A 57,183-nucleotide genomic window follows, 5' to 3' on the forward strand; every position below is an offset into this window, starting at 1 on the left:
CACCCCGAGACGCCCGACGATCCGGAGGCGTCGGGCACCCGCGAGCAGCGCGCCGCGGACCTGCGTCCGGTTGCGCACGATCAGGGCGTCGGCCTCCGCCACGGCGGCGGCGAGTGCCTCGGGCCGGTCGACGAGTCCGGGATCGTACAGGGTGTCGAAGCCCGACAGGTCGGCGGCGATCGCCGCAGGGTCCATGAATTCGCTGATGACGACCTTGGGCATGGCGCGCCTGTTCCCCGGTTCCGCGTGGTCGCCCCCCGCTAGAGCCGTTCCCGGGCGCGTGGCAACACGGATCCGTCCCCGCCCGCGACGCGGCCGGGCCGATTCCGGCGCTCCTTCAGGCGACCGCGCGGACGGTCTGCTCCGCCGGAGCGGCCGCGCGCGGCGTGCACGCGATCCGTATGCGCTCGATCAGGCCGGGGATCTCCCCGGGCGGCCGGGCCGGGCTGTAGAGGAAGCCCTGCGCGCTGTCGCAGCGCCGCAGCCGGAGCAGTTCGGCCTGCTGCTCGGTCTCGACGCCCTCGACCGTGACGTCGATGCCCAGGTCGCGGGCGATGACCATGATGGCCGCGATCACCGTCAGGCATTCGGGGCGGCTGCTCAGGTCGCGGACGAAGGCGCGGTCGATCTTGATCTTGTCGACCGGGAACTGCGTCAGGTAGCTCAAGGAGGAATACCCCGTCCCGAAATCGTCGAGGGCGATCCGCACCCCGAGCGCCCGCAGAGAGCGGAGATTGTCCAGCACGTGCGGCGTGTTGGCCAGGAAGATCGACTCGGTGATCTCGATCTCGAGGCGGTTCGCCGCCAGGCCGGTCTCGGCCAGGACCGCCGCGACGTCGGCGAAGAAGTCGGGCCGGCGGAAATGGACCGACGAGATGTTGACGGCGACGCGCAGGCTTGCCGGCCAGGTCAGCGCCTCCGTGCAGGCCCGCCGCAGGGCCCAGCGCCCGATCGTGACCACGAAGCCCGTCCCCTCGGCGATCGGGATCAGCTCGGCGGGCGAAACGGGACCGAGGCCCGGCCGGGTCCAGCGCAGCAGCGCCTCGCAGCCCACCACGTGGCCGTCCTGCAGGCTCACGAGCGGCTGGTAGTGCAAGGTCATCTCGCCGTCGGCGAGGGCTTGGCGCATCGCCTCGTCGAGTTCGCGCCGGCGCTGCACGCGCACTTCCAGGCCGCTGTCGAAGTCCCGCCAGCGCCCCTTGCCGGCCTCCTTGGCGCTGTAGAGCGCGAGATCCGCCTTCCGGAGCAGATCCTCGGGATCGGTCGCGTCCGCGGGCGCGCAGGCGATCCCGATACTGACGCCGATCTCCGCCCGGACGCCGTCGATGAGGTAGGGCTCGCGCAGGGCCCCGATGATGGCTTCGGCTAGGGCCTGCGCCGCCGCGGCATCCCGGCCGCGCTGCAGGATCGCGAACTCGTCGCCCCCGAGGCGGAACGCCTGCGCGTCGGCCGGGAGCAGGGCGCGCAGGCGATCGCCGACCTGCCCCAGCAGGGCATCGCCGGCGGCGTGGCCGATGCTGTCGTTGACGGTCTTGAAGCCGTCGAGGTCGAGGTAGAGCAGGCTGACCACCGGGGCCGGCCCCTGCGCGACCGCTGCCGCGCAGGCCTCCGACGCGACCGCGTGGAACATGACCCGGTTCGACAGGCCCGTCATCGGGTCCCGCGTCGCCAGGAAGGCGATGTGCGCTTCCGTCCGGCGGGCCTCCGTCATGTCCGAGCCGACGCCCCGGAAGCCTGCGAAGCGCCCTCCCTGGTCGAGGAAAGGCTTGCCGCTGAGCCGGAGCCAGCGCCGGCCGGCCGGCGTGTCGACGGCGATCAGGAGCTGGTGGAAGGGGGTGCCCCCGCGGAGGCGCTCCAGCAGGTCGGCGCTCTGATCGGCCTCGATCGGCGCCTCCCTCCGCCCGGCGAGCAGGGCCTGGAACCGGGCGTGCTGGAGCGTCTCCACCGGGCGGGCCAGGACATCCGCCATCCGGGTGGAGACGTGCTGGAACTGCCCGGTCTCGTCCGTCTCCCAGAGCCAGTCGCTGGCATTCGCCTCGAAGGCGTTGAGCAGCAGACCGATCGTCTCGCTTTGATCCTCGACGCGCACCCGGTCCAGGATGCGCTGGCAGGACAGGCGGCTCATGCGGCGCACGCTCGTCACCACGAACACCGCGTAGACGGTGAGCAGGAAACCGATGCTGAGCGCGATCGGCTCCCCGGACCGGGCGAGCCCGACGAAGCTGCCGACGATGACCGGGACCGCGAACAGGTACGAGACCGACAGGAGCGGCCCGACCACGTAGGCGTCCGAGATCAGGCCCGCCACGATGGCGACGACGAGCAGCCGCTCCTCGCTGCTGCAGGGGGTGAACAGCACGACCGGCATGGTCGCCCAGGCGAGGCCCAGGGCGAAGGCCAGCCCTGCGGAGATCCGGCAGCCCCACCGGACGCTGCGTTCGGACGCGGTGCCGGCATAGGCGCGCCAGTAGAGCCAGGTCGTGTAGGTCGTTGCCGTGATCAGCGCCGCGACCACGGCGAGCAGGCCGAGAAGATAGGTGTGCGAGGCCGAGCCCCAGAAAAAGTACGTGACGGCCAGCGCGATGATCAGGTGCGTCACCGCCGAGTAGGTTGCGAGCTTCAGCGTCTCGTCGAGGAGCCCGGTGCGCACCTGCAGCCGGTAGCGGTTCGGCAGCGCGTCGACCGTGTCGGGGCCGCGGAGGCGGCCGAGCAGCGATCCCGTCCGGCGCCGCGACCGCCGGGCCGGATCGGGCCCGCCGGCCGGGCCGGCGGCCGCGGCGGACGTCTCACGCGACATGGCGGGGCTCGACCCTCATCGTCAGGCCGCCCTTGGGCCGCAGCGTCACGCGGAACTGCGTCGCGGGCATCGCCCGGGTGACCGGTCTGAAGCGGAAGGCGGGCAGCAGCGTCGCCAGGATGACGAGGCACTCGGTCAGGGCGAGGCTCATGCCGATGCACACCCGCGGGCCGGCTCCGAACGGCAGGTAGGCGTAGCGGTCGCGCGCGGCGGCCCGCTCGGGGGCGAAGCGATCCGGATCGAACACCTCCGGCCTGTCCCAGAGCAGGGCATGCCGGTGCAGGGCGTAGACCGGCACATGGACCGATTGCCCGGCCGGCACGACCCTGTCCCCGAGCCGGACCGGCGCCCGGGTCCGCCGCACGATCAGCGGCGCCGGCGGATAGAGGCGCATCACCTCGAGGAGCACTTGGCGGGTGTAGGGCAACCGGTCCGCGGCCTCGGGATCGGCGGCGGGGTCGTCGCCGAGCTGCGCCATCTCGGCGACGACGCGCGCCTCCACCTCCGGGTGTTCCGCCAGGACCCGGAGGGTCCAGGCCAGCGCCAGGGCGGTGGTCTCGTGGCCCGCGGCCACGAAGGTCAGCAGGTTGTCGACGACGCGCGCCTCGGGGAGCGGCTGTCCGGTCTCCGGATCCCGCGCCTCCAGCAGGAGGCCGAGGAGGTCGGTGCCGGGCTCGCCGCGCGCCCGGCGGCGCGCGATCGTCCGGGCGACCTCGCCGCGCAGGTGGCGCACCGCGGCCGCGCCCCCCGGGCCCCGGGATGCGGGACCCAGGCCGGGGCGCGCAGCATCGCGAGGGCGATCTTCCAGCTGGTCTGGCCGAGATAGGCGTCCATCGCGCGCCCGAACGGCTCGACCTCCAGATGGGGATCGCCCGACACCATCGTGGCGACGATCACCTCGAAGGTGGTGCGCATCATCTCGTGCAGGACGTCCCGCTCCGCCCCGGCCGGATCGGCGCCGTGCCAGCGCGTCCGCGTCGCCGCGGCGGCCCGGGCCATGGCCGGCACGAAGCTCCGGACCCGGTCCGGGCGGAACATCGGGCTGGCGGTCCTGCGCTGCCCCCGCCAGTGGGAACCGTCCGCGGTGAGGACGCCCGAGCCGAGGGCGGGCGCGAGGGCCCGCAGCATGAACGGCTCCCGCTCCAGCGCCTCGGCCTGATCGACCAGCAGGCTGCGGATGTGTCCGGGGTCGCAGACATAGGTGGTGCGCTGGCCGAGGAAGCGCGTTGTCACCAGGGGTTGTGTGTAGATCTGCCGGGGCCAAGCCTCGATCAGGCTGCCCAGCATCGTGACGAGCACCGATGGCAGGGCGATCGCCTCCGCCACAGCCTCCCCCACGGCCTCCGTGAGCGGCAGCCTTCCCGGCTCGCAGACCCTGAACGTTCCGACCGCTGGCATCCCGGCACCCTCGCGGGACCAGATTCGAGGCTCAACGTTAAGTTTTGGCGCTCCTCGGCGCCGCCGTCGAGGCATTCGCGCCCGGGCGGTGCGGAAATCGCCGCGGTGCTTACCGGAGGCTTACCGGAATGCCTCCGGGAAGCCGTGCGGCCGGACGGGGGATCCGGCACGCGCCGCCGAAGCGGATGCCGGGCGGGCGGGTCAGACCGACGGCCCTAGCGGGCCTGCGCCCGGAGGGCCTCGCGGAGCCGGCCCTCGATCAGCAGGGCCGAGCCGTAGTGGAACTCGATGTCGAAGGCGTGGCGCTGGTTCATCGAGAGCGACGCGCTCTGCATCGCGACGAGATGCCCGGCCTCGTCGAACAGGCCCGAGCCCGACCCTCCGTAGCCGTCGTTGCAGTCGTGGCGGGCGCGGCGGATGTCGCCCTCGCTGGGCGGATCGATCCGCCGGATGGCACAGGATTCCCGGCTGCTCTGACCGCGGTAGTTCTCGTGGCCGGCGGGGGAGACCATCGTCACCGGGAGCGTCAGGTCGCCGGTCGGAAGGTGCGGGGCGTCCGGGATCGGCTGCGGCCGTGCCTCGGCCGGCTCGGCGAGGCGCAGGAGCGCCCAGTCGTCGGTGATGTGCAGGCGCCGCGCCTCCGGCTCGATGCCGAGTTCCAGAAAGTCCGGCGCGAAGCCGTAATTGCGGCCGGCGATCTGGAAGTAGCAATCGGCAACGGCGCGGGTGACCTCCAGTTGGCGATTGCGGAAATTGTGCGCGTTCATCAGCACGAGGGAGCGGGTCCCGATCAGCCAGGCGGCGGCGGCCTTCTGGGGGATCCCGTCCGGGCGGCGGCACCACAGGACGCCCGCGCCGGTAAAGCGCTCCAGATCCGCCCCCGTCAGTTCGCGCCGCCCGTCCTGTGCGTAGAGGGCGGCGAGGCGTTGTCCGCCGCCGGTCCCGGCCGCCGTGGCCGGAATCGCGACACAGGTCGCCAGCGCCAGAAAGCGGCCTGCGCCGCCCGTGACAAGACCCATCGCGTCCTCCCGGAGCGGGTCGGCGGACGGCACCGTGCCCGCACGCCCGCATATCGTTTCCGCTTGTCTGGGATGGATGTCGGCGATCGGTCAAGACCTCGCTGATCTTACCAAATCTCCGGTGGCGTATTGCCAGATTGTCCCGAAAAGAAATGTTTCGTTTTGCAAAGACACGCATTACAAGCCGTGCGAATAATCGAGTGGCGCACAACGATAATAAGTCTTTCATAAGCCTAGCGAATACTGGAAATAGCCGGGATATCGCGATGCTGAAAGCGGATTTGTCGTCGGAAGACGTGTCGCCATCGGATGAACACCACGATGACTGCGAGGCCAAACGGCGTGGCAGTCCGGCGAGGAGACGCAGGATGATCAGGCTCCGGAATTCCGTCTCGGCATTGGCGATCATGGCGCTCGCGCCGGTCGCCATGGCGGGCGTGGCGCAGGCCAACGACAAGCTCGTCGAGAAATCGAAGAGCGACGAGAACTGGGTGATGCCCGGTAAGAACTACGACTCGAACAATTACAGCGATCTGACCCAGATCAACAAGAGCAACGTCAAGCAGCTCAAGCCGGCCTGGACGTTCTCCACCGGCCTGCTCAACGGCCACGAGGGCGCGCCGCTCGTCGTCGACGGCGTCATGTACATCCACACCTCGTTCCCGAACAACACCTTCGCCCTCGGCCTCGACGACCCGGGCAAGATCCTGTGGCAGGACAAGCCCAAGCAGAACCCGGCCGCCCGTTCGGTCGCCTGCTGCGATCTCGTCAACCGCGGCCTCGCCTACTGGCCGGGCGACGGCAAGACCCCGGCGCTGATCCTCAAGACCCAGCTCGACGGCAACGTGGCGGCGCTGAACGCCCAGACCGGCGAGACGGTGTGGAAGGTCGAGAATTCCGACATCAAGGTCGGCTCGACGCTCACCATCGCCCCCTACGTGGTCAAGGACAAGGTGATCATCGGCTCCTCGGGTGCCGAGCTCGGCGTCCGCGGCTACCTCACCGCCTACGACGTCAAGACCGGCGCGCAGGTCTGGCGCGCCTACGCGACCGGCCCGGACGAGGACCTGCTGCTCGCCAAGGACTTCAACATCCACAACGCTCATTACGGCCAGAAGGGCCTCGGCACCTCGACCTGGGAGGGCGACGCCTGGAAGATCGGCGGCGGCACCAACTGGGGCTGGTACGCCTATGACCCGGGCACGAACCTGATCTACTTCGGCACCGGCAACCCGGCGCCGTGGAACGAGACCATGCGTCCCGGCGACAACAAGTGGACGATGACGATCTTCGGCCGCGACGCCGACACCGGCGAGGCGAAGTTCGGCTACCAGAAGACCCCGCACGACGAGTGGGACTATGCCGGCGTCAACGTGATGATGCTGTCCGACCAGAAGGACAAGGACGGGAAGATGAGGAAGCTCCTCACCCACCCGGACCGCAACGGCATCGTCTACACCCTCGACCGGACGGACGGGACGCTGGTCTCGGCCAACAAGATCGACGACACCGTCAACGTGTTCAAGTCGGTGGATCTGAAGACCGGCACGCCGGTGCGCGATCCGGAATACGGCACCCGGATGGACCACCTCGCCAAGGACATCTGTCCCTCGGCGATGGGCTACCACAACCAGGGGCACGATTCCTACGATCCGAAGCGCCAAGCCTTCTACATGGGCATCAACCACATCTGCATGGATTGGGAGCCCTTCATGCTGCCCTACCGGGCGGGTCAGTTCTTCGTCGGTGCGACGCTGAACATGTATCCGGGCCCGAAGGGTGACCGGCAGAACTACGAGGGCCTCGGCCAGATCAAGAGCTACAACGCCATCACCGGCAAGTTCAACTGGGAGAAGATGGAGCGCTTCGCGGTCTGGGGCGGCACCACCGCCACCGCCGGCGACCTGGTCCTCTACGGGACGCTGGACGGCTTCATCAAGGCGCGCGACTCCGACAACGGCGACCTCCTCTGGAAGTTCAAGCTGCCGTCGGGCGCCATCGGCTACCCGATCACCTACACCCACAAGGGCACGCAATACGTCGCCATCTACTACGGCGTCGGCGGCTGGCCGGGCGTGGGCCTGGTGTTCGACCTCGCCGACCCGACCGCCGGCCTCGGCGCGGTGGGCGCCTTCAAGAAGCTCGCCAACTACACCCAGATGGGCGGCGGCGTGATGGTGTTCTCGCTGGACGGCAAGGGCCCCTACGACGACCCGAATGTCGGCGAGTACGAGCAGCACGCCGCCAAGTAGGGCCCGCCAAGTAGGGCCATTCAAGTAGGGCCCGCCTTCATCCCGCCGGCCAAGCGGCCGGCGGGACTCCGGGCCGGGTCCCGGGACGCGCGGGGCGCCACGGCGCCCCGCAGCCCGGCCGCGCCCCTCCGGACCGCCATCAAGAAACGCTTCGACAACAGGGATCAACGTCCATGCCGCGCCCGCGCGCCCGCATCCTGGCGGCCCGTTTCGCCGCCGTCCTGACGCTCGCCACCCTGGCCGCCGGGCCGGTTGCGGCCCAGGACTCCGAGGCCCAGGCCATCCAGCAGGATCCCGGCAAGGCTCCGGCCGCCCCGCCGGCCGACCCCGCGACCCTGCGCATCTGCGCCTCCGAGAAGCAGCCGCCGCTCTCGATGCGGGACGGATCGGGGCTCGAGAACCGCGTCGCCGTGGCGGTCGCGGAGGCGATGGGGAAGAAGCCCGTCTTCGTCTGGCTGCCGAAGCCCGCGATCTACCTCGTCCGCGACGGCCTGGAGAAGCGGACCTGCGACGTGGTCGTCGGCCTCGACAGCGACGACCCGCGGGTGCTGACCACGAAGCCGTACTACCGGAGCGGCTACGTCTTCATCACGCGCGCCGACAAGGATCTCGACGTGAAGTCCTGGTCCGACCCGCGGCTCAAGACCCTCGACCACATGGTGGTGCCGTTCGGCTCCCCCGGCGAGGCGATGCTCAAGGATATCGGCCGCTACGAGGAGGACATGGCCTACCTCTACTCGCTGGTGAACTTCCGCTCGCCGCGCAACCAGTACACCCAGATCGACCCGGCCCGCATCGTCAGCGAGGTGGCCAACGACAAGGCCGATGTCGGCGTCGCCTTCGGTCCCGACGTCGCCCGCTACGTCAAGGATTCCCCGACGCCCCTGCGCATGACGCTGGTCCCGGCCGACACGGTCGGCAGCGACGGCCGCAAGGTCCCGCAGGTCTTCGACCAGTCGATGGGCGTGCGCAAGGACGACGAGGCCCTGCGCAAGGCCCTCGACGCCGGGATCGAGAAGGCGCGGCCCGCCATCGCGGCGATCCTCAAGCAGGACGGGGTGCCGGTCGTCGCCTCGAACTGAGCCCCGCCCGCCCCGACTCCCCCGAGACCGGCCCGGCGCGCCCGGGCCACCGACCAAGACATCAGGATCCGCTCAACAGATGCTCATCGTTCGTTCGGCACGCGTCGCCCTTCTCACCCTCGCCGTGGCCATGCCCGTTGCGGCCCGCGCGCAGCCCCAGTCCGGCCCGCAGACCGGGATCGTGTTCCGCAACACCATCACCGGCGAGGCGATGGACACGGCCGAGGGCAAGCCGGGCGGGCGGGACACGCAGGCGGTCAAGACCTTCTTCCAGACCGGCAAGAATCTCTACATCGACGACAAGTCCTGCCTGCGCAACGGCGAGAGCCTGTTCCTGACCTCGTGCTCCGGCTGCCACGGCCATCTCGGCGAGGGCAAGGTCGGGCCCGGCCTCAACGACGATTACTGGACCTACCCGGCGAACACGACCGATGTCGGCCTGTTCTCGACCCTCTGGGGCGGCGCCAACGGCATGATGGGACCGCACAACGAGGATCTCAATCCCGACGAGATGCTGCAGGTCATCGCCTGGATCCGCCATCTCTACACGGGTCCGGTGAAGGATGCCGAGTGGCTCACCGACGCGCAGAAGAAGACTTACAAGCCCTTCAAGGAGGGCGAGACCTTTGCCAAGGACGTGCCCGGCCAGTGCAAGCCGCTGGACTAGCCGTTCTCGGCAAGTCGCGCCCCGCAGGAGACGGGGCGAACCGACGGCCCGACCGGCCGGCCAAGGAAGAGACGGAGGAATCAACGATGCGCACAGTGATCACGACGGCGATGCTGATCGCGGGGGCGGCCTTCGCGGTGCCGGCGCTGGCCTATGACGGGCAGACCTGCAAGGCGCCGGGCAATTGCTGGCAGCCGAAGCCCGGCTTCCCCGAGAAGGTCGCCGGGACCAAGTACGATCCCAAGCACGACCCGAAGGAGGTCAGCAAGCAGGCCGAATCCATCAAGCAGATGGAGGAGCGCAACAAGAAGCGGATCGAGAACGCCAAGAAGACCGGCAAGTTCGAGTACGACGTCGCCAAGATCTCGTCGAACTGATCGCGTCGAACGGATCGCGGCCGACCGATCCGGCCGGCCGATCGGGCGTCCTGGGGCCGGCCCGCGCCGCGGCGCCGGCCCGCAGCGACGCTCGGTACCGCGCGCCACACCGACACGCCGCATCGACACCCGGCGCCACCGTACCGGCGCCCCGCCCGACACCGCAGGCACCGCCTCATGAACACCCTCCGTCCCGGAGACACGATGCTCACCGACTGGCGGGCCGCAGCGGCCCGCTTCGAGGCGGAGGTCGCCAAGGCGGTGGTCGGACAGGAGCGGGCGATCCGCCTCGTGACGATCGCGATCTTCGCCCGCGGCCACGTGATGCTCGAGGGCGATGTCGGCGTCGGCAAGACCACCCTGCTGCGGGCGGTGGCCCGGGCGCTGGGCGGCGCCTACGAGCGCGTCGAGGGCACGGTCGACATGATGCCGACCGACCTGATCTACCACACCTATCTCGGCCCCGACGGCCGGCCGCGGGTCGATCCCGGCCCGGTCCTGGCCCGGGCCGAAGATCTCTCGGTGTTCTTCTTCAACGAGATCAACCGGGCGCGGCCGCAGGTCCACGCCCTGCTGCTCCGGTTGATGGCCGAGCGCAGCGTCCAGGCCTTCGGCCGCACCTACACGTTCCCGAACCTGCAGGTCTTCGCCGACCGCAACCGCGTCGAGCGCGAGGAGACCTTCGAGCTCCCGGCCGCCGCCCGCGACCGCTTCCTGATGGAGATCGGCCTGGAGGCGCCCCGGGACGCGGCGGTGCGCCGGACCCTGGTCTTCGACCCGCGCTTCCACGACACCGACGCCCTCGTCGGCGCGGTCGCGGAGGGCGTGCTCGACCACGCCCGGATCGGCGGCATCGCCGCCGCGATCCAGCACGCCGTCCGGGCGGAGCCGTCGATCGAGGCCTACGTGGTGGCCCTCTGGGACGCCCTGGTTCGCCCCGCGGAGGCCGGGATCCGGCTCCCGGGCCTCGACACCGCCACCCTCGTCCAGGGGGGCGCCTCGCCGCGCGGCGTCGCCTTCCTGGTGCGCGCCGCCCGGGTGCGGGCGTGGCTGGAGGGGCGCGACTGGCTGGTGCCGGAGGATGTGCGGGCGGTCTTCACCGAGGTGATGGCCCACCGCGTCTTCCTCGAACCCGTCCACGAGCTGCAGCGCGGCGCCATCGTGCCCGCCCTGTGCCGGGCCGCGTTCGAGACGGTGCCGGCGCCGTGAGCGACCCGCGCACGGCCGACATCGTCTACCTGCCGCGCTGGCGGCCGCGCGGCAGCCGGGCCGGCCTCCACCGGGGACGCGACGCCGGCGGCTCCGGCCCGTTCCGCGATCAGGTGCCGTTCCTGCAACTGCCGGATGCCCGCCGCATCGACCTGCGCGCGACGCTGCGCGACCCGTTCGAGGGGGTGCATGTCCGCCGCTTCGAGGCGCGGACCGCGGTCGAGACCTGGGTTCTGGTCGATCTCTCGGCCTCCATGGGCTTCCGCGGCACGGCGGACCGGACGCGGCTCACGGGCGATCTCTGCCGGGCGCTGGCCGTCTCGGCGACCCGGATCAGCGACGGGTTCGGCCTGATCGGCTGCGACGAGACCTTGCGCGACGACCTCACCCTGCCCGCCACCCGCCACCGGGGCGCGGCCGTCGCCGCCGCCGAGCGGGTCGCGGGCGCGCCCCGCGCGGGTCGCGGCTGCGCCGGCATGCTCGAGGCCGCGCGGCGGCTCGCCGGGCGGCCGAAGCTCGTCTTCCTCGCCTCCGACTTCCGCTGGCCCGAGGCCCTGATCGCCCAGGTCTTCGCCGCGCTGGCGCCGCACGACACGGTGCCGATCCTGCTCGCCGACCCCGCCGAGGCGGAGGCGCTGCCGGCCTTCGGCCTCGTCGAGCTCGACGATCTGGAGGGCGGCGGCCGCCGCGTGGTCCTGCTGCGCCCGAGCCTGCGCCGGGCCTGGATCGCCCGGGAGCGGGACCGGATCGCCGCCCTGGAGCGCGCCGCCGCGCCCTTCGCCCGCCGGGTCTTCCAGCTCGCCGGGCGCTTCGACGCCCAGGCGCTCACCCGCCACCTGATGACGACCTGAGCATGGGCGCGCGCGTTCCCGCCCTCCTGCTGGCCGGCCTCCTCGCCGCGCCCCTCGCCCTGACGGCCGGCACGGCGGCCGCGCAGGTGCGCTCCGTCGAGGTGCGCAGCCCGCGGCCCTTCGGAATCTTCCTGGGCGACCTCGTCGAGGCGCAGGTGGAGATCCTGGCCGATCCCGATTTCCGGCTGCAGCGCGCGACCCTGCCCCAGCCCGGTCCGGTGACCTACTGGCTCGACCTGCGCGCCGTCGCGGTCGACGACGTTACGGTGGCCGGCGCCCGGCGGGTGCGCCTGCGCCTCACCTACCAGAGCTTCTATGCCGCCCTCGACGCCCGCACCCTGGAGGTGCCGGGCTTCCCCCTGACGCTGGCGAGCGAGGCGGCGACCGGCCTGACCACCGCCGCCGTCCAGGTGCCGGGCTGGAGCCTCGGCGTCTCCCCCCTGCGCGAGGTGCAGCCGCAGCGGCGCGAGGATCCGGCCGAGTACCTGCGCCCGGACGGTCGCGGCGGCCGGATCGATCCCGGGCCGGATGTCGCGGCGGCGGCGGGCCTCGGGACCCTGGCCGGCCTCGCCGCCCTGGCGCTGGCGCATGACCGCGCCTGGGGGCCGTTCCGGACACGGCGCGGCCGTCCCTTCGCGACGGCCCTGCGGGTGCTCCGGCGGCAGCGGGCGGGGGCCGAGCCCGATCAGGCCTACCGGGCGGCGCTGCTGGCCCTGCATCGGGGGCTCGACCAGACCGCCGGCCGGCGGGTGCTGGCCGACGATCTCGGGGACGTCCTCGCGCGCCACGGGGCGTTTCGGGGGCAGGCGGAGGGGCTCGCGCGCTTCTTCGAGGCCTCGCGCCTCGCCTTCTTCGGCGGCCGCCTGCCCGCCGCGCGCGCGGCCTGGCCCCTCGCCGAGGCCGAGATGCTCCTGACCCGCCTCGCGGCGGCGGAGCGGAGCGCGTGACGCCGTGACCGATCTCCTCGCCCGCCTCGGCGCGACCGAACCCTGGATCCTGTGGTTGCTGCCGCTGGCGCTGCTGCCGCTGGCCCGCTCGGCCCTGCGCCGGACCTCCGTGCCGGCGGTCGCCGCCGCCCCGGCCGATCCCCTCTCGGCCTGGCTCGGCCGGGCGCTGACGCTCGCCGGCATCCTGGCCATCGCCGGCCTGATCGTGGCCCTGGCGGGCCCCTACCGGACGGGGGCGCGGATCGAGCGCCTCGGCATCGGCGCGCAGGTGTCGCTGCTGATCGACCGCTCGGGCAGCATGAACGAGACCTTCGCGGGCCGGCAGCCCTCCGGCGCCGAGGAATCGAAGGCCGCCGCCTCCCGGCGCCTCCTGGCGGATTTCGTCGGCGCGCGGGGGCACGACCTGTTCGCCGTGACGGCCTTCTCCACCGCGCCGATGCTGGTCATGCCGATGACCGACCGCCACGACGCCGTGCGGGCGGCGATCGCCGCCATCGACCGGCCCGGCCTCGACTACACCAATATCGGCCGCGGCCTCGGCATGGCCCTGTCGCAGTTCGGGGTCGATGTCGGCGCCTCGCGGGTGCTCCTGCTCGTGTCCGACGGCGCCGCGGTGATCGACCCGCGCATCCAGGACCAGCTGCGCGCCGCCGTCGCGCGGATCCGGCCGAACCTGTACTGGCTGTTCCTGCGCACCAAGGGCTCGCCCGGCATCGCCGACCGGCCGGCCGGCGAGGACACGCCCCAGGCCGCGCCGGAGCGGCACCTCGACCTGTTCTTCAAGAGCCTCGGCGTGCCCTACCGCGCCTTCGAGGCCGAGGGCGCCGCGGCGGTGGAAGCCGCGATCCGGCAGATCGAGGCCCTGGAGCGGGACCCGATCCCCTATGTCGAGGAGCGCCCGCGCCGGGACCTGACCGGGCTCGCCGCCGCGCTCGCCGCGCTGGGCCTCGCCGTGCTCGTCCTCGCCAAGCTCGTGGAGGCGGACCTCGCGGATGCGCCGGCGGAGACGGCGACGGAAGCCGCGGGCGCGGCGCCGCGGAGGGCGGCATGAGCTCCGGCGCCCTCCTCGACGGCCCGGCCCCGCGCCGCCGCGCCGCCCTTCCCCGCCTCGGCGTGGCCGCGGCCTGGCGCCGGGTCCGGCCGGCCCTGCTGGTCGCCCTGCCGCTGGTCCTCGCGGCCGCCGCCCTGTGGTTCGCCGTCTCGGGCTGGAGCGCCGCGCGCGACGACGACCGGATCGCCGCCCTGGAGGCGGGCCGCGACCGGCCGGTCGACCCGGATGCGCGGCCGGCCCTCCTGGTGGCGCGGATCGGCTTCCTCGCCGCCCGGGACCGTCTCGGCGAGACCGAGCCCTTCCTCGACGCCCTCGACCGCGCCGGCGCGGTGCGGGAGGCGGCCCGGGCGCGGTACGTGATCGGCAACGCGCGGATGCGGCAGGCCTTCGTGCTGATCGGCCGCGGCGATCTCGACAAGGCCGCGCCCCAGGTGACGCTGGCGCGGCAGGATTACCGCCGCGCCCTCCAGGCCCGGCCCGAATTCTGGGACGCCAAGTACAATCTCGACGTCGCCTCGCGCCTCGTGCGCGACTACCCGGAATTCGACCGCAAGACTGGGGACGAGCTGCGCGCCGAACCGAAGAAGATCTGGACCGACATCCCCGGCCAGCCGCGGGGCGGCCCGTGAGACCGCGGCGCGTCCTGCCCCCCGTTCGGCCCTCCGTCCTGCCCCCCTTCGTCGCCCGCAACCTGCGCGACGGGCGGTTCCGCGTCCTGGCGGCCGCCCTGGTGCTGGCGCTGGCGGCCCTCGTCGCCCCGCCGATCCCGTTCACCCGCACCGGCGTGTCGGTGCTGGCGGTGGTCGACATCACCGGCAGCATGGCGGTGCGCGACTATCCCGCCGCCGCGGGATCCGTGAGCCGGCTCGAGACCGTCAAGGCGGCGCTGCGGGCGATGCTGCCCGACCTCCCCTGCGGCTCGCGGGTGGCGCTCGGCCTGTTCACCGACCGGCGGCCGTTCCTGCTGTTCACGCCGGTCGAGGTCTGCGCCGATTTCGCGCCGCTGGACGGCGCCATCGCGGCCCTCGATCCGCGCATGGCCTGGGAGGGGGACAGCCGCATCGCGGCCGGCCTGTTCCGGTCGCTCGCCATGGCGGGGGAGATCGACGCCGACCTCCTGTTCCTCACCGACGGCCAGGAGACGCCGCCCCTGCCGGCCTCCGGCGGCCCGACCTTCGACGGCAAGCCCGGCGCGGTGCGCGGGCTGATCGTCGGCGCGGGCGGCTACGGCCTGTCGCCGATCCCGCGCTTCGACGATCGCGGCCGGCCGGCGGGCTTCCTGGGCGAGAGCGACGTCCAGCAGGAGAACCGCTCCGGGCCGCCCCCGGCCGACGCGGAATCGCGCGAGGGCTACAACCCGCGCAACGCCCCCTTCGGCGCACAGGCGGCCCATGGCAGCGAGCACCTCTCCGCGGTCCGCGAACCCTATCTGAAGCGCCTCGCCGCCGAGACCGGCCTCGGCTACGCCCATCTCGACGGCCCGGGCGGCCTGGCCGCCCCCCTGCGCGCCGCGGCGACACCGCGCCCGCTGCCCGGCCGGCTCGACCCGCGCCCCGCCCTCCTGGCGGCGTCCCTGGGGCTGACGCTCCTGGCCCTCCTGGCGAACCCCCTCGCCCTCGTCCAGCGCGCGCGCCGCGGGCGCGCGGCCCACCCTGTTCCAACCCTCGTTCCAACCGGACCGATCAGGACCTGACCATGCGGATGCCCCTCGCCCTCGTCCCGGCCGTCGCCGCGGGCCTCGCCGTCGTCGGCCTCGCCGGCGCGGCGCTGGCCCACGGGCCGACGCCGCAGAAGATCGACCAGTCGATCACCATCCAGGCGCCCCCGGACGCGGTCTGGAAGGTGGTGGGCGATTTCGGCGGCATCGGGCGCTGGCACCCCGACGTGGCCAAGGCCGAGGCCAGCGGCGGCAATGTCGAGGGCACGACCCGCCGGGTGACCCTCAAGGCCGGCGGCACCCTGGTCGAGGGGCTGGACGAGTGGCTGGCCGACGGCCGGACCTACTCGTACCGGATGTCCGACCCGGACCTGAAGGCGCTCCCGGTCTCCTCCTACTCGGCGACCCTCACGGTGACCCCGGACGGGACCGGCTCCAAGGTGTCGTGGATCGGCCGCTTCTACCGGGGCGACACCGGCAACGAGCCGCCGGAGAACCTCAGCGACGAGGCCGGGCGCACGGCGATGAACCGCTACTTCGCGGACGGGCTCAAGGGGCTGAAGGCGGCCGTCGAGGGCCGGACGACCCATTGAGGCCCCGCATGCGCCACCTCCGGCTGATCGCGACGCTCGCGCTCGCGGCTGCCACCGGGACCGGTGGCGCGTCCGCCTCCGCCGACCCGGTCTGGGTCGTCAGCCAGCAGGGGGCCGAGCTGGCGCGGATCGAGGCCGGGACCGTGGCCGGGCGGATCCCGCTCGGGCCGGCGCCGGTGGCGGCGGCCACCGACCGGGCCGGCCGCCTCTATCTCACCCACCCGGACGGGCGCGCCGTGACCGTCGTCGAGCCCGGCCAGCCGCCCCGCCGCCTGCCCGTCCCCGGCCAGGCCTTCGGCCTCGCGGCGAGCCCCGACGGCGCGCACCTGTTCGTCGGCGACTGGTCGGGCGACCGCGTGCTGCGGATCTCCGCGGCGACCGGCGCCGTCGAGGGCACCGCGGCGGTGGGGCACGAACCGGCCCATCTCGTCCTCGACCGGCGCGGGCGGCTCTACGTCGCCGACCGCGAGAGCCGTCAGGTCAGCGTGATCGACACGGGGACGATGACCCGCGTGGCCGTCGTCCCGACCGGCGAGGCGCCCTTCGCCCTGGCGCTCGCGCCGGACGAGGCCAGCCTCTACGTCGCCAACGTGCGCAGCGGCGACCTCACGGTGATCGACACGGCGACGTTGCGGGCCCGTGCCACGGTCCCGGCCGGCCGGATGCCCTACGGCGCCGCGGTCACCGGCGACGGCAGCCGGATCCTGGTCACCAACCAGCATGCCGCCGCCGTGACGGTGATCGATGCGGCCCGGCTCGAGATCGTCGCCACCGTGGCGGTGGGGCCCTATCCCGAGGGCATCGCGGTGGTCGGTCCGCGGGCCTACGTGGCGAACTGGTTCTCGGACGATGTCTCGGTGATCGATCTCGCCACGTGGCGCGAGACGGCGCGCATCAAGGTGGCGGAGGGCCCGCGCACGGTCCTGGCGCCGGGGGAGCCCGCGCGATGAGGCGGGCCTGCCGCATCCGGATCGCGTCCGGCCTGGTCCTGCTGGCCCTCGGCGCCTGCAACCGGGACTCGGACGAGCGCGGCGACGCCGCGGGCGCGGTGGTCGCCACCACCGCCGAGGGCACCCTGCCGGCCTGGCTCGCCCCGACCGACGGGACCGACCCGGCCCGCTGGCTCGCGGGCCGGGAGGCCGGCAAGGCCCTGCCGGCCGACGAGCCCCGTGCGCGCGCGATGGCGGCGGCGCTGGCCCGGGCCCGCGACGGCTTCATCGAGGATCCGCGCATGATCGCCAACCGCACCGTCCAGCTCGGCCAGATGCTGGCCGAGGCCGGCATCGGCGAGGGCTACGGCGCGATCCTCGACGGGCTCGGCGGGATCGCGGCCGAACGCGGGCGCCGCAAGAACCTCTACGGCGAGATGTGCCAGCACTACTACAACGCGCGGATGCAGGGGGCCGACCATGCGGCCGCGCTGGCGCGCCTCGCCGCCCCGCATCCGGTCCTCGAGGGCACGCCGTGAGCGCCGCCCGGGCCTCGGCCGATTGGCCGGCGGGGGGGGACGGTGCGGCCATCCTCGACGCGGTGCTGATCGTCGACGACCACCCGGTGGTGCGGCGCGGCTTCCGCCACCTCGCGGAGGATGCCGGGGTCCGGGCGGTCCACGAGGCCGCCGACGTGGTGTCGGGATACCGCACGTTCCACCGCCACCGTCCCGGGCTGGTGGTGACCGACCTCGGCTTCCGCGACCAGGGCCTCTCCGGCCTGTCGCTGATCCGCCGGGTGCGGGCCCTGGAGCCGGCGACCCGGATCCTCGCCTTCAGCATGCACGACGACCCGGTGATCGTCGCCCGCGCCATCGAGGGCGGAGCGCATGGCTTCGTCCTGAAGGACACGGCGGTGACGCGCTTCCACGAGGCGCTGGCGGCCGTCTCGGCCGGGCACAGCTACCTGCCGCACGAGGTCGCGACCAAGATCGCCATGCTGAATGCCGGCCTGCTGGACTCGCCCCTCGCGCGCCTGACCGCGCGGGAGGTTCAGGTCCTGTCGCTGCTGGGGGCGGGCAAGTCCAACGAGGCGATCGCCGACAGCCTGTCGATGAGCCACCGAAGCGTGTCGGCCATCGTCTCGGGCATGAAGCAGAAGCTCGGCGCCGGCAGCCTCGCCGACCTCCTCCGCATCGCCCTGTCGCGGGACGGGCGGCTGGTGTGAGGCGGGCAGCCGACAGCGCGTCCGACAGCGCCGCCGACAGCGGGCCGGGGCTACCGCGGCACGATCAGGCCGGGAATGATCGATCCCTGCGGCCCGAACGTCGCCTCGGCCTTCCGGCAATTCGCCGCCACGTCCTTCTGGTAGGCCGCGATGTACCGGGTCGCGATCAGGTGCAGGTCGCCGGTCTCCAGGCTGGCGGCATCGACGCCCAGGGCCTCGACGGTCTGCTTGAGGCGCGCGGGATCGCTCCGCAGGCCGGGGCATTCGAGGTTCACGAATCCGGCGAGCCCGGCGAGCTTCGCCGCCTGGTTGCGCCGCGGGTCGCCGGCCGATGGGTCCTGGGTCTGGGGCTGCGCCTGGGCCGTCAGCAGGCTCAGAAGGAGGCCGGCCGAGACCAGACCGGACAGACGGACCACGCGCATGGCTTCTCTCATCCTGTTCGAAGAGCAGCGCGTCCGTCGACCGTCACCGCTGCGCAGAGTCACGCAGGGTTATGCCGCAGGATCGGGGATTTACAATGCAGACCAAGCTTATAATCGTCTTAATTGCTCTCACCTGCGGGACCTTGCCGGCGGATGCCGCCCGCCTGACCATGGACGACAAGGCCTCGCTGTGGCCGCGGGCGAGCATGACCGACAAGATCGATTTTTCCAGCCGGATGGGCCGGGCCTTCCACACGCTGTCGCCCAAACTCGACGAAGCGTATTTCATGCGGTGTCTGGAAGAGACCGCCAATATCGGTGACACGAAGGAACTCAGGCTCGAAGAGATGGTGCGGGCCTGCATCTCCCTCGTCCGGGACGAAGGCGAGTGAGCGTCCGGCCGCGCCGGCCTGCGGTGCCGACGACATCCCGGGGGCCGCGAAGGTCAGGATCCGGCCGTGATCCCTGACCACCTTCAGCCCGGGTCCGCCTGTGGTCCGCCTGCGGTCCGCGTATCGGAAAGCTCCGCGGGCAGCCCGGCAAGGGCCGATGCGGCGCGCCGGACGCCCGCGGAACCGTGCTCCATCCGCCTCCGGGATTACACGCAGCAATTGAAATCAGGTCTTCCGGAAAGAATCCGGAAAGCTCCCCGTTGCTAAAGTCCCGCCTGGTGGGAGCGTGCACCGTCCAGCAGTACGTTCGCGCAGGCGGACGAGTGGGATCCCCGGAACATGAACAGTGGGATGGGCGCGCTGCGGGAGAAGGCGAAGCTTCTGGACACCGTCCTCGACACGATGGACCAGGGTCTCATGATGATCGACGCCGCCGGCGTCGTTCAGGTCTGCAATGCCCGCGCCCTCACGCTGCTTGATTTGCCGCCGGCGCTGATGCGGACCCGCCCGACCTTCGAGGCCGTCCGGCAATATCAGATCGCGCAGGGGGAGTTCGGCGCGGCGTGCGAGACCCTGCGGCGCTGGGTGGCCGCGCGCGGGCTGGAGCGCCGCGCCCACACCTACGAGCGCGAGCGCCCGAACGGCACCGTGCTGGAGATCCGCACCGTGCCGCTGCCCGATGGCGGGGCGGTGCGGACCTTCACGGACATCACCGCGCGCAAGCGGGCCGAGGAGACGCTGCAGGTCAGCGAGACGCGCCTCGCCCTGGCGCAGGACGCGGGCAGTGACGGGCTCTGGGACTGCGATCTCACGACCGGGGAGGCGTGGTCCTCGGATCGCTGGTGGGGGGTGCTGGGCTACGAGCCCGGCGAGCTGGCGAGCCACGCCCAGACGTGGCGGGCCCTGCTCCACCCGGAGGATGCGGGCGCGGCCGAGCGGGCCCTGATCGAGCATCTGAGCGGGCGGGCGCCGACCTTCGCGTGCGAGCACCGGATGCGGCGCAAGGACGGCACTTGGGCCTGGATGATGACCCGCGGCAAGGTCGTGGCCCGCGCCGCGGATGGCCGCGCCCTGCGCTTCATCGGCACGCAGATCGACATCAGCGCCCGCAAGGCGGCCGAGGGGCAGGTGGCCCACATGGCGCGCCACGACGGCCTCACCGACCTGCCCAACCGCGCGCTGTTCTACGAGCGGCTGGAGATCCGGCTCGCCGACCTGCATCTCCACGGCGGCGCCTGCGCGGTGCTGTGCCTCGACCTCGACCGCTTCAAGGCCGTCAACGACAGCCTCGGCCACGCGGCCGGGGATTTCCTGCTCCGGGCGGTGGCCCATCGCATCCGCGCGGTGCTGCGGGCCGAGGACATGGTGGCGCGCCTCGGCGGTGACGAGTTCGCCGTGCTGGTGGCCGATGCGGGCGATCCCGCCCACGCCGAGACCCTGGCGGCGCGCCTCATCGCGGCGGTGCAGGCGCCGATCCGCTTCGGCAAGCAGCGGCTGAAGGTGGGCCTGAGCGTCGGCATCGCGCAGGCGCCCGGCCACGGTCCCGATAGCGAGACGCTGTTCCGGCGCGCCGATCTCGCTCTCTGCCGGGCGAAGGCGGAGGGCGGGAACACCCATCGGGTGTTCGAGCCCACGATGGACGAGGCCGAGGCGGCCCGGCGCGACCTGGAACGGGATCTGCGCCAGGCGATCGAGGGCGACGAACTCATCCTGCACTACCAGCCGCAGGTGAGCACCGCCACCGGCCGGCTCGTCGGGTTCGAGGCGCTGGTGCGCTGGGAGCATCCGACCCGCGGGCTGGTGCCGCCGAATGCCTTCATCCCGCTGGCGGAGGAGAGCGACCTGATCCTGCTGCTGGGGGAGTGGGTGCTGCGCGCCGCCTCCCGGGAGGCGGCGCGGTGGTCCCGTCCGCTGAAGGTGGCGGTGAACCTGTCCCCGCGCCAGTTCCAGCAGGCGGATCTGCCCGAGCGCATCCTGGCCATCCTCACCGAGACGGGCCTGGCGCCGACGCGGCTCGAACTCGAGATCACCGAGACCCTGATCATCAACGACATGGCGCGGGCGCTCGGCATCCTGCGTCGGCTGAAGGCCTTCGGCATCTCCATCGCGATGGATGATTTCGGGACGGGCTACTCGTCGCTGGCGACGCTGCAGGCGTTCCCCTTCGACAAGATCAAGATCGACCGGTCGTTCGTGGGCCATGTCGAGGTCAGCGCCCAGGCCGCTGTGATCGTGCGCGCGGTCCTGGGGCTCGGCCGCAGCCTGGGGATGAGCGTCGTGGCCGAGGGCGTCGAGACGGATGCGCAGATGCGCTTCCTGGCCGCGGAGGCGTGCGACGAGGCTCAAGGCTATCTGATCAGCAAGCCGCAGCCGATCGAGCATTTCGCCGAGCAGATCGGTGCGTGCGAAGGCTTCGTGGCACCGGGCCGCCCGGACGCGGCCGTCGCCTGAGGCACGCTGCGGATCGACGACGGCCCGGAGCCCGGACGGTCGATGCGGGGCCGGATCGGGCCGCCCGATCGGCCGGCGTCCCACGGCGGCGATAGCCGCCCTGCGGCCTCGACGCGTTCCGGGGTCCGCCGGGACCGCGGGCGCCGCGCCGGCCTCTGTGGCGCGGCCGCGACACCCGACGACGACCGCCTGTGGATGACGTGACCTGCCCCCGATCCGTCAAGGTTCGCAGGCCAGCATGACCGCGCACCGCCGATCCGGCTCACCCAGCGCCCTCATCGCATGTTCGCCCAGCCCCACGCCCTCATCCTCCGTCATCGCGAGCGCGTCGCCGTGCTCATCTCCTCCGCGCTGTTCCTGGCGGGCGCCCTGCCGCTCTTCTGGGCGATCGGCTGATCCCCCGGCTCTGACCAATAGAGAATCGGCTGCGGACCGGGCCGCACAGGCTCTCGACGCGCCGCACGCCCGGCTGGCGGTCCGATACGGATTCCGCGTGAAGCGCTCGGACGAGGCCGGCGTCCAGGTTTCACGCGCGCAGCGAAGCCATCCGGGGCGCACCACCCGCTCCGAGGTCGCCCCCTGGTTCACAGCGCTCCGCGCTTAAGGCCGTGGAAAGTCCGGCCTGTCGCAGACGCGACGGCCTCCGAACGCCGAAGGGGCCGCGTCCTTTCGGACGCGGCCCCTTGCGAGCTCGGCTTGGCGCGGCGGTCGGGATCCGACCGCCGCGGCGCGGTCTTAGTAGGAGCCGAACTTGTAGTTCAGGCCGGCGCGGACGACGGCGAACTCGTCGGAACGGCGGCCGATGCCGCTGTAGACGACGGGGAAGTTGTTGGCGGCGTTGATGACGAACGCGCCCTGGTTGCGGGTGTTGCGGTCGAGGTTGACGTACAGGCCTTCGACCTTGAGCGTCACGGCCGAGGAGCGGAAGAAGTTCAGGAAGGAGTCGGTGGGGAGCGCGTACTCGACGCCGCCGCCGACGGCCCAGCCGGTGCGGAAGCTGTCGTTGCCGGCGTAGCCGCCGAAGGAGCGGTCGGCGCTGCCGGAGCCGTAGGCGAAGCCGCCGGTGCCGTACACGAGGGTGCGGTCGAAGGCGTAGCCGAGGCGGCCGCGGACGGTGCCGAAGAAGTCGAGGCTGGAGAGGCCGCGCGGGTCGGTGACGTAGTAGCCGGGAGCCAGCGCGCCGGCGACGAAGGCGTTGTTCCGGTTACGGCCGAAGTCGAGGTACTGGGCATCGGCCTCGATACCGAACACGACGCCGGAGCCGGGGGTCAGCTGCCAGTTGTAGCCGATCTGGCCACCGCCGGAGAAGCCGTCCTGGCTGCGGTTGCGGAAGGAGGCGACGGTGCCGGGGGCGGCGTAGGGGAACGGCACGGCGAAGGTGTTGCCGGTGTTGCGGTCGCTGGCGTCGAAAGCGTAGCCGGCGTTGATACCGAAGTAGGCGCCGGTCCAGGTGAAGACCGGGACGGGGGTGAAGATCGGCGGCGGGGCGGCGCGGCGCGGCAGGTCGGCGGCCGAGGCGGCAGCGGTCAGGGCGGTGAAGGCAGCCAGCGAGGCCAGGAGCTTGGTCATCAGGTAAGGTCCAAATTTCGATCTGGACGTATGGCTACCGATCATCGACGAAAATGGCTGTAGTTTTACGGACACACCGCCCGTCGATGGCGGGCAATGTCATAGTAAATCATCCCTCAAGATTCGCCGACGTGCCGAAATACATCGCTCATACCGCGAGCGCGCGCGAGAACAATGTGAAGGCGTTTTGGTTGCATCGCACTGTGCCTACGCCCGCACCTGTGGCTGTCGAGCCACAGGTGCCCCTGCGCGGCCGGCCGGCCTCGTGGGAGGAGGGCGCCGCCTGGGCCGGGCCTGACACTCGAGATCGATCCCGCGGGATTCCGGACCCGGCCGCCGAGCCAGTCGCCGGCAATCGCGCGCCGCGCGGATGATCGGGTTTCGGCACCCTCGCCGCTGTCCGGCAGCCGATCGACGGTAAATCCTATGGGCCGCCCAAAGTTATCACTCCCGTTACCAGCGGGAAAATAGACGGGATCGACAGTCATTGTCTCGAGCGACCCATCGATAGGAACCCGGCTGCCATGCATGTGAGAGTTCGCCTCGACGGCGCGAACCCGCGCCGCTGGCACGTCGCGCTGCTGACGCGACTCTCGGGCCTGCCCGGCATCGAAGCCGTCAGTGTCGAGGCCGCACCCGGCCCGGACGGTTGGCCGGTCCAGGCCGACCTCCTGTTCCGGCTGGAATCCCTGATCTTCCGGGTGGCCCCGAACGGGTCGGCGCCTGTGCCGCCGGCGGACTTGGCCGCCTGGACCGATCCCGCGGCCCCGGACCTCTTGCTCGACCTGTGTGGCGATGCGGTCGCCCGCTGCCCGGTCTGGCGGGTGGCTTACGATGGCGGCTTCGGCGAGACCGGCCTGCTCGGGAGCCTGCTCGCCGGCCGCGTGCCGCGCCTCGACCTGCTGGAAGGCGACACCGTCCTGGTCTCGGGACGCCTCGGATCGGACTACCGGGGCTCCATCGCGCTGTCGTTCGAGGACGCGCTGGTGCGCACGACCACGCTGGTCGCCGCCGCGCTGCGGGACCGATTGGCGGGCCGCGCCGCGGCTGAGACCCCGGCCCCGGCGGCCGCCGGGCCCGCGCGCCCGGCGCGGATCCGGGCGTCCCGACCGGCGCGGCTTCTGGCCCGCAGTCTCGTCGGCCGCCTGTACAGGCTGTGCTATCACGCGCCGCACTGGCGCACCGGATGGCGGGTTCTGCGCGGGCCGGATCTCATCGACCTGGGGCGCCATCCCGAGGGGGGATGGCAGATCCTGCCCGACGACGGCCGTCGCTTCTACGCCGACCCGTTCCCGCTCGCCGCCGATGGGACGACCCACGTCTTCGTCGAGGAATTCCCGCACGCGACCGGCAAGGCGATCATCTCGGCCGTCCGCTTCGGGCCGGACGGTCCCGTAGGGGCGCCCATCCCCGTGCTGGAGGAGCCGTATCACCTCTCCTACCCGTTCGTGTTCGCGCGGGCGGGCGCCGTCTGGATGGTGCCGGAGAGTTCCGCGGCGGGCACGGTCGATCTCTACCGGGCGACGCGCTACCCCGGCGGCTGGGTGAAGGAAGCGACGCTCCTCTCCGGCGTGGTCGCGAGCGACGCGACGCTCCTCGAACAGGATGGCCGCTGGTGGCTCTTCGCCACCGTGCGCGACGCCCCCCCCGGCGCCCCGGCGGGATCGGGGTGCCACCACGACGCGCTGTATCTCTGGTCGGCCCCCGACTTCCGGGGACCGTATGTGCCGCATCCGGCCAATCCCGTTCTGGTCGACCCCTCGTTCGCGCGGCCCGCGGGCCGGATCGTCGCGCGCCGCGGGCGCCTGATCCGTCCGGTTCAGGATTGCGCCCACGGTTACGGCCGCGCCCTGTCGCTGGCGCGGATCGACCGGCTGGACCAAGACGGGTTCGCCCAGACCGTCCTCGGCCGGATCGAGCCCGGGCCGGCTTGGCCCGGCAGCTGTCTCCACACGCTCAACGCCGGCGGCGGCATCGAGTGCATCGACGGATCCGGCCGGGCTTCGCGCCTCAGGGCGCGGCTCGGCGCCTAGAGCCGCACCCGGCCCCGGGCGAACCGGCACGGCGTCGGATGCCCGTTCTCACAAGCCCTCCGGCGCCGAACCGGCATCCGCCCTGCGCCCCGGAGCCTCGATCCGGGATCTCGATCCGGGACCTCGATCCGATGCGTGTCGCGGCGGAGGCCCGGCCCCCAGGAACCAGCCGGCGCTTTCCGTGTTCGCTCACGAACCCGGAGACACGTCACCCTCATGATCATGATCCTCATCTGCTTTCTCGCGCCATGGCTCGCCATGTTCCTGCGCGGAAAGGTGCTTCAGGGTATCCTCTGCATCATCCTCCACCTGACGATCATCGGATGGATCCCGGCGACGATCTGGGCCCTGGTCGTGACCCGGAGGGAGGCGGCCTGACGGACAGCGCCGGGCCGGTCGCGGACCGGCCCGGCTTACGCCCGAAGATCGACGGAGGCCGCACCGTCGCGGAAGGATCGATCCGAGCGATCCCACCGAGGGACGTGACCGGCCTGATGCTCGGACTCGGCTCCAGCGGCCGGCCCGAGCCTCGGGAGACCGGCCGAGGCGGCCGGCGGCGTGCCGACTCCGGCGGTCTCGAACCGACGATCCGCTTCGCACGGTAAAGGAATGTCGGGCCCGATCCCGCACGTTGGCGGGATTCCGGTTCGCTTTACCGTCGATTGGGAGCGGTGCACTGCGCCCGGCCGTCATGCGCCTGCCGGATCCCGCTGGGCCGGCCGGCGACTGGAAGTTGGCTGCGTGCGCGGCGGTGCCGCGATCTGCCCGGTCCCCGAACGCGACGACGGCGGGGCAAGAACCCCGCCGCCCGCGAAGACCGTCGCCAGGGCAGCCTCGCGGGCTGCCAGTCTCCGTCGCTCAGAAGCCCATCAGGACGCCGGCCGAGCCGGTCACCGTCATCGCGAGGCCGCCCAGGAAAGCGCCGATCATCGCGTAGGAAAAGCCCTTCAGAACCATGTCGTGCACTCCTTTCATCACGCGGCGGGCCTTCGGAGGCCCGGGAAAACCAACTGCAACGATGATGCCGGATCGGCCGGGCGCGTGCGGTGCGATGCGTCACGTTGCATTGCGGAACCGTTCGGCGCAGGTTCAGCGACACGGCTGAGCGTGCCCCGGCGCGGGACGGGATGCGGCGGTCGGCCGTCCCGCCGGTCCGTCCTACGCGAAATGCGCGGGAAGGCTCAGAGCCTGCGCGTAGGTGACCAGCGCGATCGCGCCCGCGATCAGGGTGGCGGCGATCGTGATGCGGTTCGTCCAGGTCATCGTCATCTCCATCAGATGTGCGGCGGCGTTCGCGGTGTGATCCTGATGTAAGCTCAAGCATTCAGGTCCGGCGTGTCCTGAAACACCCGCGGTGGAGGGCGCCCCGCACATCGTCTGCGCGGCGATGGCCGGCGGAGCCCGCACCGCGCTGCACGCCGGCGCGGTGCGGGCTCGGTCCGTCCTTCTGGCGCGGGCCCCTCCCCAGAACCGGCATCCGCTTCGGCGGAGGGCGCCCTAGGCACCCTGCTGAAGACCGGAGGCACCGTCCCGCGCCGCACCGCGGAGGGCGGCCGGTCGCGCCCGGCAGCGTTCCAGATAGGCCTCGAAGGCCTCGCTGGCCGGGAACGCGGCGCGGCCGAAGCCCAGCGCGCTGGCGATGAGGATGTCGGCGCCGGAAAACCTCTCACCCATCGCGTAGGGGCCGCGCGCCAGGGCGGTTTCGAGGCGGCGGACCACCGCCTCGTGGGCGCGGCGCTTCTGCGGCGATCCCGGGAGCTCGCCCGCCATGCCGGCGAACAGGGCAGGCTCGAACTCTGCCACGTACCAAGCCAGCCAAGTCAGGTATGCGCCGCGATCGGGGTCGCCGATCGCCGGCGCCAGCCCCGCTTCGGGGAAGTGCTCCGCCAGATGGAGCACGATGGCCAGGGACTCCGCGACCAGCACGCCGTTGTGCAGGAGGGCCGGGACGCGTTTGTCGGGATGCGGGTTGGCGGCATCCGGCACGCCCTCCCCCGTCATCGGCCGGAAGATCGAGACCGGCTCGATGGCGTAGGGAACGCCCAGCTCCTCCAGCAGCCAGATCATGCGTGAGGATCGCGATTGCGGGGCGTGATACAGGGTGATCATGGCGCGGTTCCTTCGTCACGGCGGGCGGGATGGCCGCGACGGGAGGCTTGTAGGACCACCCTGCTGACAGCATCCTGTCAGCAGGAGTCGAGTGATGCGCCGCGCCGACAGGCTGTTTCAGATCATCCAGATCCTGCGGCGTGCGCCGCGCCCGGTGACCGCCGCCGAGATCGCCCGGGAGCTGGAGGTGTCCGCCCGCACGGTCTATCGGGACGTGGCCGATCTCGTCGGCCAGCGCGTGCCGATCCTGGGCGAGGCCGGGCTCGGCTACGTGCTGGGCGAGACCTTCGACATGCCGCCGCTGATGCTGACACCCGACGAGATCGAGGCGGCGGTTCTCGGCGCGCAATGGGTTGCGGGCCGGGGCGAGCCGGTCCTCGCCAAGGCGGCGCGCGATCTCATCGCCAAGATCACCGCCGTCGTGCCCGAGCGCCTGCATCCGTTCATCGCCGATCCCTCGATCGGTACGCCGCCGGCTTTCACGCAGACCGCGGACGGGATCGATGTCGCGCGGACCCGGGCCTGGATCCGCGAGGGCCGCAAGATCCGCATCGACTACCGCGATGCGCGCGGCGATCCGAGCCGGCGCGTGATCTGGCCGGTGATCGTCGGGTTCTTCGATCAGGCACGGATGCTGGCCGGCTGGTGCGAGCTGCGCGGGGAATTCCGGCACTTCCGCACAGACCGGATCACGGACCCCGACTTCCTGGAGGAGCGGCACGGCCTCCGGCCCGCCGTCCTGCGCGCCCGGTGGAAGCGGAGCCTGTCGGGCCGGCCGGTGGGTCCGCACGCGCCGACGCAGGTCGTGACGTGAAGGCGTCGGGATCCCGGCTTGCGGCCACCCGCCGTCGAGGGCGGGCGCCCCCTGGCGTTCCGAACGCGATCCGGGTCGCGCCGCGATCGCCCCCGTCGCCCACCCGGATGCGAGCCGCCGGGCGACCCCGACCGCCCGGCTTTCACGCGCTGGCCGAACTGCGCCCGCGCCGCCCGGGGGCGGCGCGACGGATCGCCCTTAGGACGCCGCCGCGCTCTTCAGATCGCCCAGTCGGCCGCCAGTGCCGCGGCGGCGTATCGGGCGCGCGCCGCCGCATCTCTCTGAAGCCCGGCCCGCTCGCACCACGCGGCGAAGATCTCCGGCTCGATCGGCACGCGCACGACCTCTACGCCGCTGCGCTGCACCTCGCGTTCCATCTGTTCGGTGGCGACGCGCCACGTCTCATAGTCGGGCGGCAGCTTGGCGCCATCCGCCAAGCGCGCGCGCAACTCCGCGTAGCGCTCCGGAGCGTACCAGGGCAGGCCGACGCGGCGGGGGCGGTCCATGGGAGGCTCTTCGAACGGTCACGCTGAACGGCCATCAACGGTCCAGAGCGCTCTTCGGTTCGAACCAGGATGGCCGGAGCGGCGGTGATCGTGCCGCAGCGGCCGAACGCCCGATGGCCGAGCCGGCGGGTCGCCGCTACGCGGCCCTCATGGATATCGTCCCGTTCGCCCTCATAGCCTCCGCCCTCACGTTTTCCGGCTTCGTCGTGCTGCTCGGATGGCGGTGAGTTCCGCGGCGTCGAGGTCGCGTCGGTGCCGTGAACGCGGAGGAGGACGCTGCGGCACCGTGAAACCCGCTCCGTCATCCCCGCAGCGGGCAAGTTGCTGGCGACCCCGGTAGGGCTCGAACCTACGACCTGCCGCTTAGAAGAGGCGGATTCGCCTTGTCGCGACATTTAATGCAGTTGGATGTATCTTCTCAGAAATTGACGCTTTCCTTCCCAGCTTACACCAAGCGGTTCGACCTCGCTTCGCTCGACACTGCGAAACGATGTGGAACCCGATCGATTGGCGCGTTGCCACGTAACGGTAACCGCGACTGCTACCACGGATGAAGTACGTGCAACCTATGAGTCTGCCGCCTACAGATGACGACCGCGAATTCGAGCATTCGCCGCTGTCCGGCACCTTCAGTCGCGATGGTGGGAAGGTGGATGTTGAAATCTACCGCTATGCCGGCACGCAGGAGCCTTGGCGACTAGAGGTGATTGACCTGTCATCTGGTCGCTGCACTGCTTGGCTGGCAACCTTCGCGACGGATCAGGAAGCCTTCAACACCTTCGCTGCAATGGTCGAAGCGGACGGCATGGCATCGTTCGCCGCGTCGACGAGCACCACATCCCACTAATCTGGCCCCATGATGGCGGGATCGGCATTGAAGTCCGCGCAGTCGCCGCTGGAAGGATGCTCGGATGGGCCGCTGCGAAGCCATCGACCCAAGAGCGATAGATGCATTTTCGGCTCTATCGGAACTGTGCAGGTTCGAGCGCACCTGAATCTACTCTCGTTGATGCCTGCAATCACAATTTCAGACATAACAGCCTGCGCAGCCTCGTGCCCACCGATTTCATCTTGGAAGCGCGGACGAAAGAGCTCGATCGCTTCAGGATCAATTCATCACACCTTTCCCGAGACCATCCATCTAGGCGACGGCATCGACCGACAGGGTGGACGTGATGTCTGAGATGGCCACGAATTGCTCTAGGTAAGCGGGATACCTGCTCTCCAGAAACCGCCGGACGCGGTGATTCGCGAGAAGCTTGGCCAAGTAGCCCTTGGCCACCATCAGATGCAGATTGTCCTGGCTGAACGACGCTTCCACCGACCCGATGGCCGCCTGCATGTTAGCGAGTTCGCGTTCCATCTGGGCCATTGCAACGGCTGAGATGCCCTTGGGCTTGATCTTTGCTCCTTTCACGAGCTCGGTCTCGGATGCGGTGGATAGCATCCCGGCGGCGAAGGCGACGCTGAAATTGTTATGGTTGACCATCACATCCGCCGTCTGCATCTGCTTCAACGGCTTCATCTTCCGCAGGATGTCGAACACAGCCATGGGACAATGTCTATCGGACAATTGCGCAATGACCTCCGGGCAGATGCCGTCGAGCAATTTTACCCGCCGCTGCACGCTCACAACGTCGAGTGACATAGCGGCAGCAATTCTTCCTTCTGGAACGCCTCTCTCAATGGCACGAACGATCATCGCGCGCTCTTGAACCGGCGAAGGGCGGTTGATGTACCTGTTGTAGGTGAAAGCCTCGTCGTCAGTCGACACTAGGCACTCGACCTCTGTGTGTCCCTGTTCCTTGAGGACCTCGATACGCATGTGCCCGTCCAGCAATAGATATCGGTCCGGGACGGCACGATCGCGTGCAACGACAGGCGGCTCGACCAATCCTATCTCTCGAACCGACTGGGCGATCTGAGCATATTTGGAGCTGGCCTTGACCGACGCTCGTAAGGTCTTGACCGGCGTAAGCGCGGCGATCGGGACAAAAATTGTTTCGGGCTCGAAGCCAAACGACAACGATCGCCGATTCGAGTTGTTCATGTCAGGCCTCCATTCATCCGGCGGTCAAGGTCGGACGGCATGGCATCCAAATCCTCTGCGCGGAGCAGCGTGACAAAGTCCTCGTCCGACCTGAGCCGTCGGAGCGCTTCAACGACGAACATCAGGCGGGACTGTGTGACCTCAGCCTTCTTTGCGAAAATCCGCTGCCGATCAGCTTCCTTCTGGTAGATTCTAAGGAGTGCTGAGGTCGAGCTGGGCCGGTAATTCTTATCCTTGTTGCGTCCGAATGGGGTCATCGGGGTAACACGCCCAGACTTGAACCTAGCGTCGATCAAGCGACGAACCTTCACAAGCTTACCGCCCTTGAGCTTCTTTTCGGCGTAGGCCTGCGTGAGGAGCGCCTGCACGCCAGCCTCGTCCGACTTAGATATCTGCATGGCGACGCTAATGGGCAGGACGCCGGTCTCTACGGCAGCGAGAAGGCGCTCCTCGCCGTGACTAATCAGGTTGGCGATCATGTTCACCCATTCTGGCGTGCAACCGATCTTGGCGGCGATCTCCCGGTCGCTGTAGCCGCGGCCGCGAAGGGTTCCGACGTCGTGCAGGAGTTCCGCTGGCCGGTGCTGCCTGCGGGCGCAGTTCTCGACGAGGCTCCTGACAAGGCAATCTTCCTCGCTCGCCTCGATCACGATGGCCGCGACTTCGGTCTCGCCCAGCTCCACGCATGCTCTGAGCCGTCCCTCACCGCAGACGACCCCATAGGATTCGGCCCCGTCCGCGGATGGGATTCGAGTCAAGGTGATGGGGCGCTTTAGACCGACGTTGTCGATGTTTCGGACGATCTCACCAAATTTGCGACGCTCACGCGTCCTGGGGTTGAGGACGGTGATCCGATCCACCGCGATCATTGCGATTCGCCTGCTGATGTGCTCCATCACGCCGCCTCCGAGAAGCTGGCCCGAGCGCCCAGCGAGTAGAAGAAGCACAGATCGTCGAACCGGTATCCGTCGAGCGACAGTCCGTTGAATTCAGCCAGCCGTAGGGTGGGCTCGGTCATGTCGATCCGAGGAAGGACGTAGTAGTCGAGTGGGGCCAGGTTCCCGATGTCCATTCGCACGGCCAACGTCACGTCCGGCGCCAAGCCTGCATCCAGGCGAATGCGCCAACGCGAGTGGCCGGCCTCAGTTTGACGATTTCGGGCGATCACGACCGACGCAACGAACTCGCCGTTGACGGTCAGGAGATCGGTTGCCGGATCACGATGGACAGACCCGCCGGCATCGCGCAGTCCGGCTATAACCTCGTCGACGACGCCGGGATGCAGGTCGCGGAGCCGGCGGTTGATCTCTAGGTATCGGTAGTCCCGGCCCGGCGCGTACCCCACCATCTGATAGGCTCGTAGTAGGCTGCCAAAACGTCGGCGGTAGACGCTGCTCGACGGCATGTCGTCCCGCTCGTCGATGATGAGGCCCGACAGTGCCCCGGTTGCCCGCAGCAGCCCAGATAGCAGCGCGAGGAGCTCGGCGTCGTCGTAGCGCTTGCTGCGCCCCTCCACGATAGCCCTGGCGCGTTCGAAAAGGTCCCGAGGTACAGCGGCCCGAAAGGCATCCCGGGCGACGATCCACCGCTCCGGAGTGTTAACTACACGACAACGTTTGAGACGGTTCGACACGCGGTTATAGACGTTGTCACCAGCGTACTTCGGGTTGGTTAGGACCTGATGCACGGTGCCGCGCGTCCATGGGCGCCCGAGGTCGGTGCGGACACCATCCTGATTCAGAGTGGCGGCAATCTCGCGCTCAGGCACCCCAGCGACGAACAGGTCGTACATCCGGCGAACCGTGAGGAGCTCAGTCTCCGGGCCCGGTACGAGGATGACTCTGTCAGTCTGAAGGCTTTTGCGCTCGCCATATGAGAGTTCCGCTTTCGGCGCGCGGCCCTCATCCACGAGAAGTCTCCGCAGGCCGTACCCAGCCATCCCCCCTTGTCGGAAGCCCTTCTCGATCAGACGGCACTGCCCGGCATAGACCTTGTCGGAGAGTTCCCGACTGTACTCGGCCGCCATGTAGCGCTTGAGCGATTTCATGATGCCGGAAGCCATGCTCCCGTCATTCTCGAACTGCTCGGCACAGTAATGGACTCGGATCCTGGCCTGCCGACAGATGTACTCTAGAGCGTTTTCGGTTTGGGCTGAGTCGGCTTGGTGGGGTTCACGCGGCGCTGGGAGGCTGATTCACTAGGCCGGTCGACAGCTGGAGTGATGCATGGGCCGCCCCTACAGCTTGGACCTGCGCGAGCGGGTGGTGACCGCGGCTGCGGCGACCTCGCGCCGTCAGGCGGCCGCCCGCTTCGGGGTCGGCCAGGCAACCGCGATCCGCTGGATGGCGGCGCTCGCCGCGACTGGGACGGTGGCCGCCCGGCCGCAGGGGCGTGCCCGCCGCTCCAAGCTCGACCCGTACGAGACGTTCCTGCGTACGCTGATCGACGAGAAGGTTGACATCACCCTGGAGGAGATGCGCGCCCGGTTGCAGGACGAGCATGGCCTCACCGTCGGGCTCGGCACGCTGTGGGCCTTCCTCGACGCGCGCGACCTGACGTACAAAAAAAGACGGCCCACGCCGCAGAGCAGGATCGACCGGACGTGAAGGCCGCCCGGGAAGCGTGGTTCGAGAGCCAGCCCGATCTCGACCCGGACCGGCTGGTGTTCCTCGACGAGACGTGGACCGCCACCAACATGGCCCGCACCCGCGGGCGCTGTCCCCGCGGCCAGCGGCTGCGCTCCCCCGTCCCGCACGGTCATTGGAAGACCACGACCCTGGTGGCGGGCCTGCGCCTGTCCGGGATCGCCGCGCCGTTCGTGCTCGACGGGCCGATCAACCGCGACGCCTTCCAAGTCTACGTCGATCAGGTCCTGGTGCCCGAACTCGCACCCGGGGACATCGTGATCATGGACAATCTCGGCAGCCACAAAGGCCCGGCCGTGCGCGCGGCGATCGAGGCGGCAGGCGCGCGGCTCCTGTTCCTCCCGCCCTACTCGCCGGACTTCAATCCGATCGAGATGGCGTTCTCGAAGTTGAAGGCGGGGCTGCGCAAGGCCGCCGAGCGCACGCGCGAAGAGCTCTGGACCACAATCGGGCGGCTCGTCGATGCCGTCACGCCCGACGAGGCCGCAAACTTCTTCGTCGCGGCAGGATACGACCCCGATTAAACCGAAACCGCTCTAGGTGCGCTCCCTCATCGGCGTCCTGGAACCTGCCCCAACGGCTGATGTCGTAGACCAGGATGGCCTCAAAGTCTGCGCGACCTGAGACCACATCGTCGATCAGACGCCGGAACGCTTCACGCCCGTCGACGGTCAGGCCGCTCCGGCCGGCATCCTCGTAGACGCGGACTACGTCGAACCCGCGACGCTCGGCATATATTTGGATGTGTGCGAGTTGACCCTCCGTGGAGAAGCTCTGCATGTCCGTCGACATGCGTAGGTACGCAGCCGCGCGGGTCAGCCGGCCCGTGCCGCTGTCCAATGTCGGTGTCCGTCGCCCCGAGCTCAAGGACGCACCTCCCGCTGCCGGCCCTAGCCGCCGGCGATGGTACCGAATGGTGGCCATGCATGCCGGCGCCTGACCCTATGCGTAGGAGGCCGAGGATGTCGTTTCCGAAAAAGGGCAGATCATTACCGATCGCGGGCGGTGCCAGTGGCGGCGAACGTCCTCCGTCAGCGGTCGCCAGCGAGATCTGCGAGGCCCTTCGGCGGGAACTCGGCACGACGCCGGCCGCCGCTAAGATCGCCATGGGTTGGACGGGCGCAAGCGAGCGGACAGTCAAGAACTGGTTCGCGGGTCGCTACGGTCCGAATGAGGAGCACCTCGTGTCTTTGGCTGCGAAATCGGACGCGGTGCTTGTCGCCTTCCTGACCCTGGCGGGTCGGACCGAACTCGCCGCCACCGCATCAATAGTAGACATACGTAATAGTGTGCGACAGATGCTAGGAATACTGGACGAAATGCTTGAATCATCCGCAAGATCGATCCCAGATATCTAATGAAAAAGCCGCTATATGTAGGGATATGTCAATCGTATTCGTGATTCTATTCTGAAGCGGACTCGCCACTCTCGATCCAGCAGGAGATCATGATGACTAGGCAAACAGCAACACTCTGGGCATCAGGTCTGATGGCCTTGGTGCTGACAATTGGGCCAGCAACGGCAGCCGAGTTCGCGACGAAGGAAGAAGCCGTCGCCATGGTGAAGAAGGCAGTTGTCTTCATAAAGGAACAGGGGGACGCCACGGCCTATGCCGAATTCAGCCAGAAGGGCGGCCAGTTCCACGACCGCGATCTTTACATTACCGTGCTCGGCCTGGATGGTAGGGTCCTTGCCCATGGACAACGGGCCGACTTCATCGGCCAAAATCTGATCGACGCCAAGGATCCGGACGGCAAGCTATTCATCAAGGAGCGGAGCGATCTGGCACTCCATAACGCTTCGTTCTGGCAAAGATACAAATTCATGAACCCCGCGACGCAGAAGGTCGAGGTGAAGGATATGTATTGCGAACGTCTCGGTGAGACGAACGTCTGCGGTGGCGTCTACGGTACTTGAGAAGCTGGAGCCATCGTCTGGGTAGGCGCTTCCGGTCTGTACGCGCTTGAGCGTGCAAACGTCTTTCGAGGCCGCGCTCGGTTTGCCGACCGAGTGACAATCCGACGAGCGCGCATCCCGCATGTCGGGGGATGCCGCCCTACAGACGACCAGACAGCATCACCATAACGAAGTTGCAAGCGCGCCGACCTACGCTCGCGCAATAATGTGGAGCATGGCCGTGGCCAGAACTCGTCGTCTCGAAATCGACTGGTCCGCAATACGCGCCGAGTTTGACGGCATTCGCGCAGCCATAATTCCCTTCAGGGTTGCTTCAGAGCAAGACATCGAGCGTTGTAAGCTAAGCGACATGACTCATGGCATGATCGCGAGCAAGCTCGTTGAGGATTGGCGGCGGAACGATTGCGTCGTGATCCTCGACAAAGAGAAACGTGAACGTCTCACCGACCTAGCATACATGTTGGGCTTTTCGGATGACGACAATTTCACCGATGACAAGTACAAAAACGATGGCCGCCCGAACTGGAGACAACTCGAAGAATTGCTATCCCAACAAACCGTAAACACCGAATTTCTGCATCTATGGTCGCTCTTGAATTTTTACTTCGGGGTTTATGTTGAGCTATATCTTGGAAATGAAGCTATATACAAACGCGAGTTTCATCAATGTATGATGTCGATCGGTGATGCCACCCAGATCCAGCGCCATTGGTATGCGCATTGGATGCACGAGACAGTCCAGAGTAAATCGCGAGACATTGGCGATGCACGCAGTGAGCTGATTGCCGTCATTGAGAATATAAAGGCCGGCGAGCTGAAGCCTTGGGGGCCATACCAGGTCGAGTGGTACGAGTGCATGCTCGAGAAGCGGAAAGGATCCGGCGGCCGGCCAGATCAATACTCTGGTGATCTCAAAACTTCTTACACGAAGATTTCTTTGGCTGAGATTAGCCGCATGGTGCAGGACCCCCTGGTCCCGCGGCGCGTTCTCCCGCCGCTGTCGGCGAATCGGTTTGAACGAGCTTGAAATCAGACCCTGAGGGTCGGGAAGCCACGGGCTGAACACCGTCGTACCGTTCTCCGCGTCGCCATAGAGCTGACGCGGAGTGAGTACGATGCGTAGCGTAGACCGCCATACGAGCGAAGCCGAATCTTACCTAACACTTCGTCAGGCAGCCCAGGCGTTAAACGTGCCGTACTTCAAAGTACAGCGCGCAGCCCGTCTCGGTATCGTGCCAGTGTACCGCCTCCTGAACTCTCGTCCGTACGTTAAGCGCTCTGACCTTGAGCGGGTCATGAGCGGGAACTGCTCGCTCTAGGACTGACGCTCACTCGGCGGGCTCATCCTCGAAGCCCCATAACGAACGCTGTTCGCGTCACGCGATAGCCGTTCGTGCCCTGCACCCAACCATTCAAATCCCATTCAACTTGCGGCTTACAGGCCGCTGGAAGGCAGTTCTATGTCCGGTAAGCGTAACAGTGCGCGGGCCGTTGCCCAGCGTGAAATCGGCCCTGTGGAGTTCCTAAAGGCCGTCCATGGAGACGACTTCGCTGGCGTCCAGGCGCTCTTCGTCCTGCCCACAAAGCAGACCGCCTTCTTCGATCACACTCAGTGGAGCGTACTTGGCGATGAAATCGAGCGCCTGAAGGGCGAGAACGACCTCTACGGCGTGATTGGCACCCAGCAGAAGCGGCTCTCGGCGCGGTCTCGCGGCAGCATTGCAACGGTCCGGCAGGTGTCCGGGCTCTTCGTCGATGTCGACTTTGCCGTGATGAAGAACAGCGCTAAGCGGTACGTCGCGGACGCCGCGGCCGCCGCCGTGATCCGCGAGGGTCTTCCTCTACCTCCCTCAGCGGTCGTCTCGACCGGCAACGGCGAGCACTGGCACTGGTTTCTCGACCGGCCCTTCGTCATTGAGCACCCGGACGAGCTCGAAGCGGCCAAGCGGGTCACCGCCGCATTCAGCCGCCACATGCAAGCGATCTTCCGCGAGCGCGGCGCCGAGATCGACGCCGTCGGCGACATCACCCGGGCGTTCCGCCTCCCGGGGACGCTCAATCTCAAGGGTGGCGCGAAGAAGCCAGTCGTGCTCCTCGCGTTCGATCCGGCCAAGCGCTACCGGCTCGCCGAGATCGAGCGGATCATCACGCCGCCGGCCGCACCGCCGACGCGGCCGGCCCGTAAGCGACGGCCGAGCGATGGGTTCGGGCAGGCCGATCACGAGGAGATCCGGCGCGGGTGCTCCTGGTACGAGCTCAAGACCGGCGACGGGGTGGCAACCGCGTCCGAACCCGAGTGGTTCGCGGCAGCGAGCATCACTGCGTGTTGCCGCGACGGCGAGGAGATCTTCCACGCCTACAGCGGTGCGCATTCTGGCTACGATCAGAGTGAGGCGCAGAAGAAGTTCCAGCGGGCGGTCGAGGCTGACGCACCGCGTACATGCGAGTCGATCGAAATTGATCTCGGCCACGACGGGTGTCTCGCGTGCCCGTACCACGGAAGGATCAAGTCGCCCGTCCAGATTGGCTCCGGACCTCGACAATACAGTCCAGGCGAAGAAGGACCTATCCCGCTCGGCTACAGCCGGGACGGCACCTTCGCCCTGCGCGATCCAGTCCGCAACATCATCATCCCCGCTAGCGCTCAGCAGCTCTTGTCGAGCCAATGGCTTCAGGGCGTCGCCCCTTCCTCGTTCTGGGGGCGCCAGTTCCGTGATGACAGGCGACCCTTCAATGCCGCGGCTGCGGGCGAAGCGCTGATCGCTGCGTGCAAGCGCGCTGGTCCCTTCGATCCTCTGGAAGTCCGCGGTCGCGGGGTCTGGGTCGAGGAGCGGGAGATCGTGCTCAATCTGGGTGGGCCGATCCGCGAGGGCCTAAAGCGGCAGTATCTCTGCTTCAAGCCGATCTCCCTGCCGCCCGACGCTAGCTTTGACACGCGTCGCTTGGCGGACCTTTTGGAACAGTTCAAGTTCCGCGACACGAAGAACGCCAGGTTGCTGTTCGGATGGCTGGCGATCGCGCCGATTTGTGGCGTCCTCGACTGGCGTCCGCATTGCTTCGTCTTTGGTCCACCGAAGGCGGGGAAGAGCACGCTACACGGCCTCGCCACAGCGCTTCTCACCCCCCTCGCCATCTCGACAACGGGCGATAGCTCCGAGGCGGGAATCCGCCAAGCCATCGGCCCAGATAGCTTGCCGGTGATCATCGACGAGTTCGAGAGCGATCAGAGGCAAGGGCGCCTGAAGTCGATCATCATGCTCGCCCGCAGCGCGTCGTCTGGAGACACCCCGATTCTTAAGGGGACCCCTGACGGGAAGGCGATGCAGTTCAGCCTGCGCACGACCTTCTTCTTCAGCGCGATCAATCCCACCGGCCTTTCGCCAGCGGATGCCAGCCGTATTCTGCTGTTCGAACTCTTGATGCACGAGAATGACCAGGAAGCGGCGCGTCGCATCACCACGGACCTAGCTTACTTCGCCGACTCCGGCCCGCGGTGGTGCGCGTTCATGGCCTCGAAGGCCTTGCTGATCGCACCAGCCCGCTTGGCCTTCGAGGCCGAGATGCCGGGGATGGATTCGCGTCTCCGGACGAACATAGCCACGCTTCTCGGTGCCGGTTTCGTGGCCCTGCACGGGCGTGTTCCAACGAAGGACGAAGCCGTCACAGAAGTCGCTGAGTTCGCTTCGACGACAGCCGAGCATGCCGATGTTGTCGACCGCGACGATGCTGTCGAGGCGCTGCATCACCTCCTCGCATACCCGATCGGTAGCACGTCACTCGGGCAGTGGATCGCTCGCGAGCGTCGCGACAGGATGGAGATCGGAGACAAGGACACACGGCCAAGCGCTCAGTTTCTAGCAAGCCTCGATATCGCGATGAACATCAAGAACAAGGAGCCAGGATTTTTCCTGCTCAGGGGCGCGCCCGGAATCGATAAGATCTTCAGGGACACGAAGTGGGCTGACGGCACATGGATGCATGCGATCCGCAAGTACGAGGGCGCATTTACGCCGAGCAATCCTGTTTACTTCAGCAACATGAAGAGAAAAGCCAGGGCGATTGGCATCAAATTCGACATCCTGCCCGATCCAACCGAAGCGCCGAGTGAACCGGAGTGCGGTAGTAGAGGAGGCTTATTCCCCGAGTATTGATTGGCTCACACGGGGTATGCGGACCTGACGCAGGATCGAATGGATGTCCCATCGGGAATAATGAGAGGTCGATATATATGTTGGGGCGCGATGCGACCGCTACACGCAGATCCCCTCTACCCATTTCTCTCGCTGTCTGTCCCGTCCTGCGTCTTAAGCGAGGGGTAATGCCGCACAGTACGATCGAAGTACAACAGGACGCAGGACGGGACGGACGTCGCATTACGCGTGGGGGGAGGGTGCACGCGACCGCGCGGGATCATCACCGCATATAACCCCCCCCTCTCTCCCTCTATCCAGTGCCGTCCGTCCTGTCCTGCGTCCTAGCAGCTGCGACCTACCGCTTCGCGGGCGTTGAGCCACGGCCTGCGAAGCTCAACCGGCTGTATTCCTGGCATCGGACGAGTACGATCGGTCGTATCTCAGGCCGCTCGATGAATGCATTTCAAGCCCGTGGTTCCATTTGGGGTTACGAGCGGACCTGCCAAAAAGTCTCGGGCTGATGTCTGACGAGTGCTGGTCGCGCGCCGTCCGTTAACCGCGCCTCCGTCCGAATAGTTGTTTCTCCTTCAACCGCATGGTTTTCTTTGCAAACCTCTTGTGGAGCGAGTTCTATGTCCTCCAAGCCGTTCAACATCTCATTGACGAAGCGCGACCGTCAGCGCAAGCTCCGTTCCGGTGAGATCGTCGTGAATACCCGCTGGGTTTTGAATTACTCCGACCCGAAATCCGGTCAGCGCACACAGCTGTTCTTCGTCCGTCAGAAGGACGCCATTGCCAAGCGCAACGAGATTCAGGCCGCAGTCGAAGCGCGGGCCTATGTCCCTGACCGCGACGTCATCACGGTCGCTGACGCGGTGGCGCGCTGGCTTGAAGGCCGGCGCGGCGACGTGAAAGGCCGGACCCTGTTCGGATACGAGCAGGGGGCCCGCTACATCACTGGGCCGCTCTTGGTCTCGGCGACCCCTGCCCAGCGCCGCATCTTTACCGAGACTGGTCTCGTGCCGCACGGTACGTCGCTCGCACCGATGCTCGGCGCTACGAAGGTCACTCGTCTCGGGACCGGCGACATCCGCGCTTGGCATAAGCTTCTCGTGCGGGAGGTCGGGCCTTCCACCGCGGCACGAGCCAAGAAGTACCTGGGCAGCGCGCTCGCGCTGGCGGCCGAGGATCTCGGTATCCGGCCACCTACGATGCCGACCCGGTTGAAGGCCGCGCCGCGGGTGCGCAAGGCCATTCTCACGCCCGCACAGATCGCGGCTGTCCTGACCGTCGCTGAGGCTGATGCAGAACGCGGCCCATATGTCGCGTTCCCGTTCCTTGCCGGTGCCCGGCCCAGCGAACAGCTCGCTCTTCTGTGGGAGGATGTCGACTTCGAGCGGAACGTCATCCGTATCAGACGAATGCAGGAGATGGACGGCCGGCAGTGCGAAGTCACGAAGACGGATGCCGGGCGGCGAGACATCCCGATGTCGGCGCGGCTGCGCGCTCTGCTGGTCTCGTGGCAGGAGATCTGCCCCAAGCGCGACGGCGAACCACATCGAGTGTTCCCCGGTCTCGGAAAGCGGCAGGCGTGGCCGCTGCCGAGAGTCGGAGGCGGTGGAATCCTGCTGTACGCCAACTTTCGCACGCGTATGTGGGCGCCGCTGCTGAAGCGGGCCGGTGTCCCGTATGTCACCCCACACTCGGCGCGCCACGCGTTCATCTCGATTCTTCAGGCCGAAGGCATCGAGGTGGGTCTCGTGGCGAAAATCGCCGGCCATAAGAGCCCAGCGGTAACCCTGAGCCACTACACGCAGGCCGTCCGGGGCGGGGAAGCCGCTTCGAGTGCGATCGATCGAGCCTTCGCATAGCAGCGGCTTTCCACGCGTGTCGCGCCTACAATATTGCAGCTTTGCTCACTGGCGCCCATGGTGCGGACGGCCAGCGTGTCAGGTGGGGACATATAGAAATTAGCAGAATGATCCGCGCATTTAGAACGGCTGTACACGGCCGTTAACCGCATTGGGGGTCGGAAAATTGTTCGACACTACCTCGCGTGTTTTTGTGTTCTGGCAAAGCATCCTGACCAGAGAAACGCGGCAATGTCGAGCAGCCCCCGCCACGAGACCTCCTCTAGGGTTGCTGGAGCTGGGCTGGTTGGCCGCCGTCTCGCCGCTGCTCATGCAGAGGCCGCCCGTCAGCACGCGGCTGCGGCCGATGCTCACGCGCTGGCCGCAGAGATGCACTACGAAGCTCGCGAGCCGCGTGGGAGCACCGACGCGACCCAGCACCAGGACGCGGAGAGCGCGAGCTCTGACGCGGCGACGCAGACCGACACGGCGGCCGAGGCGACCGCGGCGACGGGCATGGTTCTGGACTCAGTGCGTGATGCGGGTCGCGAGGCGGCCGAGGCAGTACGGCAGGCCGAGGATGGTGAGGATCCTCGCGACGCCCACGCGGCCGCCGCCATGCACCACGCGGCGGCTGCCAAGCGACACGCCGAGGCAGCAGAGCTTGCTGCACCTGGCAACGAGGAAGCCAGAGAGGCACGAGCCGAAACAGAAAGCGCGGCAGCGCGAGCAAACGATGCGATCGTATCGCGATGACGGCTCGTGATCCAGCGAAGGACACAAGGGCGTTCCCGCAAAGGGTGTCTGGTCGGCTTGTTCCGAGCTATTGAATAAGTTGCGGAAGCCTCAACTCTGCTTGCGAGCGCGAGTTTCAGGGGAGTGGAGCCAATCCGTTTTGGTTGGCCTTCTACTAGACTATGCATCCGTGACTGTTCGGCAGTAATTCATCATGCGATCTCGACTGTATAATTTCCTATATGTATCTATAATTCACATACAATCTTACGACTCGCGGGATACTATTCGGCTTGAATCCTCTGCGGCACTAGAATTTCGCATAGATAGGATGAAATTGCGCGTGGCTTGAGCTAAGAGAACGTAGTTCGCGCGCGGAACATTATATGGTGGCTTCGCCATTCGCGAGCCGCTAGCTTATGCGAAGAAGATCCAGAGCGTCCCCAGGGGTTAACGTGCAAGGCGACAACGAAGAAGTCATCATCGACCTCGATGCGCTCGGCGGAGGACCTGCCACATTCGAAAGGTTGCACAACGCTGACGGCCGCCGGCCGGATGCCGGCGGATCCCGCGTCATTCGGCGAGATGCCTTCCGGCGCGTCCTGACCAAGCTAGTAGCCAATCCGTCCGGTAGACCCGAGACGGAGGATCTGTATGCCCGTCGGCCGCAAGCTCTCGACGTCATGCCGAATCGCAGCCACGACGCGATCCTGATTAGCGCCCGACGCGGCGATGGCAAGACTACCTTCCTCACCGATCTACTAGCGCTAATTCAAGACGTTCAGAATGGGAGCGACGATTTTCGTCACTATCTTGACGGTGCTGTTCCAAATGATCAAGTCGGCCGTCTTTACAGCCTCGGTATCATTGATCCAACGCTGATAGAGGCCAAGCAGCATATTGTCGTGATCATTATCGAAAAAATCAAGGCGGCAGTAGACCACCTCCATGAGCGCACCTCCGGCGATAAGGCTTCCTATGATGCTTTTAAGACCAGGCTTTACGATCTCGCGGCTGGTTTGACCCTCCTCGACGGTATCGGCGAGTCGATGCTCCAGGGCAAGGACTGGGCCGATCCTGACTTCGTTCTAGACAAGGGCCTTGACCGAGCAGGTGCCGCCGGCGGATTCGAACGTGCCTTTCGACGTTATGTGGTCGAAGCCTGCACGTTCCTGAAAGTTGACGCATTCGTCCTCGCCATCGACGACGTCGATACGTCTTTCGATCGCGGGTGGCCAGTGTTGGAGGCCCTACGCAAGTACCTCGCCGCGCCCCAACTCAAGGTGGTTCTGGCTGGGGATTTAAAACTCTACAACTTGCTAGTTCGACAGCAGCAATGGAAGCAGATGACCAAGGAGTTTGTCGAAGTTGAAAGAACTTCGACAACCGATAGATCGTATCGCGATCAGATCATTGAGATGGTCGATCTTCTCCAGGATCAATATCTTATAAAAATTGCAAGACCCGAGAACCGGCTCGATCTTCGAAATCTGTTACACTACGCGAATAAGTCAAACTTGTCGTTTATCGCTTCGAAACACCGCAATAGTATGCGGCTGAACGAGCGGGAAGTTTTTGACCGCTACGCTGATCGCCTATTCGCGCTCGGAAGTCTGGAGGAGCGCGCGGTTATCCGATCGACTCTCCTACGTCTTCCTCTGCGCAGTAGCCTTCAGGCACTTGCGGGCGCTTGGCGTTTGATCTCAACCGTGCCGCCTGTAGCACGTCCGGGCGAAGCTAGTGGAACTCGGCAGACATGGGAAGAACCGGACGCCGAGTTGACGCGGGACGCCCTCGATGCGCTTCGATCAGTGGCTTCGCAGAGCCTGATGACGCTTGATCTAGACCACGAGGCGTTACTGGAAGCCGATCCCAACAGGATCATCGATCAGCTATCGCAATGGATGACGGATAAGAATCTTTGGTTGAATATGGATCGATTTTTTCCGCAGGGAAAAAGCGAAGGAAACGACATTGTCTCATTACTGATCGCAGGAACATTAACCAATTTGTTCCAACTTCAGCCGCGTACGATCATAGATTACTGGCTTAAGATTTGTACGGTCAGGGAGGTATTTGATCGCAGCATCTCTTCTTCAGACGATATGCGCGCGGTCTTAAGAGACCAACTCAAGATCGAAGCAAGCGAAAATTCAATCCAATTCGTTAGCCGCCTTTCAGCTTGGGAAGTAGGGGCGGGAGGTCAGGTTCGTCCCGGCCTTCGCCTTAGCGGTATCAGTATTCCGGCGAGCTTGAACCTTGAGCGTTCGCGCCAACAAGGCTATATGGAGCGACTTTACGGACTCAGTGTCGATTTCGATCGCGAGACATTCAGTAGTATAGCTAATGGAAACGAAGACGGACCGCAAGAACTTGATGAACGCCAGCTCGAGCTGATTAATGCGCTACCCGTTCCCTTACGTACATATCATCGTACACTTATGAGGGCGGGCTGGAGCTACAATTCAAGACGGGGATCGGAGGCTGGCCTCACTGCGGTATTCGCTAATTCTTTGGAAAGTTTGGAGAGGCGCCTGCCACCTGACATCGCCGCTGTGGCTATGATCCCCGCCAATCGCGCAAGAAGCGGCCAGTTGGCCGAGATTACCAGCTACTCTATACTCCGCCTGATAGGTTTTGTTGGCGAAGTCCTCGCTATCGGCGCTAGGGTGCCAGCGGCAGATCGCGCGCAGGCTATCGCAGGCTTGCTATCCACATTCTCGCTACTGCGCAGCTACCCGAGTCCCGGTCTAGGTGGTTCAAGTTCTGTGGCAAGAGCGACGTCAGTCGTTGGTGGAGATGATGTAGAAGATCCAGAGGACGATGGCGAAGAGACTTCTGCGTCAGATGAGCTCCCATCTGACCCGCATTCTAATGATCAGGAATTGCACAGCCTCTTAGAAGCCTGGCTTTACGCCATTTTGGAAGAACCTCCGCCGTCAATATCAACTGTCACGCTCGCCCGAATTTGGACTCGGTTCACATACGCATTCGACAACGTTGTTGAAGAACTCCGACATACCAAGACACGGTACCTCGGCGTTCTGATGCATCGAGCAATCATCGTATTTTGGCATGCTGTTGGTGTTGAGGCCCTGAAGGCTGCCGGACGCGCGCCGACGACGAAAACAATCCGAAACCCGACGGTTTCTGGACTACCCTTCTGGGAGTTATTGCAAGAAATCGATGCAGGCGAACGAGATAACGCTGAGTTTAGACAGAAGATGTGGATCTTCGAAGCTATTTTCTCGTGCCCTGTTTGGGGTTATTTTACCGCGCGTGACGATGGAGAAATTGACGACGGCAAGATAAATTATGCAGACGAGATATATAACGAATATGCTGAAAGACTTTCGAGAATAAATCTCAGACCTTCTTATGGCGTGGTATTCAAGACAACTAATAGCGGAGGAACGATCCGTTTCGATGGCCTATATCCCCTCCTAAATACGATACCAATCCAAGTATCAAAGCGTGCGCCAAATTCGGCTGTAGCGCAAAATCTCAAAAGAATTCTACAGAAGTATGCTGAGCCAAAGAGCCAAGCGGACTCTGATACCGATCCGGCTCCTCGTCGCACGCGACGCCGATCTTCCCCGGACTCCAACAGCTAAGCCTCAATGGCCGCTCTAATCGACCGCCGCGCCTTCGCGGATCATCACGCGCTCGTCTTGTTGGGACGCGGCCAACTGCCGTCAATCGATGAGACGCGCAGGCGGATTTTCATAGCCGAGCGGCGCACGGATGTCGGCCGGCCGGATCACTTCTACAAGGGCTATCTTGAGGAGCGGCTTGGTCGAGCCAAGCACGTGGGCGAGATCCCGATGCTGGTCCTTACGCGACTGGCTGAGCGCTTTCTGGAGCGACGGGATGGCCGTGTTGTCGTGCGGGTCGACCGCTTCGTCGAGTGGCACGAGCTCCTACCTTACATTTCGCCGCTTGCGGTGATCGTGGCCTTTCTAATCCGAGAGGGATCTGGCCCTCGAATCGTGGAGGATCCTCGGCCTTTTCTTGCACGCGAGATCGGCGAGACTGCCTTGATCGGACCGTCCGACCACGCCCTCGACGACCTCGTCGAGCGCAAAGGGCTGTTCGAATTACACATGCACCTGAATGGATCGACGGAGCTCGACGTTCTCTGGCCCTATGCGTGCAGGGATCCTGACGCATTTTACAAGGAGCTCGCGGATGCCTGGTACGAGAACCGGGAGCCCACCGCCGAGCTCTATGAGCAGATGGAACCGGGTCTCACCCCGCTAGCTCTGTACCGGCGCCTGCGCGCCGTTCGGCGCGTGCGCCGGCAGATTGCAGCCGAGATCGCCTGTCGGATTGGGGCATCCCGGCAGGATCCGCCGATTGCGTGGGGCATCCAGGGCCTCCTGCGCGCCATGGAAGTCGATCGGAGCGACCTTGCTTGGCGCGCTCCATTGGGCGCCTCACTACGTACCCATCCAGGCCGCGTGATCCATCCAGGCGGTCCGCCCCATGCCTCCATCATCGAGGAGGCTGCCTTTCTCTACTCCTGCCTGCTCGCGCTTGTGCAAGCGCCCGACTCTGTCGTCGGCACGGGACTTTATTACAACCTTCTCGTTCTAAATCAGATTGGCCGAATCGTCGTCCAACAGGCGGACGAGACTGGGTTCGACCAGTTCCAAAAATACACCTTCGTTGGCGTTCGATCTGGGATCGAACGGCGCTACGATATGCGCTTCCGCCAGCTCAACGGCCGTGCCCCTTTTGACACCCTCTCTCATCTCGAAGGACGCTTCGCCCCGAAGGGTACAGTGGCTGAGACCCGCGGCCTCATCAGCACAATCGTTGGCGATTACCTCGCATTCCGAGGCTGCAAGCGCAGGGAGCCAGATCTGTCTGGGCCGCCCCCGCCCTGCCTGCTCGGCCTGCCCTGCCCTGAGGTAGGCCCGCGGATTGGCCGGAGGCTGCCCGAAGGTTGCCGCGGGCACGGTCGACCCGGGACCGAATTATCTCTCGTCGCGCACTTCATCAAAAAGCCGCCCAAAGCAGCCCTTGATCGGGCGCGAGGATGTCGGGATAGCGAGCTTAGGCTCTCACTGCTGATGCAGGCGCGGGCGCTCAGGCGCTTGCTACAGGGCAACCAGATCGCCTGCGCCCTCGTGCGCGGCGTTGATGCGGCATCCAATGAACTCCACGCCCCCCCTGAGCCGTTCGCGCCAGCCTTCCGCCTCGCTCGCGCTGCGGGCATTCCGCGGGCGACTTTTCACGTCGGCGAAGATTTCCGGCACCTTGTGTCTGGTATCCGCGCCGTGGCGGAAGCGCTCACCTTCCTAGACTTACGCTCCGGCGATAGGATCGGCCACGCAACCGCTCTGGGCATTACACCGAACCTCTGGGCGGCGCGTACCGCGGAGCGGACTTAGACCCCGTTTCATAACGGGCTGAACAGCTTAGCGGTTGGGTGAGCGGCGGGCATCGCAGGCGTTGGGAGAGTATCTGACGCTCACCCAGGAACCCCGATGTGGACGCCCGCCGCCCGCGCCGAGCTTGCGCGCGAGAGCCTGCCCTATGCAACCTGCCTGAGCGATGCCGAATGGACGGTGCTCGCGCCGCTACTACCTGCACCGTCCAGCACAGGCCGCCCATGGCGCTGGCCCGTGCGCGCGATCCTCGACGGCATCCTGTACGTGCTGCGCACTGGCTGCGCGTGGCGGCACTTGCCACTGGACTTCCCGCCCTGGAGCACGGTGCATCGCTGGTTCTTGCGCCTGTCGCAGACAGGCGTATTCGAGCGCCTCGCCCACGCTCTCACGATGGCCGACCGGGAGCGGGTCGGACGCGAGGCCAGCCCGACCGGCTGTGTCATGGATGCGCAAGCGGCGCGCTCGGGCGGCGTGGGGGTGGCAGGTGAGCGCGGTTACGATCCAGCCCGGCGGGTCGTCGGGCGCAAACGCCACGCGCTGACCGACACAGACGGCCGCCTACTCGTGGCTGGCGTTTCATCCGCTGACCTGCACGACAGCCACGGCGGCATCGCCCTGTTGCGGGCTTCGCGCGGGCTATTCCCTTTCCTGACGCACTGCTTTGCTGACCGCGCCTACAGAGGTGAGCGCGTCGGCAGGGCCACGGCCATCGTGGTCGAGATCGTCGAGGCGGAAGCCGGGCAGAAGGGCTTTGCCGTTCAGCCCAGGCGATGGGTGATCGAGCGAACATTCAGTTGGATCAGCCGCTGCCGCAGGCTCGCGCGCGACCACGAAGCGACCCCGTCCTCCGCGCTCGCCTTCTTCGTGCTCGCTGCGGCCATGATCCTCGTCAGGCGGCTCGCCAGAGCGTTATGAAACGGGGTCTTACCTGACGGTAATCGATGCGCTCGACGACGCAGTATTCGTTCATCGCCGACTTGCTGAGCGCGGCGGCTACGAACGAGAAGTGTTGAAGCTCGGAGACCGGATTGCGACTCTGTCTGGGATGCTCTATGGCGAGCCACGCAGCCCGGCGCTGCTGCACCGAGCCTGGGAGCTTCGGCGTCTAGACGCTCTTGAGATGCGGGCGGCAGAGCGAGCGGTCAGCCGTTCCGGTCGACCCCTCACAGCGGCGGCGATCGCCGATGAGGCCAAGCGGCTGGCCACGACTACGCTCGATCGCCAGCGAGCCAGCGAATTAGCGTTGATCGCCGAGGAGGTGGCCGCGGCAGGATGCGCCTACACGATCTATGCTATGCGCCAGCGCCTCGGACGCGAGGCTTGGCAGGCCAAAGTGGAGGTTGAGGCAGAACTCGTATCGGCCGAAGCTCTTGTCGTTCTTCAAGATAGCGTTCTTGGTGACGTCAATCGCCGTGGGGTAGCCATTGAGGCGCTGCCCACGAGCAATACCCGAATCAGCTTTTATAAAACGATCCGAGAGCATCACCTCTTCCGGTGGCTTGGCCTTGAGGGACCACCGCTCGCCAATCGTCCGACGATCGTCATCGGCAGCGACGATCCCGGCATCTTCGCCACGAATTTGCGCAACGAATATGCGGCGATCGCTGCTGTCCTGCGGGACAGTTTCGCGATGTCGGCGCCAGAAGCGGTTCGCCGCATCGAGACACTCGGCGACAGTGCCCGAGTCTTCCGCTTCCGGCCGGAAGACCGAACATGATCGTTGGCCGTCAGGGTCGTCTGCGTAACGTTCGCTCCACGGCTCGCCTGCGCCGACGCGCTGCGCTGCCGTCGAGAATTTGACCCACTAGGCTGGGCGACACGCACGGATTCTGCGCGACGCCACCTGGAACCACATTGTAACCAGACGCTCTGAAAACCCCTTCGAGTTGCTGTAGGCCGACTCGATCCGACCTTCTCTCGAAGGGAGATGACCTGGCGACCCCGGTAGGGCTCGAACCTACGACCTGCCGCTTAGAAGGTCGGCGATCGAGTCGCGCGGCAGTCGCGCGAACAGCCTTCGGCAAAGGTGGGGCGGCCCACGCCCAGGGTCGCTAAGGCCCTGTGATTTCCCGTCAATCGGTACCAAACTGGACTTCACTTCCAGGCCCGTTTTCGCCAAACCGAAGGAAAGGCGTTTCGGTCCATGGGCATGCTCGATTTTCGGAAGCCGTCCTAGGGCCGTCCTAGCCTGACTTGGCATCCGGAGGGAGCCGTGGCCACAAGCGAGCGCATCGAGATCCGGCAGACGACCATCGACAAGGCCAGGCGCGACGCAGCCGCCGGCATCAGGCGGCAGGTCGCCGACATCGAGGCGCGGGGCTTGGTCCTGCGCGTGCAACCGTCGGGCTGCGTCTGGCAGGTCCGGGTGCAACACGAGCGCAGGGCCTACCGCGTCACCATCGGCCCGGTCGCGCTCTGGTCCCTCGCCCATGCTCGCGAGGCGGCGCGGAATGTGAACTGGCATATCACGCGGGGGCACGGGGTGCCCGAGCCCTATTGGATGAAGTCGTTCCTAGACCAGGCGCTCTGGCTGGACCGGCAGGCGGATCGCAAGGGTAAGCACGTCCCTGAGGACCCGGAGCCGCACCGCAAAGTCTACCAGCCGCGGCCGGAACGGGTGACGACCTGGACGTACAAGACCGCGCGCGATGAGTGGGGGGCGTACCTCAAGGCCGAGGCCGCGGCGGGCAACCTCTCGCCCGAAACCGTCAAGAACTATCTCGGCATCGTCGGCTCCCCTGCCATGCGCGCGCTCGACCCGATCCGGGTCGCCTCGATCACCGACGTTGACGTCGACAAGATCGTTCAGGCGCTCGTGAAGGCGGGTAAGCGCTCATCTGCCCGGGACGTCGCCCGCGTCAGCAAGCGCATGTGGAAGTGGCTGTATCGGCCCGCTAACCGACCGCTCTCGGGTGTGGCACGCGGCGCGCTCGCGGACATCGAGGCGCCCGACCTGGGCAACGTGAAAAAGCGTCAGCGCTACCCGGATATCGGGCGGCTGGGCCTCGTCGTCGCGACGGCCCGCAGCGGTGCCTTGGACCGCGTGATATCGGCGGCCGTGGAACTCCTGGCCTGGACGGCCCAGCGCCGCCTTACCGTCGTGCGGGCGCACGTCGATGAGTTCGAACCCTGGGAGGCGCGGTCCGGCTGGGGCCTGTGGCGGGTCGGACATCGGAAGTCCCACAAGCCGGGCGACGGAACCGTCGCGCATACGGTACCGTTGCCGCCGCCGATCTGGGGCAGGATGAAGGAGCACACGGAATGGCTCGCCGTCACCATGCCAGGGACGGAATGGTTGTTCCCTGCCCGCCGCGAGGCCAAGCTCGGCGTCCCGGCCGCATCGGGCCACCTGGGTGCGGATACGCTGACGCATGTGCTGCCGACCATTCCCGGGGCGGGAATGACTCCGCATGACGTCCGGCGCTGCTTCCCGACAACGCTCGCGACCGCGGGGCATCACCTGACGTTCGTCGGCTACGTCATGGACCATCTCTCGCTCGGCTCCGTCACGACGCGCGACGAGAACGGATCGACACGTCGGTACACGGAAGCCGAGATGCTGAGCTTCAAGGCGCCGGTCATGGAGACGTGGGAGACCTTGCTGGAGCCGGCGGCTCGGGCTGCAGTCCTACTACCCCTTCCCGAACTAAAGGCGGAGATCGCGCGGTTGAGGGACGAGCGGCGAGGCATCGACCCTGCCAAGGAGAAGGTCAGGCTGAAGGCCGTGAACGCCTCAGCCTATGCCGCGGGACGCACATTTCACCAGCGCAAACGCTCGACCGCAGACTCACGGCGTGATCCCGTCGGCGAAGCCGGTGAGCCAATTAAATGAATCGAGTTCGCCTGTGTCGAAAGGGGGACGACCACCCATTAACGAGGGAAGATCGATCCACCCTCATCTTCGGCTATTCGCGCACGGACTTTTTCTCGGTCGGGATGCTTGTGATCATTCCGCCGCTGCCGACGGTCGCCAATTCCCCCTAAGCTTAGGGTCAATACGAAGTTCGCCCCCGTCTTCTTCGTAGATGCACGGCACATCGGCTTTCCAGAAAAGGCAGTACCAAGCAAGCCGGTCCAAAACCACTTCGCATGGCATGCTTTTGGTGCATTTCATGTGCGAGGTACCTCCGGCGACGACGGTGCAGCGTTCCAGCAATGCCCCCGCAGCGTCCGCGCCGATGGTCTGCCGGCACGACGGGGCACGCAGGTTCGTCACGGGATGCGACAAAGCGTAGGTGCGGGCCTTATTGAAGGCCGCCACATAATCGGCAGTCGTATGCTGGTCCGTTTCAGCGGATGCCGCTGTCGTGAACAGGACCAGAAACAAAGCGACGTTGCGCATCAAGGTCTTCTCTTCTGGATAGCTGGGCCGAGTTGGTGCGGAATACCGCCCCGGCCCAACGATGAGCCGCATGCCTTCGACGCTCGGGCCGGCCGGGATCGGACGACGGGTCCGAGCGACCGTGATGGTGCATGCGCCTCCTAGTACGGTTCCGCTCCTATGCCGGCCTCAGGCGGTCGCCGTCAGGGGCGAAGGAGGGGGCATTGTTTCCCGGTAACCCGCGCTCGAACGTCTCGCGCGACCGCCTGGCGCCGAACGTCGCCGCGTTGAAGAAGTAGCCGATGGCCGACAGGATGCCGAGCACGCCGATCCCGATGACGGGCAGCAGCAAGATGCCTATGGCCAAATACTTGAATCCCTGGTTCCGCAGGTAGGGTCCGAAGATGTCACCGTACCACGTCTCCCTGGCGGTCCTGACGCCGTAGGGGTAGGCCCGTACGTCCTTCCCGGTCAGCCACAACTCGACCGGTTCACCGCGGTCCATGGCCTCGTTGATGATCAGCGACGCCTCGGCCTCGACCAGCATGCTCGGATAGAACCGGGACTTGCCGTCCGCGGTCCGGACCTTGACGCCGGTCCATATCTCCCGGCCGGTCGGGTTGGTGACGACGTCTCCTATCGCCGTCGAGGCGATGCCGGTGACGGTGCCGGTGATGATCTCGTCCATGGTGAAGCTCCGGGTCAGTCGTCGAGGAGGTAGGAGAAGGACAGCGCGGCGTGCGGGCTGCGCTCGGAGTAGCCCACGACCTCGCAGCCGCGCCGAACGGGCCCGGCGCCGCGGAGCGTGAGTTTGTAGTCGTGGTCGAAGTAATGGCCGCGCACCGGGTAGGGCGCGGGCGGACAACCGTCCTTGAAGGCGTAGGCGGTCCCGCTCGCCGGACCACCGGGCTTGAGGGTTCCGCGGAAAAGGACTGTCCCGGGCTGGATGCTCGCGCGCAGGGAAGCCTTCGGCTCTCGGTAGGCGATGATTCCGGTGGAGGGGTCGATCATCACCATGGAACCGTTGTGCATCCAAGGCCTGCCGGTCGGCTCGACCTTCGCCGACGTCGATGGCTTCCGGGTCGGCGCGTTGACGCCGTACTGCTTCACGGTCGGGATACCCGACGCGCAAGCGGCGTTCGGGACCGTCATCATGCCGGTATGGTTCAACATGTCGTTGTCGGCCTCGACCACGTCGATGTCGCCGACCGGCGGGGCGACACCGCCGAACGAGCCTTGGGCGAGCATCGCATCGCCCGAGCCGGTCAGCACCGTGACCTTGCCCGTCGCCGGGTCCCGGGTCTCACACCGGACATGCACCTGCCAAAGCGCACGACCGTTCTGTACCCGCCCGTCGTAGGTGAAGTCCGCCAGGGTGCGGTAGGTTATGCCGCCGCGCACCTGGGTGGCCTCGGCGGTCCAGCGGTCCTGGATCGGGCCGGCGCGAGCGCCCGAAGGACCGAGTGCGTTCAAGGCGAGGATAAAAAGGAGAGCTCTTTTCGGATTCATGGAAATTGCTTCGTCTCCGCAACGGCCGCGCGCGACGGCCCGGCGCGCAGCCGGACCGTGCGTGGGGCGGCATGGAAGGTCAGAGCTAGCGGAGGAGCTGAAGGATGCCCTGGTTGGCGGTGTTGGCCAGCGACAGGGCCGAGATGCCGAGCGACTGGCGGGTCGACAGCGCCTGGCTGTTGGCCGCCTCCTCGTTCATGTCGGCGTTGGTCAGGTTCGCCGCGCCGGTGGTCAGCACGTCGATCATCGACTTGGTGAAGTCCTGCCGGTTCTGCACCGTCGACAGGTTCGATCCGAGGTTCGACGAGAGTGACTTCAGGCTGGCGAGGGCGTTCGTCAGCGCGTCCGAGGCCTTGTTCAGGTCGGCGTTGTTCTGAATGCCGACGTTGGCCCCGCCTTGGGTCGTCGCCGAGTCCACGAAGGTGCCGATGCCGAGGCTGTCGGTGGTGAGGGCGTTGCCCTGGATCGACAACTTGGACTGTGCGGTGCCGGTCTTCTCGTTGAAGGCGATGGTCAGGTTATCGCCGGTAAGCAGGTTGGTGCCGTTGTAGCCGGCGTCCTTGGACGTCTGGTTGAGCTGATCGCGCAGGGCAGTGAACTGGCTGACCAGGGCCGAGCGCTGCGCCGAGGTGCCGCCGGCCGCGGAAGGCGCCGCGCCGCCGGTGAGCTTGGCAAGCTCGCCCGCATCGGCCGTGAGCGCGCCCGTGGTGGCGTTGAGCTTGCCGGCGGCGACCGTCAGCGTGTCGGAGCCGGTGCCGGTGATCTGCAACTGGCCGAGGCTGTCGATGGCCGCCGTGGCGATGCCGGACTTGTTGATGTTGTTCACGAGGTCGTTGACCGTGCCGGAGGTCATGCTGACGTTGTAGACGGTGTTGCCGGCGGCGAGCTGCAGCGTGTCGGCCTTGGTGTTGTCGATGCCGACGACGCCGACCGCGGTCGAGCTCGCGGGGGCGGCGGTGCCGGCGAGCGTCTTGGCCAGCACGGTGTCGTGCAGGCTTTTCCCGGTGGCGGTGGCCTCGTTCGCGGTGGCCATGGCCTGGGTGCCCTGGAGTTTGGGCAGGTTGGTCGTGGCGTTCGATTGGGCCTGCGCGACCACCGACTGCATCTGCTTCACGATGCTCGTGATGCTGTCGATGCCCTTCGAGGCCGCCTGGATCGTCTGGATGCCGTTGGAGATGCCGTCGAGCAGGCTCCCGAGTGCGGTCGAGCGGTCGGTCAGGCTGGCGGCGGTGAAGTAATTCACCGGGTTGTCGAGGGCGGAGTTGACCTTCTTGCCGGTCGACAGGCGGTTCTGGTTCGTCGCGGCGAGCGCGGCGGTGTCCTGCAAGGATTGCAGGTTCTGCCGCGTGGCGGCGGACAAGGTGATGGAAGAAGACATGAGGCGTGATCCTTCGACGTCCGACGCTTCAAGTCGGATCGACTAGATCCTCGTGTCCGCAAGTTTATGCGGGAGAAATATTCAGGGCCAGCAAACAGCCGTTATGTCTACTGGCGTCCTGGATATGTCTACTGGCGTACTATAGCCTGTTTTCCCTGGGCAATTGCCTCAAATTTCCGGCGCGCCCTTGACCGAGCTCTTGGAGCGCTCGATGCATATCCGGAACAGGCGGGCTCGACATGCAATCCGACGCGCTGGAAACGGACTTCTCGCAGATCGACGACGAGCGCGTCCGGCGGGAGGCGTGGGTTCGCGCGATCTCCCCCGTCTACGAGGCGAGGATCGACGAGGAAGTCCCGCGTACGGTCAGTTTCCGCTCTTGGAAGCTCGGAACCGTCCTCTTCAACCACATGAGGGCCTCGGCGCAGGCGGTCGAACGAACCTCGTCGCAGATCGCCGTCCAGGCCGTGGACCACGTCGTCCTGCGGCTCTACTCGTCCGGCAGGACCGGCATCGACACCGCCGGGGGCGAGGCGGAGATACCTCATGGCGGCATCGTGCTGTTCGACCTCTCGCAGCGCGCCCGCTCGGTCACCCGCGAGATGTCCGGGCTCAACCTCGCGCTCCCCCGCAGGCTGTTCGACGCGCGCGTAGGCGAGCTCTCGGCCCGACACCTCGACATCCTCCGGCCGGAGAGCACCCCGCTGATCCGCCTGCTTGGTGACCACATGCACAGTGTCCATGCCGGCATCGACGGCATGGACGAGTGGCAGCGGAGCCTGGTCTCCACCGCGACGGTGGCGCTCTGCAACGCCGCGATGACGCCGGTCACGGACAGCGCCTACAACCGGCCCGCCATCGCGGCCATCGAGATCAGGCAGTTCATCGAGGCACACCTCGGCATGGCCGATCTCGGCGTCGACATGATCTGCGCTCGCTTCGGGCTGTCCCGTACTCCCGTTTACGCCCTGTTCGAGGCCGATGGCGGGGTCGCGACTTATATCCGCAATCGCCGCCTCGCCCGAGCCATGCGGATGTTGACGGGTGCCGAGGCAGGTCCTCCACGTGTCTCGGGCGTCGCATATGCCTGTGGCTACGAGAGTCTGAAGAGCTTCAGCAAGGCCTTCCGCGCCCGCTACGGCATCAACCCCCGCGACGTCGGAACCGGCCTGCGCGGCGTCGCGCAGCGCGAGAGCGGCAACACCCTGATGTCCTGGATACAGGAGCTATGACCTCGTCCATGGAACCCGACGTCATCGACCCGGGCATCGCCCGTCTGGACGACGAGCGCTTACGGCGGGAGGCGTGGATCGAGACGGTCTCACCGATCTGGACCGCGACGCCGGACCGGTCTGCGCCGCACCCCTGGCAGGCGAGCTTCCGGGCCTGGAAATTCGGCAACGTCCACCTCTACAAGACGCATTCCTCCCCCCAGACCGTCGAGCGCACCCGGTCGCAGGTCGCGACCCTCGCGGTCGACCACGTCTACCTGCAGCAGCACGTGACCGGGCATTCGAGTGTGGAGGTGGCATCCGACGAGCAGGCGATCACGTCCGGGACCATCGTGCTCGTCGACCTGGCGCAGCCGGTATTCGGGCGCTCGACCACGTCCGTCGATGGCATCGGGCTTTGCATCCCGCGCAGGCTGTTCGACGCCCGGGTCGGCGAGATCGGGAGGCTGCATCGCTCCACCTTCGCGCGGACCGGAAGCCCGTTGAACCGGCTCCTGTCGGACCACATGCGGAACATGCAGGACTGCCTCGATACGTCGGACTTGTCCCAAAAGTCGCTGCTCTCGACGGCTACCGTCTCGCTGTTGAACGCGATGCTGACGCCTTCGCAGGACAGCGCCTACAACCAACCGGCGGTCATGGGTATCGAGATCCGGCAATTCATCGAGGCGAACCTCGGTCGGGTCGACCTCGGCATCGAGATGATATGCGCCCGCTTCGGGTTGTCCCGCACGCCGGTCTACGAACTTTTCGAGGCCGACGGCGGGGTGATGACCTACGTCCGCAACCGGCGCCTCGCGAAGGCGATGCGCATGCTTTCCGGGGTCGAGGGAGGTGCTGCGACGCGGGTATCGAACGTCGCCTATGCCTGCGGCTACGAGAACCTGAAAAGCTTCAGCAAGGGCTTCCGCGCTCGGTACGGGGTGAACCCGCGCGACGTGGATGCCGATCATCGTGTCGGCGCCCGACACGAGAGCGGGGCGGTCCTCCTGTCATGGATGAAGGAACTCTGAGTCGTCGGCGGCATACAGGTCGCAGCGGGGTCCTTGGAGTATCGACGCTATCTCGCAGATAAGGACGTGCCACCTATATGGTCGTCTCGGAGGTGGTTCATGTCGAAGATCAAGGGACGCAACGACGGGCCGGGCGGCCGCAACGAGCATTACGATGTCGGGACGCGCAAGAACGTGCCGAGGCGGAACGTCGTGGCGGAAATCAAGCGCGGCGAGCATCCGGACAGCCACGTCGTGAAGATCAACGGCCGTGAATACGCACGGGACAACCCGGACAGCTCGACGGCGGACAACGTCAACAGGGACGAGTAGACCCGGGTCGTCTTCGGAACCTCACAGGGCGGGTTTTGGCCGGGGCGTCCCGGAGACGGTCACCGGATGGGGATGCCCCAGATGTCCGTGACGCCCCACAGGGCCAAGCCCCTCGTCCGGCCGTTGTCGGCGAGATCGTCCAAGCGCTCCGCGGCCGCGCGGGCACGCTCGGCGGCGGCCTGGTAGCGGTCAAGCGACACATCGAGACCTGAGAGGTGGCGCCGCATCATGACGCGGCGTGCCCCGGCCGCGGCCCGCAGCCGTTCGAGCGCAGCGTTTCGACCTTGTCCGCGACCTCCGCCACCGCCACCGTCAGGTCGGACATCGCCTCCACCAGG

General features: G+C 67.2%; 50 protein-coding genes, 1 tRNA gene and 1 pseudogene (2 of these 52 cut by a window edge). 34 read left to right on the forward strand and 18 right to left on the reverse strand.

Translation table 11 applies throughout. From position 1 onward, the window contains the following. The 4 genes and pseudogenes from PQI07_RS10770 to PQI07_RS10790 all read right to left on the reverse strand — a co-directional run. Positions 1-222 carry the start of an NAD(P)-dependent oxidoreductase gene (locus PQI07_RS10770; RefSeq protein WP_274926598.1) on the reverse strand. Its footprint begins 720 nt before the window's first position, so the window shows 222 of its 942 coding nt (coding positions 1-222); it begins with the start codon at positions 220-222; its stop codon lies beyond the left edge, outside the window. Between the two features lie 115 nt (positions 223-337). Then, positions 338-2,797 carry a putative bifunctional diguanylate cyclase/phosphodiesterase gene (locus PQI07_RS10775; protein ID WP_274926599.1) on the reverse strand — a complete coding sequence of 820 codons (2,460 nt, stop codon included), beginning with the start codon at positions 2,795-2,797 and terminating at the stop codon, positions 338-340. Beyond that, positions 2,787-4,195 (reverse strand): annotated as a pseudogene (locus PQI07_RS37715) (cytochrome P450). The gene PQI07_RS10775 and the pseudogene PQI07_RS37715 overlap by 11 nt, the downstream one beginning before the upstream one ends. Before the next feature lie 215 nt (positions 4,196-4,410). Continuing rightward, positions 4,411-5,214 carry a trypsin-like serine peptidase gene (locus PQI07_RS10790; RefSeq protein ID WP_274926601.1) on the reverse strand — a complete coding sequence of 268 codons (804 nt, stop codon included), beginning with the start codon at positions 5,212-5,214 and terminating at the stop codon, positions 4,411-4,413. Positions 5,215-5,582: 368 nt separating this feature from the next. On the opposite strand from PQI07_RS10790, the gene PQI07_RS10795 reads away from it, so the two are divergent. From PQI07_RS10795 to PQI07_RS10860, 14 genes are all read left to right on the forward strand, one after another. Beyond that, a complete protein-coding gene (locus tag PQI07_RS10795) occupies positions 5,583-7,466 on the forward strand; it encodes a methanol/ethanol family PQQ-dependent dehydrogenase (protein ID WP_043386654.1) in 1,884 nt (627 codons plus the stop codon). Between the two features lie 173 nt (positions 7,467-7,639). Continuing rightward, positions 7,640-8,548 carry a methanol oxidation system protein MoxJ gene (gene moxJ / locus PQI07_RS10800; protein ID WP_043386657.1) on the forward strand — a complete coding sequence of 303 codons (909 nt, stop codon included), beginning with the start codon at positions 7,640-7,642 and terminating at the stop codon, positions 8,546-8,548. Positions 8,549-8,627: 79 nt separating this feature from the next. Further along, on the forward strand, positions 8,628-9,215 hold the full coding sequence (gene moxG, locus PQI07_RS10805) for a cytochrome c(L), periplasmic (protein ID WP_043759515.1): 588 nt from the start codon (positions 8,628-8,630) through the stop codon (positions 9,213-9,215). 86 nt (positions 9,216-9,301) lie between these two features. Continuing rightward, positions 9,302-9,592 (forward strand): methanol dehydrogenase [cytochrome c] subunit, encoded by a 291-nt coding sequence (locus PQI07_RS10810; RefSeq protein ID WP_043386662.1) that lies wholly within the window; start codon positions 9,302-9,304, stop codon positions 9,590-9,592. Positions 9,593-9,769: 177 nt separating this feature from the next. Further along, positions 9,770-10,801, forward strand: coding sequence for an AAA family ATPase (locus PQI07_RS10815; RefSeq protein ID WP_043386668.1), 1,032 nt, complete (start codon positions 9,770-9,772; stop codon positions 10,799-10,801). Continuing rightward, complete coding sequence (locus tag PQI07_RS10820) at positions 10,798-11,652, forward strand: DUF58 domain-containing protein (protein WP_043761499.1); 855 nt, start codon at positions 10,798-10,800, stop codon at positions 11,650-11,652. The genes PQI07_RS10815 and PQI07_RS10820 overlap by 4 nt, the downstream gene beginning before the upstream one ends. 2 nt (positions 11,653-11,654) lie before the next feature. Then, entirely contained in the window at positions 11,655-12,599 is a 945-nt protein-coding gene (locus tag PQI07_RS10825; protein WP_182592692.1) for a nonribosomal peptide synthetase MxaA, read from the forward strand. A gap of 4 nt (positions 12,600-12,603) precedes the next feature. After that, positions 12,604-13,650 carry a vWA domain-containing protein gene (locus PQI07_RS10830; RefSeq protein WP_179697413.1) on the forward strand — a complete coding sequence of 349 codons (1,047 nt, stop codon included), beginning with the start codon at positions 12,604-12,606 and terminating at the stop codon, positions 13,648-13,650. Further along, positions 13,647-14,279, forward strand: coding sequence for an MxaK protein (locus PQI07_RS10835; protein ID WP_182592694.1), 633 nt, complete (start codon positions 13,647-13,649; stop codon positions 14,277-14,279). The genes PQI07_RS10830 and PQI07_RS10835 overlap by 4 nt, the downstream gene beginning before the upstream one ends. Next, complete coding sequence (locus PQI07_RS10840; protein WP_274926602.1) at positions 14,276-15,343, forward strand: vWA domain-containing protein; 1,068 nt, start codon at positions 14,276-14,278, stop codon at positions 15,341-15,343. The genes PQI07_RS10835 and PQI07_RS10840 overlap by 4 nt, the downstream gene beginning before the upstream one ends. Before the next feature lie 2 nt (positions 15,344-15,345). Then, entirely contained in the window at positions 15,346-15,900 is a 555-nt protein-coding gene (locus tag PQI07_RS10845; RefSeq protein WP_043386677.1) for an SRPBCC family protein, read from the forward strand. A gap of 8 nt (positions 15,901-15,908) precedes the next feature. Then, positions 15,909-16,850, forward strand: a complete 942-nt coding sequence (locus PQI07_RS10850; RefSeq protein ID WP_274926603.1) for a YncE family protein — start codon at positions 15,909-15,911, stop codon at positions 16,848-16,850. Further along, entirely contained in the window at positions 16,847-17,368 is a 522-nt protein-coding gene (locus PQI07_RS10855; protein ID WP_274926604.1) for an MxaH protein, read from the forward strand. The genes PQI07_RS10850 and PQI07_RS10855 overlap by 4 nt, the downstream gene beginning before the upstream one ends. Continuing rightward, complete coding sequence (locus PQI07_RS10860) at positions 17,365-18,057, forward strand: response regulator transcription factor (RefSeq protein ID WP_274926605.1); 693 nt, start codon at positions 17,365-17,367, stop codon at positions 18,055-18,057. Before PQI07_RS10855 ends, PQI07_RS10860 begins: the two co-directional genes overlap by 4 nt. A 50-nt stretch (positions 18,058-18,107) precedes the next feature. Here the strand turns inward: PQI07_RS10860 and PQI07_RS10865 are convergent, their stop codons facing one another. Further along, positions 18,108-18,479 (reverse strand): hypothetical protein, encoded by a 372-nt coding sequence (locus PQI07_RS10865; protein ID WP_053610252.1) that lies wholly within the window; start codon positions 18,477-18,479, stop codon positions 18,108-18,110. Between the two features lie 95 nt (positions 18,480-18,574). Here PQI07_RS10865 and PQI07_RS10870 point away from each other — a divergent pair, with 95 nt between their 5' ends. Both PQI07_RS10870 and PQI07_RS10875 read left to right on the forward strand, forming a co-directional pair. After that, positions 18,575-18,871, forward strand: a complete 297-nt coding sequence (locus tag PQI07_RS10870) for a hypothetical protein (protein WP_236952738.1) — start codon at positions 18,575-18,577, stop codon at positions 18,869-18,871. 339 nt (positions 18,872-19,210) lie between these two features. Beyond that, a complete protein-coding gene (locus PQI07_RS10875; protein ID WP_043386691.1) occupies positions 19,211-21,322 on the forward strand; it encodes a putative bifunctional diguanylate cyclase/phosphodiesterase in 2,112 nt (703 codons plus the stop codon). Between the two features lie 735 nt (positions 21,323-22,057). On the opposite strand, the gene PQI07_RS10880 is transcribed toward PQI07_RS10875, so the two are convergent. Beyond that, complete coding sequence (locus PQI07_RS10880; protein WP_274926606.1) at positions 22,058-22,891, reverse strand: outer membrane protein; 834 nt, start codon at positions 22,889-22,891, stop codon at positions 22,058-22,060. Between the two features lie 524 nt (positions 22,892-23,415). Between PQI07_RS10880 and PQI07_RS10885 the strand changes: the two genes are divergently transcribed. After that, positions 23,416-24,924, forward strand: coding sequence for a glucosamine inositolphosphorylceramide transferase family protein (locus tag PQI07_RS10885; protein WP_182592696.1), 1,509 nt, complete (start codon positions 23,416-23,418; stop codon positions 24,922-24,924). A 216-nt stretch (positions 24,925-25,140) separates the two neighbouring features. After that, on the forward strand, positions 25,141-25,302 hold the full coding sequence (locus PQI07_RS10890; RefSeq protein ID WP_085987713.1) for a YqaE/Pmp3 family membrane protein: 162 nt from the start codon (positions 25,141-25,143) through the stop codon (positions 25,300-25,302). A gap of 1,119 nt (positions 25,303-26,421) precedes the next feature. Here the strand turns inward: PQI07_RS10890 and PQI07_RS10895 are convergent. Then, positions 26,422-27,033, reverse strand: coding sequence for a glutathione S-transferase family protein (locus PQI07_RS10895; protein ID WP_043357054.1), 612 nt, complete (start codon positions 27,031-27,033; stop codon positions 26,422-26,424). 94 nt (positions 27,034-27,127) lie between these two features. Between PQI07_RS10895 and PQI07_RS10900 the strand changes: the two genes are divergently transcribed. Beyond that, entirely contained in the window at positions 27,128-27,847 is a 720-nt protein-coding gene (locus PQI07_RS10900; protein WP_043387833.1) for a helix-turn-helix transcriptional regulator, read from the forward strand. 218 nt (positions 27,848-28,065) lie between these two features. On the opposite strand, the gene PQI07_RS10905 is transcribed toward PQI07_RS10900, so the two are convergent. Beyond that, on the reverse strand, positions 28,066-28,353 hold the full coding sequence (locus PQI07_RS10905) for a DUF8829 domain-containing protein (RefSeq protein WP_043351475.1): 288 nt from the start codon (positions 28,351-28,353) through the stop codon (positions 28,066-28,068). A 550-nt stretch (positions 28,354-28,903) separates the two neighbouring features. Between PQI07_RS10905 and PQI07_RS10910 the strand changes: the two genes are divergently transcribed. Further along, positions 28,904-29,200, forward strand: a complete 297-nt coding sequence (locus tag PQI07_RS10910) for a hypothetical protein (protein WP_236952737.1) — start codon at positions 28,904-28,906, stop codon at positions 29,198-29,200. Positions 29,201-29,494: 294 nt separating this feature from the next. Here PQI07_RS10910 and PQI07_RS10920 read toward each other — a convergent pair whose 3' ends face one another. The 3 genes from PQI07_RS10920 to PQI07_RS10930 are packed head-to-tail and all read right to left on the reverse strand — an operon-like array spanning position 29,495 to position 32,465. Then, on the reverse strand, positions 29,495-30,403 hold the full coding sequence (locus PQI07_RS10920; RefSeq protein ID WP_075380978.1) for a plasmid partitioning protein RepB C-terminal domain-containing protein: 909 nt from the start codon (positions 30,401-30,403) through the stop codon (positions 29,495-29,497). Further along, a complete protein-coding gene (locus PQI07_RS10925; protein ID WP_075380977.1) occupies positions 30,400-31,299 on the reverse strand; it encodes a plasmid partitioning protein RepB C-terminal domain-containing protein in 900 nt (299 codons plus the stop codon). The genes PQI07_RS10920 and PQI07_RS10925 overlap by 4 nt, the downstream gene beginning before the upstream one ends. Continuing rightward, complete coding sequence (locus tag PQI07_RS10930) at positions 31,299-32,465, reverse strand: recombinase family protein (RefSeq protein WP_274926607.1); 1,167 nt, start codon at positions 32,463-32,465, stop codon at positions 31,299-31,301. The genes PQI07_RS10925 and PQI07_RS10930 overlap by 1 nt, the downstream gene beginning before the upstream one ends. A 163-nt stretch (positions 32,466-32,628) precedes the next feature. Here PQI07_RS10930 and PQI07_RS10935 point away from each other — a divergent pair. Beyond that, a protein-coding gene (locus PQI07_RS10935; protein ID WP_274926560.1) for an IS630 family transposase occupies positions 32,629-33,572 on the forward strand; the annotation gives its coding sequence in 2 pieces (ribosomal slippage) (positions 32,629-32,965 and positions 32,965-33,572; 945 coding nt in all). Here PQI07_RS10935 and PQI07_RS10940 read toward each other — a convergent pair. Next, positions 33,517-33,972, reverse strand: a complete 456-nt coding sequence (locus tag PQI07_RS10940) for a recombinase family protein (RefSeq protein ID WP_274926608.1) — start codon at positions 33,970-33,972, stop codon at positions 33,517-33,519. The two genes, PQI07_RS10935 and PQI07_RS10940, sit on opposite strands and share 56 nt — an antisense overlap. Before the next feature lie 38 nt (positions 33,973-34,010). Between PQI07_RS10940 and PQI07_RS10945 the strand changes: the two genes are divergently transcribed. The 9 genes from PQI07_RS10945 (at position 34,011) to PQI07_RS10985 (ending at position 48,797) form a co-directional block, all read left to right on the forward strand. Continuing rightward, positions 34,011-34,406 carry a hypothetical protein gene (locus PQI07_RS10945; protein ID WP_075380976.1) on the forward strand — a complete coding sequence of 132 codons (396 nt, stop codon included), beginning with the start codon at positions 34,011-34,013 and terminating at the stop codon, positions 34,404-34,406. Between the two features lie 131 nt (positions 34,407-34,537). Further along, positions 34,538-34,966 (forward strand): cache domain-containing protein, encoded by a 429-nt coding sequence (locus PQI07_RS10950; protein WP_236952736.1) that lies wholly within the window; start codon positions 34,538-34,540, stop codon positions 34,964-34,966. A 220-nt stretch (positions 34,967-35,186) separates the two neighbouring features. After that, complete coding sequence (locus tag PQI07_RS10955; RefSeq protein ID WP_139231614.1) at positions 35,187-35,993, forward strand: hypothetical protein; 807 nt, start codon at positions 35,187-35,189, stop codon at positions 35,991-35,993. A 433-nt stretch (positions 35,994-36,426) separates the two neighbouring features. Further along, positions 36,427-39,117 carry a hypothetical protein gene (locus PQI07_RS10960; protein ID WP_139231613.1) on the forward strand — a complete coding sequence of 897 codons (2,691 nt, stop codon included), beginning with the start codon at positions 36,427-36,429 and terminating at the stop codon, positions 39,115-39,117. Between the two features lie 614 nt (positions 39,118-39,731). After that, the gene (locus PQI07_RS10965; RefSeq protein ID WP_075380974.1) at positions 39,732-40,970 is read left to right on the forward strand and encodes a tyrosine-type recombinase/integrase; all 1,239 of its coding nucleotides are present in this window, start codon (positions 39,732-39,734) and stop codon (positions 40,968-40,970) included. A 1,169-nt stretch (positions 40,971-42,139) separates the two neighbouring features. Then, complete coding sequence (locus tag PQI07_RS10970; RefSeq protein WP_139231612.1) at positions 42,140-45,298, forward strand: hypothetical protein; 3,159 nt, start codon at positions 42,140-42,142, stop codon at positions 45,296-45,298. Between the two features lie 6 nt (positions 45,299-45,304). Further along, positions 45,305-47,080, forward strand: a complete 1,776-nt coding sequence (locus PQI07_RS10975; RefSeq protein ID WP_274926609.1) for an amidohydrolase family protein — start codon at positions 45,305-45,307, stop codon at positions 47,078-47,080. 96 nt (positions 47,081-47,176) lie between these two features. Then, on the forward strand, positions 47,177-47,995 hold the full coding sequence (locus tag PQI07_RS10980; RefSeq protein ID WP_053622656.1) for an IS5 family transposase: 819 nt from the start codon (positions 47,177-47,179) through the stop codon (positions 47,993-47,995). A 94-nt stretch (positions 47,996-48,089) separates the two neighbouring features. Further along, the gene (locus PQI07_RS10985) at positions 48,090-48,797 is read left to right on the forward strand and encodes an amidohydrolase family protein (RefSeq protein WP_274926610.1); all 708 of its coding nucleotides are present in this window, start codon (positions 48,090-48,092) and stop codon (positions 48,795-48,797) included. Between the two features lie 216 nt (positions 48,798-49,013). Here the strand turns inward: PQI07_RS10985 and PQI07_RS10990 are convergent. After that, a tRNA-OTHER gene (locus PQI07_RS10990) sits at positions 49,014-49,130 on the reverse strand. Positions 49,131-49,292: 162 nt separating this feature from the next. Here PQI07_RS10990 and PQI07_RS10995 point away from each other — a divergent pair. After that, positions 49,293-50,912: an integrase family protein gene (locus PQI07_RS10995; protein WP_274926611.1), complete on the forward strand. Its 1,620-nt coding sequence runs from the start codon at positions 49,293-49,295 to the stop codon at positions 50,910-50,912. Positions 50,913-51,026: 114 nt separating this feature from the next. Here PQI07_RS10995 and PQI07_RS11000 read toward each other — a convergent pair whose 3' ends face one another. From PQI07_RS11000 to PQI07_RS11015, 4 genes are all read right to left on the reverse strand, one after another. After that, positions 51,027-51,425, reverse strand: coding sequence for a hypothetical protein (locus tag PQI07_RS11000; RefSeq protein ID WP_274926612.1), 399 nt, complete (start codon positions 51,423-51,425; stop codon positions 51,027-51,029). A gap of 154 nt (positions 51,426-51,579) precedes the next feature. Continuing rightward, the gene (locus PQI07_RS11005) at positions 51,580-52,089 is read right to left on the reverse strand and encodes a hypothetical protein (protein ID WP_274926613.1); all 510 of its coding nucleotides are present in this window, start codon (positions 52,087-52,089) and stop codon (positions 51,580-51,582) included. Positions 52,090-52,103: 14 nt separating this feature from the next. After that, positions 52,104-52,874 carry a hypothetical protein gene (locus PQI07_RS11010; RefSeq protein WP_274926614.1) on the reverse strand — a complete coding sequence of 257 codons (771 nt, stop codon included), beginning with the start codon at positions 52,872-52,874 and terminating at the stop codon, positions 52,104-52,106. A gap of 121 nt (positions 52,875-52,995) precedes the next feature. After that, the gene (locus PQI07_RS11015; protein WP_274926615.1) at positions 52,996-54,288 is read right to left on the reverse strand and encodes a flagellin N-terminal helical domain-containing protein; all 1,293 of its coding nucleotides are present in this window, start codon (positions 54,286-54,288) and stop codon (positions 52,996-52,998) included. 239 nt (positions 54,289-54,527) lie between these two features. Between PQI07_RS11015 and PQI07_RS11020 the strand changes: the two genes are divergently transcribed. The 3 genes from PQI07_RS11020 to PQI07_RS11030 all read left to right on the forward strand — a co-directional run bounded on the left by PQI07_RS11020 (position 54,528) and on the right by PQI07_RS11030 (position 56,845). After that, positions 54,528-55,520 carry a helix-turn-helix domain-containing protein gene (locus tag PQI07_RS11020; protein ID WP_274926616.1) on the forward strand — a complete coding sequence of 331 codons (993 nt, stop codon included), beginning with the start codon at positions 54,528-54,530 and terminating at the stop codon, positions 55,518-55,520. After that, complete coding sequence (locus tag PQI07_RS11025; protein ID WP_274926617.1) at positions 55,517-56,533, forward strand: AraC family transcriptional regulator; 1,017 nt, start codon at positions 55,517-55,519, stop codon at positions 56,531-56,533. The genes PQI07_RS11020 and PQI07_RS11025 overlap by 4 nt, the downstream gene beginning before the upstream one ends. A 99-nt stretch (positions 56,534-56,632) precedes the next feature. Further along, entirely contained in the window at positions 56,633-56,845 is a 213-nt protein-coding gene (locus PQI07_RS11030) for a DUF3892 domain-containing protein (protein ID WP_111473968.1), read from the forward strand. Positions 56,846-56,904: 59 nt separating this feature from the next. On the opposite strand, the gene PQI07_RS11035 is transcribed toward PQI07_RS11030, so the two are convergent. Then, positions 56,905-57,183: the 3' end of a relaxase/mobilization nuclease domain-containing protein gene (locus tag PQI07_RS11035; protein ID WP_274926618.1), read on the reverse strand. Its footprint extends 966 nt past the window's final position; only the last 279 of its 1,245 coding nucleotides appear in the window; its start codon lies off the right edge, out of view; the stop codon is at positions 56,905-56,907.

Source organism: Methylobacterium sp. 092160098-2 (assembly GCF_028920805.1).
In the GTDB taxonomy this organism is placed as follows: Bacteria; Pseudomonadota; Alphaproteobacteria; order Rhizobiales; family Beijerinckiaceae; genus Methylobacterium; species Methylobacterium fujisawaense.

Excerpts from the sequence above, each read along its gene's own strand:
- PQI07_RS10885 (WP_182592696.1), top strand. The coding sequence starts at position 23,416 with ATGCATGTGAGAGTTCGCCTCGACGGCGCGAACCCGCGCCGCTGGCAC.
- PQI07_RS10855 (WP_274926604.1), top strand. The coding sequence starts at position 16,847 with ATGAGGCGGGCCTGCCGCATCCGGATCGCGTCCGGCCTGGTCCTGCTG.
- PQI07_RS10795 (WP_043386654.1), top strand. The coding sequence starts at position 5,583 with ATGATCAGGCTCCGGAATTCCGTCTCGGCATTGGCGATCATGGCGCTC.
- PQI07_RS11015 (WP_274926615.1), bottom strand. The coding sequence starts at position 54,288 with ATGTCTTCTTCCATCACCTTGTCCGCCGCCACGCGGCAGAACCTGCAA.
- PQI07_RS10905 (WP_043351475.1), bottom strand. The coding sequence starts at position 28,353 with ATGGACCGCCCCCGCCGCGTCGGCCTGCCCTGGTACGCTCCGGAGCGC.
- PQI07_RS10880 (WP_274926606.1), bottom strand. The coding sequence starts at position 22,891 with ATGACCAAGCTCCTGGCCTCGCTGGCTGCCTTCACCGCCCTGACCGCT.
- PQI07_RS10775 (WP_274926599.1), bottom strand. The coding sequence starts at position 2,797 with ATGTCGCGTGAGACGTCCGCCGCGGCCGCCGGCCCGGCCGGCGGGCCC.
- PQI07_RS11030 (WP_111473968.1), top strand. The coding sequence starts at position 56,633 with ATGTCGAAGATCAAGGGACGCAACGACGGGCCGGGCGGCCGCAACGAG.
- PQI07_RS10810 (WP_043386662.1), top strand. The coding sequence starts at position 9,302 with ATGCGCACAGTGATCACGACGGCGATGCTGATCGCGGGGGCGGCCTTC.
- PQI07_RS10845 (WP_043386677.1), top strand. The coding sequence starts at position 15,346 with ATGCGGATGCCCCTCGCCCTCGTCCCGGCCGTCGCCGCGGGCCTCGCC.
- PQI07_RS10890 (WP_085987713.1), top strand. The coding sequence starts at position 25,141 with ATGATCATGATCCTCATCTGCTTTCTCGCGCCATGGCTCGCCATGTTC.
- PQI07_RS10975 (WP_274926609.1), top strand. The coding sequence starts at position 45,305 with ATGGCCGCTCTAATCGACCGCCGCGCCTTCGCGGATCATCACGCGCTC.
- PQI07_RS10865 (WP_053610252.1), bottom strand. The coding sequence starts at position 18,479 with ATGCGCGTGGTCCGTCTGTCCGGTCTGGTCTCGGCCGGCCTCCTTCTG.
- PQI07_RS10925 (WP_075380977.1), bottom strand. The coding sequence starts at position 31,299 with ATGGAGCACATCAGCAGGCGAATCGCAATGATCGCGGTGGATCGGATC.
- PQI07_RS10825 (WP_182592692.1), top strand. The coding sequence starts at position 11,655 with ATGGGCGCGCGCGTTCCCGCCCTCCTGCTGGCCGGCCTCCTCGCCGCG.
- PQI07_RS11005 (WP_274926613.1), bottom strand. The coding sequence starts at position 52,089 with ATGGACGAGATCATCACCGGCACCGTCACCGGCATCGCCTCGACGGCG.
- PQI07_RS10920 (WP_075380978.1), bottom strand. The coding sequence starts at position 30,403 with ATGAACAACTCGAATCGGCGATCGTTGTCGTTTGGCTTCGAGCCCGAA.
- PQI07_RS10945 (WP_075380976.1), top strand. The coding sequence starts at position 34,011 with ATGTCGTTTCCGAAAAAGGGCAGATCATTACCGATCGCGGGCGGTGCC.
- PQI07_RS10790 (WP_274926601.1), bottom strand. The coding sequence starts at position 5,214 with ATGGGTCTTGTCACGGGCGGCGCAGGCCGCTTTCTGGCGCTGGCGACC.
- PQI07_RS11025 (WP_274926617.1), top strand. The coding sequence starts at position 55,517 with ATGACCTCGTCCATGGAACCCGACGTCATCGACCCGGGCATCGCCCGT.
- PQI07_RS10870 (WP_236952738.1), top strand. The coding sequence starts at position 18,575 with ATGCAGACCAAGCTTATAATCGTCTTAATTGCTCTCACCTGCGGGACC.
- PQI07_RS10875 (WP_043386691.1), top strand. The coding sequence starts at position 19,211 with ATGAACAGTGGGATGGGCGCGCTGCGGGAGAAGGCGAAGCTTCTGGAC.
- PQI07_RS10910 (WP_236952737.1), top strand. The coding sequence starts at position 28,904 with ATGAAGTACGTGCAACCTATGAGTCTGCCGCCTACAGATGACGACCGC.
- PQI07_RS10815 (WP_043386668.1), top strand. The coding sequence starts at position 9,770 with ATGAACACCCTCCGTCCCGGAGACACGATGCTCACCGACTGGCGGGCC.
- moxG (WP_043759515.1), top strand. The coding sequence starts at position 8,628 with ATGCTCATCGTTCGTTCGGCACGCGTCGCCCTTCTCACCCTCGCCGTG.
- PQI07_RS10930 (WP_274926607.1), bottom strand. The coding sequence starts at position 32,465 with ATGGCTTCCGGCATCATGAAATCGCTCAAGCGCTACATGGCGGCCGAG.
- PQI07_RS10980 (WP_053622656.1), top strand. The coding sequence starts at position 47,177 with ATGTGGACGCCCGCCGCCCGCGCCGAGCTTGCGCGCGAGAGCCTGCCC.
- PQI07_RS10950 (WP_236952736.1), top strand. The coding sequence starts at position 34,538 with ATGGCCTTGGTGCTGACAATTGGGCCAGCAACGGCAGCCGAGTTCGCG.
- PQI07_RS10895 (WP_043357054.1), bottom strand. The coding sequence starts at position 27,033 with ATGATCACCCTGTATCACGCCCCGCAATCGCGATCCTCACGCATGATC.
- PQI07_RS10850 (WP_274926603.1), top strand. The coding sequence starts at position 15,909 with ATGCGCCACCTCCGGCTGATCGCGACGCTCGCGCTCGCGGCTGCCACC.
- PQI07_RS10900 (WP_043387833.1), top strand. The coding sequence starts at position 27,128 with ATGCGCCGCGCCGACAGGCTGTTTCAGATCATCCAGATCCTGCGGCGT.
- PQI07_RS10940 (WP_274926608.1), bottom strand. The coding sequence starts at position 33,972 with ATGGCCACCATTCGGTACCATCGCCGGCGGCTAGGGCCGGCAGCGGGA.
- moxJ (WP_043386657.1), top strand. The coding sequence starts at position 7,640 with ATGCCGCGCCCGCGCGCCCGCATCCTGGCGGCCCGTTTCGCCGCCGTC.
- PQI07_RS10960 (WP_139231613.1), top strand. The coding sequence starts at position 36,427 with ATGTCCGGTAAGCGTAACAGTGCGCGGGCCGTTGCCCAGCGTGAAATC.
- PQI07_RS11020 (WP_274926616.1), top strand. The coding sequence starts at position 54,528 with ATGCAATCCGACGCGCTGGAAACGGACTTCTCGCAGATCGACGACGAG.
- PQI07_RS10835 (WP_182592694.1), top strand. The coding sequence starts at position 13,647 with ATGAGCTCCGGCGCCCTCCTCGACGGCCCGGCCCCGCGCCGCCGCGCC.
- PQI07_RS10965 (WP_075380974.1), top strand. The coding sequence starts at position 39,732 with ATGTCCTCCAAGCCGTTCAACATCTCATTGACGAAGCGCGACCGTCAG.